The organism is Planctomycetaceae bacterium, from assembly GCA_041398825.1.
GTDB lineage: Bacteria > Planctomycetota > Planctomycetia > Planctomycetales > Planctomycetaceae > F1-80-MAGs062.
Map to the genome: position 1 here is coordinate 1 of JAWKTX010000011.1, position 57671 is coordinate 57671.

The window sequence follows — 57671 nt, forward strand, 5'->3', positions numbered from 1 at the left end:
GATGTGTATTTTTCTGCAACCCCAATAGAAATGGCCACTTACGTGAATCGCAAGTGGCCATTTTCGATGGAGGCGGCGGGAATCGAACCCGCGTCCTGTTGTCCCTCAGCCAAAGCCTCTACGTGTGTAGTTCGTTGATTAATTTCGCAACGACGAGGTTCCCCGAACAAGACCGTTCGTCACTAGGTCACAACAAATCTCGCATCAAACGTAGCGACCAATGGATTGATGCCAGCCCGAATTTGTAACCAGCGGTCGGCTCCTCAGGCGGAGATCCTTAGGCTGGGACAGCTTTTATTAAGCTGCCAGAGAGTACTGCGGTTTTGCAGTTATTTTTTGATCAGCTTTTTACGAGGCCAACTGATCAACCTCGACACGCCACCCTGACTTATGGTAACCCAGTCAAATCCGATCGCCCCCTGAAGATAAAACCACAAGAACCCTGACTACCGTCGCAACCCTTCGACTGCGCGGCACCACCTCAGTATACCTGCGACTATCGGCTTGAAAAGCAGCTTCCCTGATTAGTTTCCAGTAGAGAAGCAAGAATCGAACCTACGATCGTTGGCAACCTGTGGAAATGGTCAATCTTCGTTGCGAGACGTGTGTTCCCAGCCAAGTGGCGGCAGATTGCGGATGTCCCCATTTGGCAAGACCAGCCTGCAACCCAATTCGGCCTGAACCGTGCCAATTCGGATCAGCTGTTGTCCGAGAGAACTTGATTGGATATCCCGCCAGCTCGATTGTGGCATCGTTACCAGCAGTTCGAAGTCTTCCCCATCCTGGAAAGCAGCAGTCTGAGCTCGCGTATCTGCGCTTAACTCTGTCCGGTCGCCTTGACGGGATCGGGCTTGTTCCAGAGCGTCGGAATGAATGGGAATACAATCCAGTTCAAGTTGTGCGCCCACTTGGCTTGCTTCACAGAGCCGATGCAGGTCGATGGCCAGACCATCAGAAATATCCATGGCGCTGTTCACGCAACCGGCACCCGCAAGATCACGGGCAAGATCGAGTCGCGGAGTAAAGGTCAGGTGGCGGTCGGACAGGAGACTTCCACCCAACGGGCCCGAAACACAAATGACGTCGTCCGGCCGTGCACTCGACCTGAGGAACACCTGTGATGCCACGTACGGCACACCGGTCAGGCAGACATTGATCGCAAATGGACCGGTCCAGACATTGGTATCTCCTCCGGCAACGACAAAATCGAATTGCCTCGCGAGTTCATCGATGCCGTCGTAAATCTGTTCCGGAAACTTTATTGCTGGTGCAGAACTTTGTTTCGGAATGGCAATGGAAACAAAGGCCGCTGTCGGCCGACATCCCATGGCCGCCAGATCACTGAGATTGACTGCAACCGATTTTCGACCGACCAGAGACAGCGCATGTTGGCGAAGATCAAAGTGTACTCCGTCCAGCAGCATGTCTGTGACAACCACCTGCTGGTTGCCCGGCACATCAAGAACAGCGCCGTCATCACCGATACCAACCCGCACGGAATTGCTGGCGGGATAACGTCGGGCGAGTGAATGAATGAAATCTCGTTCGTGCACGAGGGCACCCTTTGGCAGGAAATGGTGATTGCGTGTGGCTATGCCCCAGGATTGTAACCACGGACAGCGACGTCATTCGATCCTGTCAGTAGTGCGCCGGTTCCTTCTGATCAGGAACCGCAATTCGTGAGCTCGTTTAGCTGTCCGTTAAAGAACCGGGAAAGGTGCGCAGAACGCCTGTGAACCGTCGTGTTTTAAGGTCTTCTGCTCGAGCCAGTCCGGTTCTTTAAGAGGCTGTCAGGATAGTCTTCCCATGTCGGCAGGGCCGGAAAAGTCGATGTAATCGTCAAAATCGCAGGTCTGAATTGCTCTTCCGAGACACTTGTCGAAGCGTTTGCCTCCGAAACTGGCCTAGCCTTCACGTGGGTGAAGTTGTCGGCAGGTGGTCGTAACGCAGAGAAATCTGTCGCGACCATTGAATCATGTTCGGCGATTTCCGGACGACAGGATTATTGGACACGAGTTCAATTCCAGATCAGGAAGACCAGAATGATAGCTCCGGCAACCGTGCAGGACATTTCCAAGGAAACCGAGGCAGACGACGTAAAACTTCGCCAGCTGGAAAGGCGGATTCTGGATTTGGAACGTGCCGCAAAGGGTGCAGCCGATCCCAACAAGATGAATCTGCTGGTCTTCGACTCAAGCCGCGATCGCCTGCTGGCTGCCTTTGTCATGGCAACGGGATCTGCCGCCTGCGGTATGGATGTAACAATGTTCTTCACGTTCTGGGGGACTGTGGCTCTGAAGAAGGATGCTGCCCAGATTGGCCCCAAATCGATGGTGGAACGCGCGTTCGGATGGATGCTGCCGCGCGGAGCATCGAGAACGGCACTATCGAAAATGAATATGTGCGGGCTGGGTGCGGCTTTGATGCGGCGAGAAATGAGGAAGAAGAAGATCGCCGACCTGAATGATTTGATTGCAAGCGCAGCGGAGCTTGGTGTGAAAATCCGGGTCTGCGAGATGTCCATGAATCTGATGGGAGTCCGGAGAAAAGAACTAATCGATTATCCCTCCCTCGAATACTGCGGCGTGGCTTCATTTTCAGAAATGGCCTCCCAGGCCAACACAACGCTGTTCATTTAACGAATTCTCTGCGTCGAAATTCCTCTCGCATGTCTACGTTCGACTCCCGCGACTCGATCAGCAAGCCTCGAAGTCAGATCACCAGTGTGCGTTCGCTGACGCACATGGAATCAGAACTTGACGCGTTATCGGAACTGTTGCAACCTCTGCTTCAGGCAGCATCATTACCGTCTGATGCTGGTGCGCGGGTCTCCAGTTGTCTGGAGCTGTTTCGCCAGGCAGCCAATGAAGCTGCGGAAGAACTGCGTATCGTTCAGAAAAAATCGGATGATCTGGCGCGGGCCCAGGCAGATGCACTTGTGTATTCCGCCGAAATCATTGACGAACTGGATGAAACACGGCAGCGACTTGCAGAAGCCCGGGCAATCGCGGAAGAGGCTGCACGAGACACCCAGAGACTGGCAGATACCGTCTTTGAATGCACACACGATGCTGTGTTGATAATGAAAGAGTCGTACTGTGTCGCCTGCAACGACAACGCCTGTTCATTAGTCGGGGACCGGGAAGAGATCATTGGAAAATGGCCCCCACGTTTCTCTCAGGCAATCCTTGAGACCGGTGAAGCTGCAAATGCCGATCTCATTGAATGTTACAACGCAGCGATGCAGGGAAATGTAAGAACAGTCGAAGTCGGTTTTACATCCGCGTCCGGTAACGATGTCTGGTGCGAAGTTACGATGACTGCATTTCATATGCAGAGCGGTGATCACGTCCTGGTGACTGTGCACGATATTACGAACCGAAAGCAATTTGAGCGTGAGTTACGGCGCCACCGTGACTTCCTTGACAACATCATAAACGCGGTGCCAGATCATCTGGTCGTAGGTAAGAGCGATAATGCACTGGTTGTCGCGAACGATGCCTTTTGTGAATCGTTTGGTTATCAACGGGATCAGGTGATTGGGCTTTCGATCGATGAAGTCAATCGAGTGTTCGCCCAGGACTCCAGCGAAACTGAGGTCACACTCGTTTCCGGAACCCAGAAGGTGTTCTCAACGAAATGCTCACGGTTTCAGGATTCAGTCTCTGGCGACACTTACACGGTTGCCACGTCACGAGACATCACGGAAGAACGGGCACGCGAACGACGTCTCAGCCTGCTGGCCAGCGTTTTCCGGAGTGCGGCAGAAGGTGTGGCCATATTGACTCGGGACGGGCGAGTTCTGGAGGCGAATCCGACGTTTCTGCAAATGGTCGGAATGTCTCTGGAGGAAATTCTGCATAAATCCCTGGCCTCTGTGATGCGCATCCGCGTTTCGACATTTGCGAATGATCTCGCTCAGGTTGCTGAAGGTCAAAACTGGTCCGGTAAACTGCAGGTGGATTCCGGGCAAAACCCCGAACGGTGGTACTGGGCAACCATCAGCCGAAGTTGCGATGCTGGAGAGAACGGCGGGCGGCTGATTGCTTTGTTTTCGGATGTCACAGCGCTGGAAGTTTCGCAGCGGCAGCTGGAAAAGCAGGCGTTGTACGATAATCTCACGGGACTCCCGAACCGGAGATTCTTTAAGCGGCACATTGCCAGCCTGATTAACGATTCGGAGGAACAACAGTGTATTGCCGTGTGCTTCCTCGACCTCGATGATTTCAAACACGTCAACGACACTCAGGGGCATTCCGCCGGGGACAAACTGCTGAAGCAGGTGGCTCGTCGTCTTACAAAGACGGTTGGCAATGAGGCATTCGTTGCCCGATTTGGGGGAGATGAATTTGCAATCATCCTTACAAACATTGACCCTGCTTGTCGGCGAGTCGCGACGCTTACGGATCAGGTTCTGACAGCACTGAAGCAGCCATTTCAACCAGCCGGGAACGACTGCGTTATCGGAGTGAGTATTGGTGTCACGTTGTATCCGGAACATGCGACTGACGTCGAATTGCTGATGAAGAATGCAGACATTGCAATGTATGCAGCAAAGGCCGCGGGAAAAAACTCCGTCCGCATCTTCAACACAGGAATGCAGGAAACAGTCGACCTGCGTCATCGGATTCACAGTGAGCTGCGAAACGCTTTAAGAGGTGGGCATATCACCCTGCACTTCCAGCCAAAACTCTGTAGTCAAACAGGACGACTGGCAGGCTGCGAGGCACTGTCACGCTGGCAGCGTCCCGACGGGACGTATATTTCGCCGTCAGAATTTATTCCGATTGCCGAGCAAACAGGGCTGATTAATTCGCTGGGAGAACTGGTGCTGACCACGGCCGCCCGAACATGCAGACGATGGGCTGACGAAGGATTCAACCCCTTTCCGATTGCCGTCAACATCTCTCCGCAGCAACTGCGGCATCCTGCATTTCTGGATCGAATTCAGTGTATTCTGGCGGAGACCGGTGCGCGGCCTGAATGGATCGAACTGGAGATTACTGAAAACGCAGTTGTGGACGACCTGGACCGGGCAAGACGGACGATTCTGAATCTTTCAAAGATAGGCATACGGACAGCCATCGACGATTTTGGTAAGGGATATTCGTCTCTGAGCTACCTTGCGACGCTGCCGATCCAAACACTGAAAATTGATTCGTCATTCGTGCGTCAAATGGTCGAAATGCAGAACACGGCTGCCATCGTCAGGTCGATCGTTGGTCTGGGAAAAGGCCTGAACCTGACCGTTGTCGGTGAGGGAGTTGAAACGGAAGAGCAGGCCGATCTGCTCAAGTCGATGGGATGCGACGTGCTGCAGGGTTATCTGGTTAGCCGTCCAATCAGTGAAAAGAACTTTCGTGCATGGATGCAGGCACGGGGCCAAATTGACCACTCGCTGCCAATATCAGAAAGTGATGCAGGTCCCGTTCGTCGCTAGCTCAATGACGGATGCAAAGCCGGCGATTTCTGCAGAGGGAACTTTGCCGTCGTCCGATCCATCTTCAATTGAGCCCAGTCCACATGTGCGGTGGCAAACTGAGCACAAGAGCAGTCGACCACCTGAATCCAGATATCGATTCAACAGATCCGCAAGTGGCGGAAAACCCTGAACCGTAATGCCATCGGCACTCCTTGAGAATCCCCAGACGGCACCATCACTCGTCAGAAATACGATTGTTGGGTGCCCCATGGCAATTGCTGACAAAGCGCAGGAAAATGCCATCGTGGCGTTCTTCCCGTTGTCCGACTTTCCCGTTGTCAGCACGACAACAACATTCTTTTCTTCGGTCACACCAGACTCCTCAGGCAATTCGTATCGTGGCTTTCAGCACCGGGCCTTCTTCGATCGACTCCAGACAATTCCCAGTACGTCTGGCCCACGCTTCCACATCCAGTTTGAACGCCAGATCTGTTGCCTCGACCTCAAGCACCTGACCGCTGGACATCTGACGGACCGTTCTTGTAATTTCTACGATAGGCATCGGGCAATTCAAACCCTTGCAGTCGAGTTGTCTGTCAGCCATGCATGAAGCTTTCGAAGAGTTTATCGGAGGTTGGCATCAGAATTCCGGATCGTCCCGGATCCCTCCGTTTCCCGCAACCCATGAATCATGGTGTGTGTGACTTCAGCCAGCAACATGGTCCGTTCAATCCCGGAGTTGATCACCAATCTGCAGAACGATTCCGGCGGCAAAGCGGTCGAGATTCTCGGCTGAATCGTTGGCCCGCTTACGCCAAGTGTTTAGTTCGGACACTTGCTTTAGTCCTTTCACCAATGTGCCGATGGCGGTCCCGACCGCTTTGCTGGTTGGACTAAAAACCAGGCTGGCCGCGCTTTCAGGCATGTCACCAGCCAGCGAATCTACAATTGACCGAATCGACATGAATTTCGTTGACAATTCCTGACAGACCTGTGCAACTGCAAGGCTGGATGTGTCCACACAAATTGCATTGCTTGAACTGGCAAGTTCGGCCTTCTCGCGTTCTCTCAGAGGATGTCCGTCGGCCACAACATGACGTCCAACATGGATTCGTCGGCTGCTGGAGATTCGGCAGTGCACTTCCAGTTTCTGTCCATGAGTATCAACAATCTCGTTGGCGACTGAAAGATCACCGAATTTCACATTGTCGGACAACGAAGAACTGAATCCGAGGCACAGGACCCATTTGGGGCGATGTTCCCGGACCAGAATCTCTGCTGCCTTCCGATGCCGTGCAAATCCCTGTCCCGCCTCGACAATGGCGATGCGGATGGTCTCGTGAAGAAACCCACCCCGGAAAGTGCAACCTTCGTCAGCATACTTTCGGACTCGATCCAATCGCTTCATGAATGGCCGAATTTCGCCGATGTGTGTGCACACGATACCGACATGTGCAGACACGCGATCCAATTCGGGTTCCGAAACAGTTTGCGATGGCTCGGTGGATCCGGTCATCCTGGATTACTTTGCTTCAAAATCTTTCATGAAACTCACCAAAGCATCCACACCTTCCGGTGGGAATGCGTTGTAAATGCTGGCTCGCATTCCACCGACACTGCGATGCCCTTTCAAACCACTGAATCCCGCGGCTTCTGCTGCTTTGATGAATGCCGCGTCCTTATCGGGGTCACCAGTGACAAATGTCACGTTCATTTGTGAGCGACTGTCCCGCCGAGCCGTTGGTTTGAACAGACTGCCTGAATCGAGATAGTCATAAAGTACTGCTGCCTTTTTCCTGTTCCGGGTTTCAATGGCCGACAACCCTCCGGCAGCTTTGATCCAGCGAAACACCAGCATCATCAAATAGATGCCAAGAGTCGGAGGGGTATTGTACATCGATTCGTTTTCTGCATGCGTGCGATACTGCAGCATCACAGGTAGATTTGTACTGCCGGCCTCTACCAGATCGTCTCGAATAATGACCAGCGTGACTCCGCTCGGACCGAGGTTCTTCTGGGCTCCGGCGTAAATGATGCCATACTTTGCAACATCGATCTGGCGACTGAAAATATCGCTGCTGGCATCGCATACCAGAAACGCGTTGTCAGGGTACCCTGCAGGTTCCCCGACAAACTGCGTCCCGAAGATCGTGTTGTTGGAAGTGAAGTGGACGTATCGCGGATTCTCGCTGTATGTCGCCTGATCCGGGATATAGCTGAAGTTTGCCTCTTTACTGCTACAGGCGGAGTGAACTCTGCCATATTCGCCCGCGGCTTTCACTGCCTTTTGAGACCAGGCTCCGGTCACCAGATAGTCGGCAGTCTGATCACTGCCGAGAAGGTTCATCGGAACCATCGAAAACTGCAACGATGCTCCGCCCTGCAGGAAGAGTACTTTGTAGTTATCCGGGATCCCTGCAATCTCTCTGCACAGAGCCTCTGCCTCTGCGGCAACGGCCATGAACGGTTTTCCACGGTGAGAATGCTCACAAATGCCGATTCCCGTATCCCCAAGCGAAAGCAAATTTGCGGCCGCTTCTTCCAGAACACTCTCAGGGAGAACAGCTGGGCCAGCTGAAAAGTTAAAGATGCGATTAACCATCGCCTTTACGCGCTTTCTGATTCGAGGATTTGGATGGAAGCAGATTCATACAGAATTACCAGACACGCCAGTAAAGGGTAACGGACACACGGACTTTGCTTCAACAGAGTTGAATTGGTCGCCCCAATCGTCTCATGAACGCGACAGCCCTGCCGGGAGGGCAACGTTTATTCGCATTCCCAGTTACAATGCCTGCCGCCGTGATTCGCCGCAGTTCCCGGTCTTTTCACGTGTCAATTGCAGGTGGCGATCCAACGGGAGATGTCGATGGTTTTGCGGGTGCTTCGGTCGGCGGAGGAACAGGCATTGGTTCGTCCGGGGCAAGGCGTCGAATGCGAATCCGTCTGAAATGAACCTCCGCTCCTTCACTCTGAAGTGCTATGGCTCCGTTCGAAGGCACTGCACCAGTTGTTTCCCCAGCCTTCTTTCCATTCACCTCAACACTCAAACGGCCGCCCATGCTCACAATTCTGCAGGTGTTCCAGGTATTCACGGGCCCCGCCAGGTCCGCATCGCTGGTGTTCGCACTTTTTGCATCTCCGCTCGGAAAAACGCTTCCAGCTTTGGGTTGATGAAATTGAATCTGCATGGAAGTTGGCCAGATCCGCGGTTCATCCTGCAAGTAGACCAGCACGCCACTATTACCATTTGCGTCTGTGGGGAAACGCCATTCGAGCGTCAATTCGAAGTCAGAATATGTTTCGGTACTGTAAAGGAAGCCCTTGGGTTGCCCGGCACATACGAGCATCGGGTCTCCTGAGTTCTCAGTAACTCGCCACACTTCCTCCATGGTCGCCTTTGAATCGGCGCTGTAGCACTTCCAGTGCCTGCCCAGATCCGGCACGATCAATTCGGTGAAGCCAGCAGGATCAGTGGAAACAACCTTTTTCCTGCCCGGATCAGAAACGGATGGTTGAGGATCCTGATTCGCATCCGTCAAACTTCCGGCCTTTGGGGTGGCCCTGGGTGTTTCGTCGGCGTGTGTGGCTGAAAAAAACAGGCCGGTGACCATCAGCAATGCGAAAATGCCAATCCGATGCAAATGCCTGTTCGGACGGGACAGGTACATCCGCCCGGATCCCGAAACACCGCCTGCGGACAGGAGTTGAGATTCGACTTGTGGAATATCACCGAAGCGATCCGCTGATCCGGGGAACACTTCGCTGAAAGACAATTGGTGCATATTTCCCAACCGATTCAAAAGCTCGGCAGCTTCAATCCAAACGAATAATTCGGACCTCCGCGACCGCGGCACCACGGGCGACTGTCCTGGCAGAACACTAGACATTCCAGGGGCGGCAATGTCAATCGACGATGTCATTTCACGACGAACTTCCGGTTGAGGTGAGCATTCGCCTCGAATGGGTAATCTCAGGCATCCACGGCAGAATTCGCCGCATCCCGGTCGCTATTCTGGCCGATTTCCATGATCACATCTCCAGGACCTTCATCGGGATAGGCGCTGGCAGGGAACTCTGCTAATTTTCCGCGGGTCAACCGTCGAACGGATTTAATGGTCGATCTGTAATCTTGCGACGCCAATTTTCTGGTCAGCAATTTTCAAGCTCAACGGCATGGAGGCCGCGATGGGATTGAAGCGAACAAATCAGTCTGTACCTGCAGAAACAACCGTCCCAGTTCCCGATGCGTCGCGAACGCAGATTCGCTGGCTCATTCGCCGCGATATGGACGAAGTGCTGGATATCGAACGCAAGAGCTTTCAGTTCGCATGGAACGAAGAAGAATTTCTCTGCTGCCTTCGTCAACGCAACTGCATCGGCACTGTCGCTGAGCTCGACCATAAAATCGTCGGGTTCATGATCTACGAGCTGCACAAGTCCATGCTCAGAATTCTGAACTTCGCCGTGTCGCCTGAATTTCGCCGCCAGGGAATCGGCTACCAGATGGTTCAGAGACTGATCGACAAATTATCGCAACAGCGTCGCCGCGAAATTGTGCTGGAAGTCCGCGAAACGAATGTTCCCGCACAGCTGTTTTTCCAAAAGGGCGGGTTCCGAGCGGTCACCGTTTTGAGAAATCACTACGACGATACGCTGGAAGATGCCTACTACATGCGTTACTGCCTGACAGATGAGGCGACAATTCCGTTCGCACCGCACAATCGGATCTCCGAATACGACGCGGCTTAGCGAACTGTTCAAGAACGGGACTGGCTCGAACAGGAGACGTGGCAACACGATAGTCTACAACCGTCCTGCGTGTCCGGATTTTTGAACGGACAGTTAGCGTTCCCCAAATACAGTGCAACATGATGGCGATACCCTCCCGGGTGTCGCCATTTTTGTTGGAACTCAGATGGATTTGTTGGATCCCAGACGGCAGCCTCTCAGGAACTGCGGTCATCCAAACATCATTCCTGATTTCATCGGCCGCTATTTGCTGACAACCTCGTCGAGATTCAACAAGGTGTTGGCCACCATTGTCATCGCGGCCACGTCTTCCAGCGCAAATGAATCTGAAGGCGGGACTTCGCCGACGGATATCAGTTTTCTTGCAGCGTCCGTGTCTGCCGCATATTCCATGCGATAAAGCTGAAAGTCTTCAGTGAGCTGATCAAGCTCACCGTCAAGGGGATGCCTCAGAAGGACGTTGCGAGCCATCCACTGAATTTTGCTCCGTATCGTATCCGCAGGTTGGTTAAGTGTTTGTTCTGCAAGGACTCGCGCTGCCTCCACATACTGTGGATCATTCATCAGCAGCAGGGCCTGCATGGGGCTGTTGGTTCTTTCACGACGCACAGTACAACTTTCGCGGGATGGCGCATCGAAGGTGCTCATTTGCGGAGGTGGTGCGGTTCGTTTGAAGAAGGTGTAAATTGTTCGACGATGGACTTTGTCGGCACCGGTATCCTTCTTGAAACGAACCGTGTTTGAACCCGAATAGCCGACCGCAAACCAGAGGCCATCCGGTTGGGGTGGCTTGACAGCCGGTCCGCCGATTTGCTCATGAAGCAAACCGCTGACAAACAGAGCCTGATCACGGAGCATTTCTGCGTCAAGACGATAACGCGGACCTCGAGAGAACAGTCGGTTTGACGGGTCGCGCTCGAGCTTAAGGAGCGTAATCTGTGAACTCTGTCGATAGGTGCCGGATGTCACAATCAGGCGGACTAAGTGTTTCACATCCCACCCATGCGACGCACCGCTCAGTTGAGGCCGCATGAACTCTGAGCTGAGCCAGTCGAGCAGCTGCGGATGGCTGGGAGGTTCGCCCTGGGAACCAAAATCTTCACTGGTCTTGACGATTCCGGTCCCAAAGAACTGCTGCCAGAATCTGTTGACGGTGACGCGTGACGTTAGTGGATGATTTGGAGCAACCAACCATCTGGCCAAACCCAGGCGATTGTTTGCTTCCCCTTCAGGAAATGGAGGCAGGACGGATGGCACACCTCGCTCAACCTGCTCGCGAGGCTGATCATATTCGCCGCGATTCAGAATGAAGGCTGGCTTCGGCTGTGCGAGTTCCCGGTAGACCAGTGTTGTTGCCGCGGCTTTCTGTACGGCGTCCATTCGTGCCTGTGCATCAGCCTGCTTTTGGGCCAGTGCCGCGATGGCTTCACGTGTTGGACCATAGGCGTTTTCGATGAAGTATTCTTTGAGAGAAGTTGACTGCTGATTGGTTCTGTCGCTTGCTGGCAACGATAAGACGGTTTGCAGATTCTGCGGCAGCGATTTTCCTCCGAACTTCTTTTGGTCTTCCTGCCACAGGGCAAAAGAATCGTAGAGCGGTTGCTGCGACGACTTGCTGACAATTCCCGCCCTGTCCCAGTAAACGGTCCCATCGAACTGCGTGAATGCCCAGCCATTGACTTCTGAATTCTCGGCCAGTCCGACTTTGCTTACCGGGATCTCAAGGCGGACCCATTCCCCCGTTCCTGGCAAGTCACCCATTCGCATACGACTGGGTGACTGGTCGTTGCCCCAGTCGATACTGTTGCTGCCCCAGTAAGCTCGATGATTCCACGAACCGTCATTCCACTGGAGCATGATTTCTTTGGGCGGATTTGCGGGGTCCAGGTAGACATAGCAAAAAAACAAGTCACCGCTCGATATCCGCAGGGGGGTCTTTGCCCCGTCAAAGAAATGCTGGCTCAGGCCCGTCGCTGTTCTCTTGCTGGAGGTCTCGCCGCTGAAAACCGGGAGTGGCTTCTTCACGAACTCCCACGGAGTATTCCCCTGCGCGTTGGCACCCTCCGGAACGGAGTCTTCAATCCAGACAAATTCCGTGGGTTCTGCCAGAGTAGGGGGTGTAGGATTTTCGGGTTCGGTGTATTGGACCGATGTCACGATCTCACGCACCTGTTGGCGAAGATCAGCAACTTGCTCCTGAAGCTGAGCAATCTCCGATTTCTGCGCGTCTGTCAGGACATTGATGACAGGTGCGTGGTCTTTTCGATTTCCATCCAGGGGATTTCCATCGATGCTGTTGAAATATGCATAGAGCGAATAGAAATCTTTCGATGTGATTGGATCGAACTTGTGATTGTGGCACCGACAGCAATCCATGGTGAGTCCCATGAATACGGTGCCTGTTGCCAGAACACGTTCGACTGTGTTCCGCATTTCGACTTCTTCGGCAATTGAACCCCCTTCGCTTGTCGTGACGTGACACCGGTTGAATCCGGTAGCGATGAGTTGATCGTCCGTTGGATTTGGCAGCAGGTCTCCAGCGAGCTGTTCCACGACAAACTGATCAAATGGCTGGTTCGTGTTGAACGCCCTGATCACCCAGTCACGGTAGGCCCACATCTCTCGGTAGTTGTCCAGATGCAGTCCATGTGTATCACCATACCGCGCCGCGTCGAGCCAGAAGCGGGCCATGTGTTCGCCGTAGCGGGGTGAAGCCAGCAGACGGTCAACAACTTTTTCGTACGCGTTGACAGAGCCATCTGCCAGAAAGGCATCGACTTCCGCCACTGAAGGGGGAAGCCCTGTCAGATCAAAGGTGACTCGCCGAATCAGAGAGACCCGATCCGCCTGCGCATTTTGTCGCAGACCAACGGTGTCAAGTTTTGCTTTCACAAAGCGGTCGATGTCGTTGAATGCGTCGTTTCCGGCAATCGTTGGCGGTTCATGCCTGACAACCGGTTCAAACGCCCAGTGCTGTCCCCAGGGCGCCCCCTGCTGAATCCATGTGGTGAGCAATTGTATTTCAGCGGGTGTCAGCGATTTTCCGGAGTCGACGGGAGGCATGATTAAATCCGCGTCGTCAGAATTGATGCGAGCCAGCAGCTCGCTGTTCTTCGCGTCTCCCGCAATGATTGCGGCATGGCTGCCGTCGCGATCTGCCTTTGCCGATGATTCATCATCGAGTCGAAGTTCTGCCTTCCTCTCGTGTTCATCAGGTCCGTGACACCGAAAGCATTTGTCCGACAGGATCGGGCGAATCTGTGTCGCGAACGATATTTCATCAGCAGACAGATCGCTGAACGGAAAAGAACCAGTGCTCACCGACAGAATCACGGCAAATACAATCAGGGTCAGCCGTGACGGCTGGAAATGGACAATGTCGAATTTCATCTTTAGTCTCGTGCGGTCTGAATGCTGCGTCTTTCGACTTGCCGTGGTCAGGCTCGATTGAAAAACCGGGTGGCTGAGTTCATTGGCCCGCAACCCGGGCATCGAAGCCCGGCAAACGAACCTGACACTGATACTGCCCGTTTACTTGAACATTGCGTCTTTCTGATCGCCTCGACTTAACAGATAGGCCAGCAGATCGAGAACTTCATCCTGGTTCAGGGTCTTGAGCAGATCCTGAGGCATGATCGAAACCGTTGCGGGCAGAATCTCTTCGATCGATGCCTTCGGTATATCAGCAATCTTTGTACTGTCCTCCGGATCAGTCAACACGCTGATCTGCTTTTCGTTCTCCGAAACGATTCGACCGGTGATAATCTTTCCTTCGTCCGTGACGACTGTACTTGCTTTGTACTGGTCGCTGATGATCTTGCTGGGTTCGATGATGGCTTCGGTCAGTGCATCGACACTAAAGCGACCAGCCAGCTGAGTCAGGTCCGGGCCCGTTGCACCTCCATCGCCAGCAAATCGGTGGCAAAGAATACAACGCGCGGCAGCAAACATTTTCTGACCGTTGTCGTAGTTTCGGTTCTTCAGGCCATCCTTTGCCAGATCGCGGACTTCCTGCAGAGTCCATGCCTTTCCGGGACCGACTGGCTGTGGCAGTTGGGCCACTTTGTAGGGCGAACGAGCTCCCGCACGTTCCACCAGAATGCGATCATCAAACGGAGTGATATCCCAGGCTTCCTGCTCGATGTTCTGCAGAAACTTCTTGAAGCTGTTGCCGCCGGACCACTGTTGAGCTCGCCCGAACCAGCGGAAGTAATCGGCTCGCAATTCCGGCGTCCATCCAGCTTTCGCAACTCGAAGACAGAACGCATACCACATCTGCTGCTTGTCCGGCTGATTGTCGATCATCGCTTTGATCGCACTGCCGTAACCACGATTACGAGTCAGCAGTTCGCCCATATCGATGTCTTCCCGCTGCGGCGGAGCGTTCATCAGATCGATCGTTTTGGCTACGACCGTCGGCGAATCCAGGTAGACAAGCATCTGGCAGAGTTCGCGATTCAGACGCCAGTCATTTGAGGGAAAGGCGTTTTCAAACAGACTTCGCCATTCCGATTTCTCTGCATCGGACGGCTCGCCCAGTCGAATGAACGTCAGCGACAGAGCGCGGAGATAATCCAGTTTTCGCTGAGTATCCTGCTGATCAAACGAAACCGTCCTGAGTAGCTCCAACGCTGGTCCCCGAACAGCCGACGCATCGAGACTGTTGCGTCCGACGCCTCTCACGACCGAGAGAGTCAGTCCGATTCGATGAATCGCCGGCATCGACTGTTCAGTGACTGCTTTCAGCATCGCTTCACCCGCAGATGGATTGTATGTGACGCCACGAAGTGCGTTCTTCATCATGGAATCGGCTTCAACCTCTTCGCCGTCCGGCAACCACGCCGATGCTTTGTAGTCGATCATCTTTTGTACAAACTGCGAGAAGTCGGTATCCAATCCATGAAACTCTTCGAGGAATCTTCGAGCGGCTCGCTGATCGTGGCCCGGTTGATTCTGTATCTGTGCGGGAGCCGTTGATTCGCTACCAGCGTACGTCACTCGATAAAGTTCCGACTGTGTCCCGCGTCCGCCAACGGTGAAATACAACGCCCCGTCCGGACCGGCAGCGCAGTCGGTCAGCGGCAGCGCGTTTCTGGCGACGAATTCTTCTTTGACGGCTTTGTAGCTGCTTTGATGGGGTTCCGTGTGAATGGCGTACATCGTGCCGAAGGTCCAGTCGCAGATGTAGAACGCCTTCTGGTATTTGGCCGGGAACTTCAGCGGAGCGAACACGAATTCCCCTTTGCTGCCGAACGCTGTTGCCGAAACAGTGGCGCGAGCATTCTTCGCGATCGGTGAGTCGGCCTTCAGGGGAGGGCCATAACCAAAGTCCGCACCAACCGGAGATCCCGGGCCGATGTCGACCATCGCCGGAAGGCTGTCTATGTAGTATTCCGGCCACTTGCCTGTTCCGCTGCGCCAGCCGAATTCGCTTCCGCTGGTGGCATGGACAACACGAGTCGGTCGGTACCACGGCGTGCCGACATCCCATTCCATGTCGGCGTCGTACGCAAACAATTCGCCGTCCGCGTTGAATGCCATGTCGTACGGATTGCGGTAGCCAATGCTCCAGATGTCCCATGTTTTGCCGTCCGGGTCGGTGCTGGCGATCCAGCCGCCCGGCGCCATGACTCCGCGAGCGTGACCGTTGGCATCCCACATTCTGGGCAACAAAAGATCTTCACCCCAGTTGGTCGGAATGCGACTGCTGTAGCTTTCGTTTTCAAGTTCCTCGCCCGCATTGAAAGGCGGTTGCGTATGGTTTCCGGCGATGACGAAGATGCGTTTTCCATCGGGAGATAGTCGGATCGAATGCGGACCGTGCTCGCCACCGCCTCGAAACTCCTTTAGCTTCACGCATTCATCAAATTGATCGTCGCCGTCGGTATCGCGAGCCCGATACAGGCCACTACCTGGTCCGCCATTGCAGCAGAAATACAGCGAATCAAACGCCCACAGCATGCCCTGAGCACCGCTGGGCTTGAACTCGCACTTTGAAAAGTCCAGACGTTCGACGATGGTTTCACCGCTGCCATCGACGGCGGGCAGCGTGATTCGGCAAATCCCTTTGTCGCCCTGATCACTGGCCAGAAGGCGACCATTATTGTCGAATGCAATGCAGACCCACGAACCAAGCTCGTCCTTCGGAACCGTGAACAGTTTGTCGACGACAAATCCGGGCGGCACTTCGAACGTTCCATTTGGTACACGAGTGCCTTCTCCGACGCTGTTGAAAACGGATCCCCATGGACCGTCACCGTACGTTGCCCGCAGTGATGCCTTTCTCCCGCCGACTTCGTCCTTCGATTCCGCCATCCAGTCTGCATTTGTCACAACAGACAACAGCTCTCCGGACTGATCCTGAATCACAAGTTTCAGAACAAATGCGGCGACGCCCCCCTGGTTGCTCACGTTTGCTGTGATTGTGTTCTCGCCGTTCTGAAGCAATGGAGCCACATTGGCTGACATTGGCTGCTGCCACTCACTGCTGGTGGCAACCTGTTTGCCATTAATGAACACCGTACCGACATTGTCGCACGATGCGATCAAACGGGCCGCCCGAATCTCACCGACGACGAACGTCGTTTTCAACACGTAGCTTTGGTTATTGTCTTCCCCCCAAATCCAGGCCGGGACCGGCCCCTTCGAAAACTCACCATCAGAGATCAAAGACGCGGTTGGCTTTTCCGGCACCGCCCCCCGTTCCAGGGAAGGTTGTCGTTCGACGGATTGTTTCCGCGGCTGCTGGGCAAGGGCGTTTCCACAGGAAAACAGGAGCATTGCAGAACATGCGATAAGCGGGATCTGAGACATATTCATGGAATGGAACCATCGGTGAGTTAGTCGTGGGGATACAAAGGCAGGGTACGCATTATTTCACAAAGTGGCGGTGGAATGGAAACGAAAACCATCCCTCGCGCTCTATGTCCTGACGTAACGCTCAGCGAATCGCGTTACGAGAATCGGACTTCGAATTTTTCGCATGCCGCAGATCAGGACAACAGAACAGCCAATCGACAGGCCACTGATCCAAACTGGTGCAGAGGATGCTGGCCCGGTGGACACGGGATTGACAAAGCCGGGAATCGCGAGAACGACCCCGGCCGAAAATGCCCCACCGGCAGTAATCAACGTGCGATTCCGGCAGCGATGAGTGTCCTGGAAATATTCAGTGACCAGACTTTGGCTACCATGGCTGGCGGCAAAAGCAATTGAAGCAATGATTACCAACAAAGAAAGCCAGGCGGTGCCGAATGGTACCATCAGCAATCCCGTCGCAGCGGTGAATAGAATCAACAGGGCTGTCGGCAGGGCAAGTGTGTGACCGGTGAACCGCACGAGCCGTCGGTAGATTGCCACTGCAACCATGATCGCCACCGGAGTGATGACTCTTCCGGCTCCGGAATTTGAAATTTCTACCAAAGTACCGGTCACAACACCGGGCAGCAAAAGCCATCCAGCAGTCGCAAAACACCATCCTGCCCACATCGGCGTCGGTGTACTTGTCACAACACTGCAGCAGTTTTCTTCCCCGCAACCCCCGGTACCCTCAGTCACCTCATGTGCCGGATGATCATGATCGTGATCATGATCGTGATTTGACTTTTGGTCATCACAAATTGTGTCGCAACAGGAAGAGCTGGCGGATGACGCGAGTGGAGTCTCCGGCGCGGCGGTAAATCCGGCGACCCCTGTGAACAGGAAGCCAACCAGAGGTGCAAGAACTATCGCTGCACTGCCGGTGAGCGTTGTTAGCCATTCCGGGTGTGAATTGCCGCCGAGGCTTGCAAGAGCGGTCATGAATAACGCTGCCGGGACTGAAAATCCAACGATGCCAGTGACGCGCCACCGGTCACGATTGGGTGTCGTTTCCATGATCGCCTGCTGTCCGGACCTCCACAGGATCGAAACGGCGAGTCCGCTGAGGATCGCGACAACTGGCCAGTGGTCCAGAATCGCAAACCAGTCGAAACAGATCCACGCGCACATCAGCAAGGCGGCGATCCACCCAACAATGAGCGCTGTCACGCGGAACAGCCAATAAACTGCGAAGAACCCCGCCCCCATCGCCATGAGTTGGATGGACGAGAACGACACCCATCCGTAATTCAAGAGCTGGCCAGTCGTATCGGAAATGCTGCCAGAATCGATCGCGGTGTCATCGATCGCGGTGTCATCGCTCGTGGTGCCATCGTTCGCGGTGTCATCGTTCGCGGCGTGCAGAAAAGTGTCATCGGGAACTTGTTGAGGCAATTCGAACAGCAGCCAGGTGAGCAGGAATTGGGAAAGAATAACTGCAACGATTCGAAAAGGGTTGAGCTTTGGCTGTGTCGTGCGCTGAGTTTGTATGATGGTTTTCGGGTGTGCCATGGGCCTGACAGACAATCTGGAAGACGACTTCAATGGAGTCAATTGGGTGAGAAGTTACCATCCCGAATCGCTCAGTGCTTTCGATCACCTGGCACAAATGACGAACTTTCATTCGATTACCCTGCAATGGACCATTCGATGTTTCAGCTCTCAGGAAAAACAGCGCTTGTCACAGGCGCCGGGCGAGGAATTGGACGCGGTTGCGCATTGGAACTGGCGCGCGCAGGCGCCGACATTGTGGTGAATGACCGCCCCGAAAGCACTGATCTGTCGGAGACCGCTCGGCTGATTCAAAATCTCGGACGCCGGTGCGAAGTGGTCAGGTGCGACGTTTTCAGCCGCGAAGGATGCGAATCACTGGTCGCAGCAGCAATCGAGGCCGTTGGGCAGATTGACATTCTGGTCAGTAATCCGGCCTTCAGTCGGCGAGGCAGTTTTCTGGAATACGATCCGGAACTGTTTCAGCAAACGATTCAGGGAACTCTGATCAGCGGCTTTCATATGAGCCAACTGGTTGCCCGCCATATGGTATCCCGGCGAATTCGGGGCCGAATCATCTTTATTTCAAGTGTCCAGGCCGAAATGCCATTTGAGCTGTGCGGTGCGTATGGAGCCGCAAAAGCCGGACTTAATCACTTCACGCGGTCTGTTTCGGTCGAACTTTCGCGGCACCGTATCAATGTCAATGCCATTGCACCCGGCTGGATTGACACGCCCGCTGAGCATCTCACATTCAGCGATGAAACCCTGGCAGAACAGGGGCAGCGTCTACCCTGGGGACGGCTGGGGCTGCCAGAAGACATTGGTCAGGCCGCTACATTTCTGGCGAGCGACGCGGCAGATTACATCACCGGAGTCATTCTGCCCGTCGACGGAGGTTTCCGGTTCAAGGACTGCGGAGCAGAACCTATTCGCAGTCCCACACCTGCTCCAGAGTGCCCAAAGGACTTCGGAGCGGAGGACTCCGCTCAGGTGAATTCCGTCCCCAACTGATTCACTCGTTGTTGACACCGCAAGCTTGTGCCCAGACCTCAGTTGAAGAACAATGCATGCAGAACCCAGGCGTGGCAAACAGTACTGCTCCCGCTGACCGAATTCTCCGCCCGAACCCTGTTCCCAGAGTCCCGATTATGCCGATCAACCGAACCAAATGCGTGGCCAGTGCCCTTGCAGTTGCCGCAGTCTGCTTCTCGTGGGCCGTGATGGCGGAGGATCCCGTTTCTGTGAAGCAACGTGTCGCCCAGTATGCGCCCGTCAGATTGTCCGCGGACCTGTCCGGATTGTCGGACAAAGAACGAGACACCATTCGACTGCTGATCCAGGCGGCAGAGCAGATGGATCATATTTTCTGGCGCGAAGCCTGGGGACACCGGAAGCAACTGATGGAACGCATCCAGGATCCAGCAGTCAGGCGATTTGCCGAAATCAACTATGGACCATGGGATCGCCTGGGTGCCAATGCCTCTTTTGTGGAAGGGATCGGTCCAAAACCGTTGGGAGCGAACTTCTATCCGAAAGATATGACCAAAGAAGAGTTTGAGGCCTGGGTGGAATCTCATCCGGATCAGGCAAAGGCATTCCGCAGCCTGTATACGATCGTCCGAAGAACGAAAGACGGAAAGCTGCGGACGATTCCTTATCACAAGTTCTTCGCCGATCGAACACAGATTGCCGCCGAAAAACTACGTGCCGCTGCGGAGCTTGCTGAAGACGAGAAATGGAAAACGTACTTGACGCTTCGAGCCGACGCGCTGTTGTCTGATGATTTTCAGCCAAGTGATCTGGCATGGATGGACATGAAGTCAAACACCCTGGATATCGTCATCGGTCCCATCGAAAACTATGAGGACCGCATGTTTGGATACAAGGCTGCCCACGAAGCATACGTCCTGATCAAAGATCGCGAATGGAGCGGCCGACTGAGCAAATACGCATCTCTGCTGCCGGAACTTCAAAAGTCACTGCCGGTTTCTGAAGAATTCAAGTCTGAATCGCCCGGCACGGATTCGGACCTGAATGCGTACGATGTGGTCTATTACGCGGGAGACTGCAATTCCGGGTCAAAGACAATCGCCATCAATCTGCCCAACGATGAGGAAGTGCAGCTGAAGAAAGGAACTCGTCGGTTACAACTGAAGAACGCGATGCGAGCCAAATTCGATCGTATCGTTGAGCCCATTGCAGACGAACTTCTGGATCCTGCTCAACGCGAACACGTCACGTTCGACGCATTCTTCTCGAACACGATGCTGCACGAAGTTGCGCATGGGCTCGGAATCAAGAACGTTGTCGCTGGCAGCGGTACTGTCCGTCAGGCATTGAGAGAACTCGGCGCACCGCTTGAGGAATGCAAAGCCGATATTCTTGGACTTTACCTCGCTTCCGAACTGCGTAAACGCAACGTGTTGACAGAAGGTACACTTCGGGACAACTACGTCACTTACATGGCGGGCATCTTTCGCTCCAGCCGTTTTGGGGCGACAAGTGCGCATGGTCGGGCAAACATGATCAGTTTCAACTTCTTCCAGAAGCACGGTGCTTTCACACGCGGAGAGAACGGTCGATATCGCGTCGATTTCGATCGAATGGAATCTGCCATTCAGGCGTTGACGGAATTACTGCTGACGACTCAGGGCAATGGCCGATATGAAGGCGCGGCTGAAGTGCTGGATACCTTCGCTGTGGTTGGACAACAGCTGCAGGCGGATCTGGATCGACTCCGTGATGCGAATATCCCTGTTGATGTCGTCTTTGAGCAGGGACTTCAGGTCCTGGGCCTGGATTAGCAGCGTTCTGAATTCAGATGTTCCACGTTCGAAACCAGATTCGGGCAGGATCGTTCCAGCGGCTTCAGGCAGCGGAATGGCTGTTTTTGAAGATGGAAGAGGTCAGACATGTTTTATTCGAATAGTGCACGACGTGGATTCCTGAAGGCCAGCGGTGTTTGCGTCGCCCTGCCAACTCTGGAATCGTTGTTTCCGGCCATTAGCTCTGCATCTTCAGGGACCCGGATCAATACGCCACGACGCCTGGTTTGCGTTGGTAATGAATTCGGAATGTATCCTGGCGCTTTCTGGCCTAAAGAGGCGGGGCCCGACTACGAATTCACTCCTTTGCTCAGGCCATTGGAAGCCCATCGCTCAAGAATGACCTTGTTTTCTCATCTTGATCACGGTCTTAAGGGCGGCCATTTCGCGGTGCATACCTACCTGACCGGCGTCCATTCATCAGAAGGCAAGTCCATGCCGGAAGGCGGAATGAGCCTGGATCAGCGGGCGGCGGAGTTCGTCGGGTCAGCCACGCGGTTCCCTTCTTTAACGATCGGATCCGAAGACGGCTTGCATGGTGGGTGCATGATGAGCTGGACGCGAACGGGGACACGGATTCCACCGGTACCCGGGCCGAGAGAATTATTCCGAAATTTATTCGTCGATGACACGGCTGCCGCTCGTCGTGCAGCGCAACAACGCATTGCGTTGCAGGAATCGATTCTGGATGCAGTTCGCGGTGACGCAAACGATCTCAGAAGAAGAGTCAGTCGAAGTGACAATCAGAAGCTGGAGGAATATTTCACATCGGTGCGGGAGGTTGAACTCAAACTGCAGCTGGACAAGCACTGGCAGCAAATTGCAAAGCCAAAAACAGACATGCAGGAACCAGTCAATGAAGGACTTACAAGGGACCTCCCGAAAATCTACGACCTGATTGCCCTCGCGCTTCAGACGGACTCAACGCGTGTGGCCACGGTGGAAGTCGGCGGCAGCTTTGTCGCGGCCGATCTCGGCATTCGGGCTGGGTATCACGGGTTGTCACACCACGGTCAGGTGGAAGAAAGTATCAGGCTGCTGACACAAATTGAGCTGTATCAGACGGAACAGTTCGCTCGTTTCCTGGACAAACTGGCTTCGATCAGGGAACCAGAAACAGACAGAACACTGCTCGACTCCACAATAGCCATGTTTGGAAGTGGCATGGGCAACGCAAATTCTCACACGAATCACGATTTGCCAATCCTTGTTGCAGGTGGTTCCTTTCGACATGGAGAACACAAAGCGTATCCGACAGAAAGCCATGGAAGGGTGCCGCTCTGCAATCTGTTCGTGACACTGCTGCAGCAATTCGGCGTCGAAACGGATCGTTTCAGCTCCAGCACCGGCACATTGACAGGATTTGATACGGCAGGCTGAGCCAGCCACGGCCAACCCCCTTAGGGTGCATCTCACATCTGGAGCCGTGCATAACCATAGGTATCTCACTCTCTTCACGGAGCCAGTGCATTAATATTTGATTATGGATTGCCCCATTATTCCCCATGGTGTAAGGTGCGGATTATCATTCACCTGTAAGAGGTGCCTTCATCGAGAACCTTCGCTGAATGGGGAATTCACGCATGTCCAGGGATCACGTTCTTTCCATCAAAGAGTTCACGAAATCTTTAGGGGATTCTTACCCTTCACTGAAGCAAATTGCGTTTTTGGCAGGCGTGCTGATCTTCAACGACGCCATGTGCTATGGGGATGTCATCACGTCTCTCGATTTCAGCGATGCCGGACTCTGGTCAGTCAGTCTCACGGAAAGCAATTCAGCGGAGAATTCATCCTCCGTCACCGGCGGTACACTTCAGGCCGCAAAGAAAGCAGGATCCGGTGGAGTACGGCTGTCGGTCGATCTGATTGGTGCCATCTCGACGGTGGGTTATCAGAACATCAGACTGGCATTCCAGGGCCAGTCGGCAGATACGCTGGAATGGAATGCGAATATGACGGCGGCGGTGGCCAGTACCGACGGGCTTCGAATTTTTGGCAGCGGCGTTGATATCAATGCGAACAGCCTGAATGATCTGACCGGAACAGCGGCTGAATTGGATTTCCAGAACGGCGAGTTCTTCCCAACGTCCAATTTCGGTTCGGACTTTACTTTCAGCCCTTCCACCGCCAATTCGTCCATCACGAACCTGTCATTCCTGCTTCAGGTCAATGCGGACGCAGAGAAGTTAACCCTTTCCAACGTGCAGATTCTCGGAGACATGATCCCGGCATCGGTGCCTGAACCGTCGTCGATCGGGCTGATCTTTCTCGGATGCATCGGTTACGTGTCCCGACGTTTCACCAGAATCCCTCCCGAAGTGCCGTAGCCGCAGCGACTGCGTTCCTTTTCGATTGTGGCTGTACGAGAGAAATCTCTGCGGAAGCACTTGCACGGCAATGCTCGGAATTTGAGCCCGGCAATGCTGGCCGCTTGCAGTACCGAGCCATGTAGAAGAATATTCAGACGAATCCCGCGTCCCCACGACACACAATCGTCGCAATGTTTTTCTGCAGGTAAATTCATGCCACGCCTCAAATCGTCAACCCTTCAGGCGTATGTCTTCTGCGCTGCCTTTGTTGTTGGAACTGGCCACGCTTCCGGCGATTCAGTGAAATTGATTCCTCGGTCGATTTCACTGCAGGGGCCGGAAGGGCGTCACCAGATTCTGGTGGAGCGATACGACGGGGAGGAAGCGATCGGTCCGGCAGATCCCGGTGTGATCGTGACATCGGATGATTCCAAAGTGGCACGCGTTGAGAACAACGTTGTCATCGCGACCGGCAATGGAACGACGACGATTCGGCTGGAGGGAGACGCAGAGACCGATGCGGTCACGGTCAATGTCCGTGGGTTTGACGACCGGCCGGCGTGGTCGTTTCGGAATGATATCCAGCCCATCATGGCGAGGTTGGGTTGCAATTCCGGTCCCTGTCATGGTGCTCTCGCAGGAAAAGGCGGATTCCGTTTGTCTCTGCGAGGGTATGATCCTGAACGCGACCATTTCTCAATGGTTCATCAGCAACAGGGGCGTCGTGTTGAGCTTTCGGATCCCGCGTACAGTCTGCTGCTGACAAAACCTACGCAAACGGTCCCGCATAAAGGTGGCCTGCGTCTGGTTCCGGAATCGCGACATTACCGTGTGCTGTCGCAATGGATTGCAGACGGCGCAGCACCTCCGGCGGATTCCGATCCGGTGCTTCAGAGACTTCAGATTCTGCCAGAGCGGGCGACACTGACTGCGGATCAACATCAGCCATTTCTGGTGATTGCACACTACAGCGATGGCCGCGTACTGGATGTCACGGAACTCGCAAAGTTTTCTTCTTCCAACGAAGCCGTGGCAACGGTGAACGACGATGGCGTTGCTCACGTCGTTGGTCCCGGTGAAGGCGCAGTCACTGCGTGGTTTTCCAGCCAGATCGCAATTGGACGCATCACTGTGCCTTTCCCTCAGTCGATTGATCCGTCCGTATTTACTCACGCAGCACGCCGCAATTACATCGATGATCTGGTTCTTGCTCAGTTGCGGCGTTTGAATCTGAAACCTTCGCCTCGAAGCACAGACGAGGTCTTTGTCCGGCGGGCGTATCTGGACGCGATTGGCACACTCCCAACTGTGAATGAAACACGCGACTTTCTGGCGGACAAGCGAAACGACAAACGCGATCGCCTCATCGACGCATTGCTTGATCGCCCCGAGTTTGCCGATTACTGGTCTTACCATTGGTCGGATCTGTTGCTGATCAACGGCACCGAACTCAGGCCTGAGGCAGTGAAATCCTACTACCAATGGATTCACAAGAATGTCGAGGAGAATACTCCGTGGGACAAGTTCGTGTATCAACTCGTCACGTCTCGCGGGTCAAGCTTTGAGAATGGAGCGACAAATTTTTACGCCCTGCATCAGGCACCTGAAGACATGGCGGAGAATGTCAGCCAGGCATTTCTGGGTCTTTCAATCGGCTGCGCAAAGTGCCATAACCATCCCCTCGAAAAATGGACGAATGATCAATACTACGCGTTCGCAAATCTGTTTTCGCGGGTCCGTGGAAAGGGATGGGGCGGCGATTCCCGCAATGGGGATGGGCTGCGGATACTGGTGACTGCGTCATCAGGCGAACTGGTTCAACCTCGAACCGGAAAGCCTCAGCTTCCCACTCCGCTGGACGGTGAGGCTATTCCCCTGAACTCGGAAGTGGATCGACGGGAGTACATGGCGAACTGGCTGATCTCTCCCCAAAATAAGCTCTTCGCCCGCTCCATCACAAATCGGGTCTGGAAGAATTATTTTGGCGTCGGACTGGTGGAAGAAGTGGACGACATGCGGGCTTCAAATCCGGCGAGCAGCGAAGAGCTCCTGAATGCCGCAGCACAGTCTTTGATCGAAGCCGATTTTGATCTGAAGTCCCTGATGCGTGATATCCTTCGTTCCGAAACCTGGCAGCGCGGTAGTCAGCCACAGGAAGAAAACCGTGGCGATCAACGACACTACTCCCGGTACTACCCTCGACGGCTGATGGCAGAAGTTCTTCTGGATGCGATCTCTGCCGTGGCCGATGTGCCGACGGAATTTTCGCAAGTCCGTTTTCCCGGCGGTGACGTTCGAAAAACAGACTTCTACCCGACAGGCACCAAAGCCATCCAGCTGTATGATTCCGCAGTGGATTCCTACTTTCTGCAGACATTCGGTCGAAACCAGCGACGGATCACGTGCGAATGCGAACGTTCAGATGAGCCCAGCATGGTGCAGGTCCTGCACATCGCGAACGGTGATACTTTGAATGAGAAGCTGCAGTCAAAGAATAACCGGCTCGAACGCTGGCTCGCAGAATACAAGGACAATGCGTCGCTGCTGGATGAAGTTTTCATAACAGCGTTATCACGCTACCCGACAGAACGTGAACAGAACGAGATCCTGTCCGTTCTTGAAACTGCAAAGAATGAGGATGAACGGCGCGAACTGCTCGAAGATGCAGTTTGGGGCGTGTTGAGCAGTCGGGAGTTTCTGTTCAACCACTGATCAGCGTTACGGCAGGTCTGGTTAGCCAGGCATCTGTTCAATCAGGCATTCGTTCACCCCCATTTTCAAAGACATCATGCAATCTGTTGCATGTTGCTGGCGGGAGGGTGTAATCGCCTGATGCTTCCGGATGTGAACGAATGCCGTCGGACCTTTGACACAGTACCAGAAAGTTTGCCAGCGCCAGCGTTGGGGGATTCTATGCCGATTCAACGTGAGTTCTTAGACTGGTCCCAACCGGCCTTACCATCGGCCGCTGATTATCTGATTCAACGCTACTCTGACGGTGACTCTCTCGACCTTTCGAACGTCATTCTGGTGTTTCCCGGGCGACGAGCCGGGCGACGAATGCTCGAGCTTCTCGTTGAAAAGGCAACGCTTCGCTGGCCTGATCTGTTGCCCCCGGTCATGGTAACTTTCGATCGATTTCCGGAGATGCTTTATACCCAGAAGCTGGGATTGGCGGACACGCTGACCCAATTGCTGGTCTGGCGTCATGCGCTCAGTTGCATTCCGGCGCGAGAACTCACCGCCGCGCTTCCACACATTCCCAATGAAGACGCCATCCCGGCATGGATGGCACTCTGCGAAACACTCCGACGTCAGCATAATGAACTTGCAGCGGACGGCATGGAGTTCAGTGAGATCCATGAACATCTGGCAAACTCCGGAAATCGCAGTGAAGCCGACCGATGGAAAGCTCTGCGCCGGATTCAGGCAGAATATCTGATGCAAATGGACAGTCTTCAGCTTTGGGATCGCCAGGCGGCTCGACTGGTCGCGGTTGAACAAAACGAGTGTCAGGTGGATCGCGATATCATCATGGTTGGCACCGTCGACATGAACAGAATTGTCCGACGCATGATCGACCAGATTGCCGATCGAGTCACGGTCCTCATACATGCACCGGAGTCAGAGGCAGGTTCTTTTGATGAGCATGGTTGCCTGATTCCTGCAGAATGGGAATCTCGCCAATTGAACATTCCGATTTCGATGATGGCCATTGTTGACAAGCCGGATGATCAGGCCCAGTGCGTGATTCAACAGCTCTCCGAATTGCAGGGCCGATATCGTGCGGACGAAGTTGCAATTGGAGTCGCCAATGACAGGCTCGTTCCGGCAATCCTGCAGGGATTGTCCGATGCCGGACTCTCGGGACGATGGCCGATCGGTCAGGTGATCAGCAGCTCGCGACCGTATCGGCTGCTGGAAGCCGTCACGATGCACCTGATTTCCGCACGGGACGGTTTGCCCGCAGACTTTGCGTCGCTTTCAGATCTTGTTCGACATCCTGATCTGACATCGTGGATTGACCTGAAGGTTAAACTTGCCTTTGGCTCTGAAAAATCTGTCGAAGCTCCGGCTGGCAGCATCGTCGCTCAGACTCAGCGAAGAAGGCGATTAAAGGCGGTCGAGACGGACTGGTTAACCACTCTGGATAAGTATCTTGCCGATCACTTGCAGGCTACGCCAGGCGTGTTACTGGGAGACGAATCAACACGGAGGTCGGTGGGTGCTGTCTGCGACGCGGTTGAACTACTGCTTGCAGAGCTGTTGCCGCCGTCACTTCGAAGCCAGGCGCACCTTCTGGCAGATGAACGTCCGGCTCCTGGAACAAGGCGGAAAGGCAAGGTGGGACAGTCGCTTCCCAGTCAACGTCAGCTGATGCTCGATGACATGGAAGAAGCAGCGACGCATTCGATACAGCAACTTCTCACTCGAAAAAGGACTCTCATTGAATGGGCCGACGGGGCATTGCGAATGATCGCGACAATTTACAGGGATCGTGAACTGGTTGAGGAAAAACAGTCTGATCGGGCGATTGTCGAGTGTTTTAGTGCTGTTCAGTCGCTGATAGAATCCCTTCGCCAGGTGCCCGACATGGTGATGCCTCGAACAACCTGCGTTCAGGCATTGCAGCTTATTCTTCGTCAGATCGGTGAGGGCAATGTTCCACCTGGGGAATCGGAGCTTGCAATTGACCTGATGGGGTGGCTCGAACTCCCGCTCGACGACAGTCCTGTTGTCATCCTGACGGGATTCAACGAAGGTGATATTCCAGAATCGACGACGTCTGATGTCTTTCTGCCAAATAGTTTCCGGCAGCAGCTCGGACTGACAGACAATGCTCGCCGATACGCCCGAGACGCTTACGCAATGACGACACTGCTGAACAACAGACATGTGTTAAAGTTGATCGCGGGGCGCGTTGATGTAAAAGGAAACCCTGTCGCTCCCAGTCGGCTTTGGTTTGCGGCCGATCAGCAGTCTCTGCCGCAAAGAGTTCGCCTGTTTTATGCCGCTGACAAACAACAGAGTGATACGGGCGACCGTGAAGTCGGTCTATCCGCAGGTGTTCCGGATACGCGTCAGAGTGGCTTTGTGATTCCATCGCCCCCTCCTCGCAAACGCTTACCTGATGAAATCTCTGTGACGGACTTTCGAGTCTATCTGGATTGTCCGTATCGATATTTTATCGGTCGTGAACTGAAACTGCGGTCCATTCAGGATGAAACCAGAGAACTCAGTGCGGCAGCGTTCGGGAGTTTGATGCATGAAGTACTGAATCGGTTCGGCGAATCGAATGTTCGAACCGCGACGACTCCCGAAGCCATTGAACTGTTCCTGCTGACGGAATTGCAGAAAGTGGCGGCCGTTCGCTTCGGACGCGATCGTTCCGCAACAGTTGTGGTTCAGTTAAAGATGCTGGAAAACCGGCTGCAGAAATTCGCCGAGTGGCAGGCTGGCACTGCAAAGGAAGGCTGGCGCATTGTCCGCACGGAAGCTCGCCTGGAGTACAGTCACTTTCGAGACTCAAAGGACAGACCAGTCAAGCTGATTGGACGTATCGATCGGATCGATCAGCATCAGACCACCAGGGCGTGGCGAGTGCTTGACTATAAAACAAGCGAATCCGCCCTCAAGCCGGATGCGACACATCGGACGAAGGGGGAGTGGATTGATTTGCAGCTGCCACTCTATCGATTACTGGTGCAACCCATTTCCGTAAAAGGTGAAGTGCAGCTTGGTTACATTCACCTTCCAGGAGATCTGAGTCAAATCAACTGCAGCATAGCCGACTGGGATGAAGAAACGCTTCAGTCGGCCGAAAACAAAGCGCGACAGGTTGCAGCCGATATCCTGGACCTGAGGATTGATCGCGTGTTGGTTTCAAATTCGCAGTGGCAGAATGAATTTTCACGTCTGTGTCAGGATCGAGTGATTGATCGAAACATCCCCTGGCTGTCGGACTACTCGCTGGGACACGAGGATTGATCTGAAGCGATGTGGAATGAAAAAAAGTCGTCTGAAGACTTTCAGACGACTTTCAACGGGATTTTCATGGTTCGACGGGAACGACCTGACTAGTCGCCCGAATTCGATGCCGAAGAATCGCCGAATGTACGCCACTCCATTTTGGTTGGCTCGGCAACCTTACGGTACCCGAGGCTCATCAGCACTTCCAGTACTTCGCTCCATGTTGGGAACGGCCGCCCGCTTTTTCGTTTATAGTCATCCATGGCTCGCATGAATTCAATTTCGCCACCGGAGTAATCACGCTCACAGGTGGTGGGATCGATCTGTCGGCGACGGTCCGCACGTCGCCTGTCGGCAATTTCACGTCGCTCTCGCCGGGCGATCTCTTCTTCAGTCAGCGTATCGGCAGCCTCAGGAATTACCTCAGATTTGCGAACTGCAGAGGCCGACCTGGTGATGTTTCGCGCAGGAGCCTGCCTTCGACGCCCTGACCGACGGTCAGTCACAAGTACACTGGATTCAATTTCCGACATGCATACACCCTTGGAGAATTCGGGGAAAGAATGGGTGGAGAATTCGTCAGGCTCACCGTACGGCGAACACTGAGAACTCAGGTGGTTATTCAGTTCGGCGGAGTTCAGGAATGAGCGGCTGCGGCCCGCGCGCCAGGCCCATTCCGACACTCTGCTTCACGATGATCTGCTCACCGAACTATTCCACACAGAATGTCGATGTGTGAAAAGAAGCCGATTACTTCGACTTGTTCATTCAAAGAAACATTAGTGATTGCGGAAGAAAACTAGTTGTAACGATTCTAAGGGCTGAAAAGCTGCAGGTAAAAAATCTGAAGTCCGGACGTATCCCGCCGAACGGTTTCAGCTCTCGTCCGCCATTGCTACTTGTGGTATCCCAGCGCCGAAATCACATCGAAGAGTTCTTCGAACGTGATAAAACGGCGGCGATTAGCAATCTTGTAGTCGTCGACGGCAGTCGCCAGTTCATTGACTTCAGGACGTGCGGAACGATCTCCGTCTCGAAATTGGCGTCTTTCGTAACCTGCGACGGCCGGGCCGTTGTCGCCACGGCGGCGGTCAAGAAAGCCCTGCTGTGTAGCCGGAGTCGCGATAGCTTGCTGTTCCATGTCTGTCTCACTTTTTTTGTTGCTGAGCTTCCCCCGCATAACGAAGTCATTTCCGGGAGCAAAACAACTGTTCGTTCCGTTCTTCGTGACTGCAAACGGGTTCTGAATGGGACACGGTAATCGCAGGTTAACAGGTACGGGTTGAGCTAAAGAATGTGGTTGTGCCGAAGATTTCAATTCGCACCGCAGTGGGTTTGCCTCCCAAACTACTGGATTCCACTCCGCCGCTGAAGCTGTAAGATGGGTGCAAACTTCGAATCGATCCTTACCCAACACTCACTGAAATTCAGAATTGTGGAGTTCCGAACAATGTCCTGCCGCTGTCTTGCCGCTGTGATCGCATCCGGCCTGATTCAATTCACGCTTGCGGGTTGTTCTCCTTCGACAGAACCACCGGCGGCCCCACCGACTCCGCCTTCTTCAGACGCCACAGGTACCGGAGGTCTGGAAACGGGATCCAATTCGAATGAAGGCGCATCCGATTCTGTCGATGAGTTTCAGGAGTTTGACGGAATGAAGTTTCTCGTTCCGGCAAGTTGGGAATCGATGGAACTCTCCGGCATGCAGAAAGGGATTATCGCAGCAAAATTCAGCATTCCTTCGGCGGGCGATGATGTCAGCCTGACCCTTTCCACCTCAGGGGGATCCCTTGAAGACAACATTCGGCGATGGCAGGGACAGTTCAGTGGTGGCCCGGATATTGTAACGGAATCCATTAAGGCTGACGGTCAGGATGCAACTGTGGTGCGTCTTCAGGGAACGTTTTCTCCCGGCTTCGGCCGACCATCTCAGGATGGCTATGCGATGACAGGTGTGGTCATTCCTATGGGTCAGACCAACTACTACATCAAGCTGACAGGCCCCATTGAAGGAGTCTCCAGCGCAGACGCCGAGTTCATCGAGTTCTGCAAATCAGCGCGTCGTGGCTAGAGCTGTCCGTTGAAAAAGCCGGGACAGGCGAGCAGGACGACTGAAAACCGTCGTGTTCTAAGGTCTCCTGCTCGAGCCAGTCCCGTTTTTCAACAGGCTGCCAGAGCTGTTCATTTGAGTACCGGCGAGCGGAATGTCGAGGGAAGCGGATCAGCAGTATGAACGACACCCGAATCTATTTCGATAACAACGCAACAACGTGTATGTTGCCCGAAGTTGTCGAAGCGATCAACCACGCGGGAAGGACGGCCTTTGCGAATCCCGGCAGTCAGCACAGCTTCGGACGGGATGCTCGCCGGACGCTTGATGACGCGCGTGAAACCATTGCGCGCATCCTGAACGCAGAAGAGTCTGAAGTCGTGTTTACCAGCGGCGGAACAGAATCAATCAACATGGCGGTTCAGGGGTTAACAGCCGGCCGAACAGGCACCATTGTCGCGACCGCCGGTGAGCATCCCGCAACCCTGCGTTCATATGATCGCGCTGCCGTTCACGGGCTCAGGTCCCTTCACCTGAAAGTCGATTCCGATGGATTGCTCGTCGAATCGGAACTCGATGGACTGCCCTGGAACCAGTTGAGACTTGTTTCTGTGATCCTTGCCCACAACGAGACCGGGGTGATTCAGCGCACAAAGAGGCTCAGTGACCTCTGCGAACATCACCGCGTTCCGCTGCTGATTGACGCTGTGCAGGCCGTTGGCAAGATCCCTGTGGACTTTGCAGCATTGAAGGCGACAGCTCTGGCTTTTGGTGCGCATAAGTTTCATGGCCCTCGCGGTGTCGGTGGACTACTGATACGCCGGGGCGTGAAACTTGTGCCATTCATGGAGGGCGGACATCAGGAGAATGGACGCCGTGCCGGAACAGAAGCTGTCCCACTGATCGCGGGCATGGCAAAAGCGCTCGAGGTTTGGCATGAGTCTGCAGGACACCGGCAGATGATGATTTCCGAAATGCGAAACCAACTCCAGCAGCGGCTGCTTGGTGAGTGCTCGCCGGCCATCGTGCATGGCTATCAGGCCGAACGTCTGCCTAACACGCTTAGTATTGCATTTCCGGGACTTTCCGGCGAAGCTCTCCTGGTGAATTTACACTTAGCTGAAGTGGCATGTTCGCTGGGAAGTACATGTGCAAGTGGTTCTGCGGAACCAGCCCCGGCGCTGCTGGCGATGGGAGTGCCGCCGGACATCTGTCTGGCCACCGTTCGGTTGAGTCTCGGAATCCTGAATACAATGGATGAAGTCAACGATGCCGCAAATCGAATCGCCGAAGTCGTTCGTCGAATGCGATCTTCACAGAACCCAACTGGGTAACGCGATTGTGCAGACATCAAGTGGTGTTAGCCATTGGTTGGTCCGGAAAATGAAATTTGCGTTACTTGCATGTCTCGCAGTGACGCACTGGTCAGACATGCTGGTTGCTCAGGAAGCACAGTTGTCGGACATTGAGCTTCGCGATCGCATCAAACAGTCCATGGCGCGGGGCTGCGATTATCTGAAGCGGAGTCAGAACGGCGATGGGTCGTGGGTCACTCCTGAGCAGATCTCTTCCAGGCACGAAGTTGGCAGCACTGCTCTGGCCGTCATGGCACAGATCAACTGTGACGTTCCTGTTTCTTCTCGTGAGATTCAGTTGGGACTGCAGTTCCTGCGGCAGGAGGCACCAAATGTGATGGAACGCACACACTCCGTGTATGAAGTTTCTCTCTTGATCATGGCGCTCGTGGCCGCCGAAGAATATGAAAAAGACATGCCGCGAATTCGAATACTCGCTCGAGAGCTTGAGAATTCGATGGTGCTGCGCGGGGCGGATGCCGGACTCTGGGGGTATCGAGTCGGAAGTCGTGGCGGTTCACCAGACCGAAGTAACGGCCAATATGCCGTCCTGGCGCTCCGGGAAGCTGCTTATGCCGGAGTTGAGGTTTCACAGGATACTTGGCGCACGATTCACGAACACTGGGTGAATCATCAGAATAATGATGGCGGGTGGGGATACCACACTGGCGATGGGAAATCGATCGGAACGATGACGGTTGCCGGACTTTCAACCATCGGCATTACCTCCCGAATGCTGATGAACGATCTTGATGTCGATGATGAGGGACGACCGAATTGTTGCCAGCCTCCTTCCACAAACGACGCGATGCGAAAGGGAAAGGAGTGGATGGCGAGGAACTTCTCGGTCTATCGAAATCCGGGTGGAAGCAGCTGGCTGTTCTACTATTTGTACGGACTTGAGCGTGCCGGACGACTGACAAACAGTCGATTCTTCGGGAGATTCGACTGGTACAGAGACGGCGCTCGGTTCTTCATCAGTGCTCAGCAGGGCGCAGGGAACTGGCTCGCACAGGCGGGAACCAACGAACGGGACGAAATTCTGAATACGTCCATGGCGCTGCTTTTTCTTTCGAAGGGCCTGTCACGCGTCGTCATCAACAAACTGGACTACAGCTCACCCAACGGTGAATCCATCGAAACAGGTGAATGGAATCGCCATCCCAACGATGCAATCAACCTCGTGGAACTCATTGATTCTCTGCCCCAGTGGCCGCCGCGTTTGGTCAGTCAGACGCTGACGCTGTCTCGCCTGCGTCCTGAAACTGCCGTTGCCGATCTGAATCAAGCACCGGTGTTACTGATCTCCGGAAAAAAGGCACCTCAACTGACCGATACCCACGTCGCCTGGCTGCGCGAATTTGTTGACCAGGGGGGCTTCATCTTTGCCGTTGCAAACTGCGACGGCAAAGGCTTCGATACAGAGTTCCGCAGACTTGTCGAGCGACTGTTTCCACAGGGGGACGCATCGCTGCAGCGACTGACCTCCGACCACCCGGTGTTTCGCAGTGAGTATCTGCTGAATGCCGATGGTATCGAACTGTGGGGCGTCGATTTTGGTTGTCGGACATCGATTATTTACAGCCCCGATGATATTGGCTGCCTCTGGCAAAAGTGGCAGCGACACGACGCTCCAAATCGAAACAAGGATCTGGTGCAGCGAATCATCAGAGGAACCCGAATCGGGGTGAATGTTCTGGCCTACGCGACCGGGCGCGAGCCGCCGGAAAAATTCAGCATGAACAATGTGAACGATGAGAGGAATCGAAGAATTGAGCGTGGTCTTCTGGAGATTGCAAAACTAAGGCACAGCGGCGGATGGGATACGGCGCCCAGAGCACTGCCAAATTTGCTGCGAGCGTTAAACGAAAAGGCAGGCGTCCCGACGGCGGTTAACGGTGAGCCGATTCCAATTACCCCGAATGAACTTTTGCGGTTCCCGCTGGTTTACATGCATGGGCGATACAGTTTCGCGCTGGAACAAACGCAGCGGGAAGCGTTACGAACCCACATTCTGCGAGGAGGCGTGCTGTTCGCCGACGCCTGCTGCGGATCAACCCGTTTCGACAGAAGTTTCCGTGACATGATGCAACAGACATTTCCTGAGAATGCTCTGAAGCAAATTCCACCAGACCATGAACTGTTTTCGAGCGAAATCGGATATGACATCTCAAAAGCCACCATCAGGAAGCTGGTCCCGACCGCTGCCAACGCGAGTATGAAGTCCAAAGAGGAAACCGGGCCTCCAATTCTGGAGGGTATCGAAGTGAACGGTCGAATGGCCGTCATCTACAGTCGATACGACATCAGCTGTGCACTGGAACACCAGGCCTCTCTTGCCTGCAACGGCTACCTGGAAGACGATGCTGCCCGAATCGCGACGAATGTCGTCCTGTATGCGCTGCTCAAAGAAAGTGATCTGCCGACGGAGTGAAAATGACTCCGCAGAAAACGCCCGCTGACAAGTCGAACAATCAAGGTGTGGAAGTCTGCAGCGGGTGTATTCCTACGGAGCCACATAAGCCGGCAATCGAAAAGTGCGCGGGTGTCAGACAGAAGGAGCAAAAGCATGCGCACGGGAGTAAATCGCAGCAGTCATTCCAGACCGGACCGGAAATCTGATGAAAACTCAGAATTCCTTTTGAACTCCGTAAGCTCTTGCCTGCAAACGACTTCTGCCATAAGCACTCAAGGAAGAAGAACTGTACGAAAAAAGAGCCGAGCCTTCCCAAAGAAGACTCGGCTCTCGATTCAATAAGGGGTGCACCGATCAACCGGCTATGCTGCCTGATCCAGTGAGTGGTCTCCCTCGGATTCATCTTCGTACACGAGGTAATAGATGCTGCTGGCAGCTTCTTCCAGGTAATGCTTGATGTTCTCGCTTTGCACGATTTCAATCAGATGGTCAAGGGCTTCGACAACCCGATCCACTTCATCACTGCTGATTTCTTCGTATTCCTCAATGTCCGCCAGATCCTTCAGTTCTGCATCCTGTTGATTCATGGCTTCTGTCATCACTGTCTCCTGACGCGGGATTTTCCCGCCTGGTAACTGGAATCCGCGCTGGCTACGCGTCTTTCTTCACTTCGGTTGTTATCGGACAGGCGAGCGATCGCCTTTGAAAGAAACTGTGAGGGCTTTGGGAGCTGGCCCGATTGAAGAACCGGAGAATCCGGCGGATTTTCCCCAGGTTGATGCGGATCCGAACTCTCAACAGCGTAATGGATTCCCTGGATTCCCCATTTCCCTGACCTCATCGGACCCTCACGAAGCGGAAAACAGGCTCGAGTATTCAGTCCTCCTGAATCCAAAATCTCAGTCCTTCCGCGCCAGCGGACTTTTTCCCCGGCCGACTTGAGGCAACCGTCGGAGTTTTTTGTTGTGGTGTGACCGAAAACAGCGATAAACTGCTTGATCCTGCCGGTCAAATTCCGTTTTGCGTGAAGCAGTGGTAACTCTGGCGGTCAATTTGTTCAAAAAGGCTGACACTTTCGGCCGCGCGTACTTGAGGAGCTCTTCGATGCATCAGTCTGGTGGTTTGTTCAAACGTTCACTGATTCTCTGCGCTGCCGCTGCGGTGCTGGTCGTGACAGCCGGGGCCACCCAGGCTGAACCCGGACGACGGGAAGTGCGGAAGCCAGTCATTACAAAGCCGAAGTTTGATCCGACCGCTGAAAGAGTTGGTCTGTTCGATGGTAATGAATCCGGGCAATTGGAAACGAAGGTCGTACCAAGTGGATCACAGGGGGGATTTCTCCTGATCTCCAACAAGTCCGATCAACCGTTAACTGTTGAGCTCCCAGATGCTTTTGTCGCAGTACAGGTTCTGAAGCAGTTTGGTGGCGGCATGGGCGGCATGGGTGGCATGGGCGGTATGGGCGGCGGCATGGGCGGTATGGGCGGCGGCGGAATGGGTGGCATGGGTGGCGGTGGTATGGGAGGACAAGGATTCTTCTCAATTCCGCCTGAACGAACTGTGCGGGTGCCCTATCACTCGGCATGTCTGAACCATGGAAAGGCAGACCCGTCTCCAAACCTCACATACAAGCTGGTCCCCGTCAGTGAATACACGAATGATCCAATTCTGGCGGAATTGATTCAGCTGACCGCAACTGGTCGTGTGAACAAGCAGGCCGTACAGGCTGCTATCTGGACACGGACGGATAATCTCACGTGGCAGCAGTTGGCAGCGAAGGGTACTCAGGGGCTCTTTGGCCACGTATCTTATTTTCAGCCTCAGGAGTTAGTCGGCGCTCAACTTCTGCTTTCAACGGCAGAAGGTCGAGTCAAAGAAAAGGCCTCCGAAACACCATCCGGTGTTTCTCAGCCTGCCGACAGGGTATCTGCCCGCATTCGCTAGGCTCCACGAGCGATCTCAATGTGCATTCAGCAGAAAAGGGCTGCCGGAAACGGTAGCCCTTTTTTCTTTGCGCGTGGCGAAGAAGAGCTGTGCCGTTAACGATGTGAAACAAGGAGGGCCTGATAGGCGCCATCCGAGGGTCGTCCGGGAAGGAACTGCTGATCACGCTCCAACCGAATTGCAGGAAAGGCCTGCAGCACGGCATCGACAACCCGCCGGTTTTCTTCCGCCTCAATACTGCAGGTCGAATACACGATGCGTCCTGCGGGAGCGATGCGCTCACACGCCTGGATCAACAATCTGGTTTGCAGCGTTACCAGCTCTGCGAGGTCCTCGGTTGAGAATCTCCATCGGGCCTCTGGTCTGCGTCCCAGCACTCCCGTATTCGAACATGGAACGTCGACCAGAATCAAATCGAACGGACCGTCGGGTAGATTGGTCCCATCCTTTGTGACCAGGCACAACTGAACATTCCGGATGTTCAGCCTTTCGGTGTTCTGGCGAATTCGTTCGAGCCGAGACCCCGAGATGTCGCAAGCGGTGATCATGGCTTTGTCATCTGTCAGTTCTGCCAGATGGCAGGTCTTGCCTCCGGGCGCGGCACAAAGATCAAGAATGCTCTCTCCCGGCCTGGGTGCGGCCAGCTCTGCTGCAGCAGTGGCACTGGCATCCTGAATGCTCCAGTCCCCGTCCATGAATCCCGGCAATTGCTCCACGCGACCGGTGGAAGAAATTCGCAGCGTACCGGCAGAATGGCCTTCTTCAACGATGCAGTGTCCGGTTAATGCTTCGCGCACGGTGTCCACTGTTGCCTGCCGTTTATTGATTCGGACCGACAGGGATGCTGGATACAGCGAATGGAATCCGGCCGCCATTAGTTCTTCCATAGACATCCTGCCTGTCCATCGGACTGCTAACGCACTGGGCAGAGAGAACGCATCCCCGAACCATTCGGCCAGGTTTTGGGAGGGATCGGTCAGAACTGGCTGTGTCATCTGAACCCAGTGGCCGGGGCTTACCGGAATGAACGCTGCGTCGGGCGGCATCGGTTCGTTCGACTCCGTATCCACCTTGTCTGCCACCATTCGTGCGATACCGCGCAACACGCCGTTCACGAACTTTGTCCATCGTTCGCGATTCAATTGACGGCAGAGTTTGACTGAGGAGTCGACTGCGGCATGGTCGGGTGTCGCAGCAAAAAGAATCTGATAGACACCAAGCTGCAGCACGCGCCACAGATCATTCTCAACGTTATGCCTCGGCCGTGTCAGTTGTTTCGCGATGACTGCGTCGATTGTCCGCCTGCGACGAACCACGCCGGAAGAAAGGTCCACAGCCTGACCACGCTCTCCGGAACTCAGTTGATGATGTCGGTCGAGATCTGACAAGATGTCCTGAAGAAAATCATTCCCGTGTTCGAAGAGCTGCAGAGCTCGCCATGCAAGAAGTCGACCAGAGGTGATGGCCGCCACTTTGGCTTCGATCGCGGCGAAATCTTCTTTGGAGCCTGTACTTCCGTGTTGATTTTCACCACTCGAGTAGAGTTTGGCATTCCGTTCCGGCGATGATGGATCCGGCTTTCTATTCTTTCTGTTTCGTTTTTCGCCTGCTGTGTCGCCCTTTTCCTCTTCGCCCTGAGGTCGAACCCGCAGGTTTGTCTTGAACTTTGGCCTTGCGAAATCCCACGGGTTATTCCCTTCAGTGCTCATGCTTCGCCTCGCTGAAAACTGGTTTCGCAAAGTGCCCCAAGATCTTCGAAGTAACCCGGATATGTTTTTGCCGTACATCCGGGATCCAGAATTCGAATGCCTTGTGCTCTGAGTCCCAATAAAGAAAAGCTCATCGCCATTCTATGGTCGTCGTAGGTGTGTATGTCTGCGGGATGGACAGGCCCCGGTTCGATTTGCAGACCATTGGGATGCTCATGAGCAGCGATACCGGCGCGATTCAGTTCGGTGACCACTGCTGCAATACGGTCTGTTTCTTTGTGTCGCATGTGCCCCACGTTACGGATTGTTGTCGGAGAATCTGCAAACACGGCCACCACGGCGAGGGTCTGTGCTGTATCGCTGATCGCGTTCATATCAACGTCAATACCATGCAGTGGCTTGCCTTTTACTGTGATACTGGAATCTTCATATTGAACTTCACAGCCCATTTGCTGCAATGCATCGACAAACCCCACGTCTCCCTGCTTGGCTGTGCGAGTAAGACCCTCAACGGTAACGGTCCCCTGGGTGATGGCCGCAAGTGCAAAGAAATAACTGGCAGCGGAAGCGTCCGGTTCAATTTCGTAGATTCGTGGCTTGTAAGCCGCGGGCAGCACCTGGAATGAGGACAGATCATCCGGATGCTCGACCTGAATTCCAAACTCCGACATCATCTGAAGAGTCATCGTAACGTATGGCTTTGAAACCAATTCTCCGCTGACCACAATCGAAGTTGCGTTTGATGCTGCCGGGGCCGCCATCAGAAGACTGCTCAGAAACTGGCTGCTGATATCCCCGGCGATTGTTGCCTGCCCTCCGTTTAAGCGACCGTTTGCACCATCAACGACAATGGGCGGGCAGTCGGTCGAATCGATTTCAAAGCGTACACTTGTTCCGAGCTGGGACAAGGTCCGAGCCAGGTCGCCAATCGGTCGTTCGCGCATCCGTTTGACTCCATCCAGTCGATACTGTCCATGGCCCAAAGCACACAACGAAGTCAGGAAGCGAATGCTTGTTCCGCTGTTTTCCAGCCACAGGTCTGCCGATTGCGCGGGGATTCTTCCGCCAAGACCTGTGATGCGGCAGGTACATTGCCGTAGATCCTGATCCACGGTAAACCCGAGGCGACGCAGGCTTTCAATCATCACGCGAGTGTCCTGGCTGTCGAGAACGCCGGTGAGAGTTGTGGTACCGTCGGCCAGAGCGGCCAGGATGAGTGCTCGATTCGTGATGCTTTTCGAACCAGGCGGTCGGATCCTGCCGTTCACGGGGGACGAAATGGGTTGAATCTGAATTGCCTCGGTCATTGCGAGCCTTTGACGGTTACCTGCGAAACGCCTTGCCAACGGGGGCAGAGAACTCTAGCCGTTTTACAGTGAGAAGGCCTGTACGACTGAAGAAACACGACGATTTTCTCATTCAACGTCGTTTCACTCGCGAGTGATCGTTTCGTCCAGGTTCAAAAGAAGGCTGGCTACCGTCATCCATGTGGCCCATTCGTCAGCGATCTCCGGGGGCTCAACTGCAGCGTCTGCGACGTCAACTGCCGATGCACCAGAAGCCTGGAATTCTCCTGATGCAAGGATTCCAGCCGGCATGTCGCCCACTTCAATCAGCCGCTGTGCTTCGCCGGGGGATTTTTTGAATCCCTCGCGCACTGTCTCAAGTGTTGTTTGAAGTGTCGACAATTCATCGGCAACCAGCGATCGCCCCAAAATCCGCTCTGCGAGATTATTCAGGCGTTCCGATGCAGCCGAATCGATATTCAAAGCGTGAAGTCCCAGCATCCTGGCTGCTTCGAGACCCGTCGCATCATTCAGCAGTGTTAATGCCTGAAGCGGCGTATTCGTCTGGCGACGTCCGACTTCACACACACGTCGCTGGGCACTGTCAAATAAGAACGTGGGAGCGCTTGAACGCCGCCAAAAGGCGTAAATCGTTCGTCGGTATTGAGCTGCACCTACACTTGGAAGGTAGGTGAAGCGCCCCATGAAGATTTCCTGCCAGACACCATTGGGCTGATGGGGCATGACCGGAGGTCCACCAACGGCTTCATTCAGAAGTCCGCTGTAACTCAGCGCTGCATCGCGAATCATCCACGCAGGCAGGCGAAATCGCGTCTGCCGTGCGAGCAGTCGGTTTTCCGGATCTCGTTCTTTCAGGGAGTCTGAAAGATCGCTGCTCTGTTGATACGTCTGGCTGGACACAATCAACCGTATGAGATTATGGAGATTCCAGTCGTGTTCCATGAGTTCAACGGCCAGCCAGTCCAGTAACTCCGGATGGGTCGGACGTTCCCCCTGAAGGCCAAAGTCATCAGGAGTTCGCGCAGACCGTAACCGAACAGCATTTGCCAGAGATGATTCACTACCACTCTTGCTGTCAGCGGGTTTTGCCGTGAGACAATCCATCTGCCCAGTTCGAGCCGTGAAAGTTCAGCCGCTGAGTTTCCAGCAGCATTGGTATCGGACGGATGAACCTGAAAGACGTCCGGAAATCCCGCCGCAACTTCATCCGCATGGGCATCCCAGACGCCACGATTCAGCACGAATGTTTTTCGCTTTTTCTCTCGCTCCGCCAGCACCATAACGTTCAGCGATTCGCTGGCCTTCCTGCATTCCGCGAGTTGTTGATCGGCTCGTTCCGCAAGTGAAACATAGTGTTGATAATGCGCATGGTCGCTCAGATACTGAGCCAGGAGGCGATCACGAAGTTGAGGAGAAATCTCTGAGCTGTCAGAAGGTTTCAGCCGTGCGAGTTCTGCCAGAGGCATTTCATTCAGACTTCGAACTGCTGCGCCTGGTTGATCCGAGACAGAAACGCGAAACCTGCCAATATTGGCATCACCATCAGTCGATCTTTGCAGCATGACAAAGACCAGCTCTGCGTCGGCTGGAATCTCAAGTGGCTGTTTCAGTGCGAAGACTGCTGTTTGCGGGTTTCGAATTTCGTCTGCATCGACCATCCATCCATTGCGGGGGTCGTCATCCAGCGTATCTTTCACTCGTCCATATGCCCGACCTTTCGCCGGAATTTCATGGGTGGCCACCGCATTGTCAAATTCGACATCTGTCAACTGGTTACTGCCCATTCGGCGAATCTGGAGCTTGACATCCGTCAGGATGAACTGACCAGTGGAACCTCTCGATAATGTTCCGCGTTTTGAGTTCTCCGGGAAAACTTCCAGGCGGATGCCTGTTACGCGACGCAAATCGGTCCGGCCGATGATTCGGTAGTCGTCCTGGAAAGGGTTTGGTCCAGTGGCCTCAACGATCGATTCACCAGCGAGCCTCAGCAATGAACCTTCAGTGCTATCAAGGGCCTGAGGATGCAATGCGTGCCACGGGACAAAACTATCCTGCCGAACGGAATCGATTTGCAACTCCAGCCAGGATTCAAACTGCTTTAATGCTTTCTGTCGCGCTTCCTGTTCCCATCGCCGGCGTTCATCTGCGATCCCGGCTGCCTCTGAAACAGCTCGATCGGCATACGGCGATTTGTACTTCATAAATGGCTTCGCACCGCCGCCGGCTTTGCCATCTTCGTCGATACTGTTGAAGAAAGCGGAAAGCCTGTAATAGTCATGTTGAGACACGGGGTCGAATTTGTGGGAATGGCACTGACAGCAGCCAAGGGTGAGCCCGAGCCAAACGGTCCCGATGGTATTCGTCCGGTCGATGACGTAATCGACGCGACTTTCTTCCGGATCACGGCCCCCCTCGCCGTTTGTCATGTGATTTCGGTGAAAGCAGGTGGCCAGAATCTGTTCCGCTGTCGGACCTGGAAGCAAATCACCGGCGAACTGTTCGATCGTAAACTGATCGAAAGGCATATTCTGATTGAACGCACCGATGACCCAGTCGCGCCAGGGCCAGTTACTTCTCGTTGCATCGGCCTGGTAACCGTCTGTATCAGAATATCTTGCGGCATCCAGCCACCACATTGCCATTCGCTCGCCATAGTGCGGCGACTTCAGCAGCTCGTCAATGAATGCTTCTGTTGTGGTGCCATCGCTTAAATCTGCCCGCGGTGGCAATCCCGTCAAATCAAACGCCAGCCGACGCCGTAATACATGTGGGTCAGCCGGAGGCGAAAACGCAAGTCCTTCCCTGCGAAGTCGATCGCCAACGAAGGCATCAACCGGGTTCAAAGATTGCGGTCCCTGACCCTTGCGACCGGGCAATGCCGATTTTTGAGGTAATTCAAATGACCAGTGCTTTCCCCAGACGGCTCCCTGCTGAATCCATGTTTCAAGGATGCGAATCTCTTCTGCTGTCAGGGCTTTGCGATGCGAATCCGGCGGAGGCATCACGGTTGCTTCGTCGGTCGACCGAACTCGCTGAATCAGTTCGCTGCTTCGGGGATCGCCGACCCTGATCGCAGAGGTTCCCGCGCGATCTCTCAGTGCTTCATCGCGAACATCGAGTCGGAGATCTGCTTCCCGATGTGATTCATCGGGGCCGTGGCAGTGAAAACACCTGTCGGAAAGGATTGGCAGCACGTCCCGACCAAAGAGTATCTCTGCTGCATCATCCACAGCCCAGGCTGTTTCTGTCGCCGTGATAAGCACAAAGACCAGCCGAAAACATGCCAGAACAGTTTTCGCGACGCAGCCCACTGATTCGGCGGTCAGCAATTGCAAACGACCTTGCGTGTCTCCAGCCATTGCCTTGCCCTTTGATGAGTCATCGGCATGTGCGATGAATCGGTAGACAACAAATGAACGTCAGGCAATGCCGCAGGTGGCATCGTCTGACGTGAAATAACAACACCTCGGTTGTCAGTCTTTCTTCGACCTTGTAGTGGCAACGGATTTTGCGAGCGCTTCCTGAGCTTCCGAAAGAGCGGAATTTGGCTTCGATTCCCCCTGAACATCACCACGGATCCATTTGATTCCCGCAGTGATCGAATCCAGGAATCGCTGATCAGTCCATGTGGATTCGTTGTGGCCAAGATTGTTGAAGTAAACGTGACCTTCTCCCCATGGCTTCACCCAGGCAACCGGCACATGGTATGGCATGGAGGGGCTGCATTTCTCCATGTTCAGACTCATCAGAACCCGAACTTTTTCCGGCTGCCAGTTCTTGTACTGATAGATTTCATCTTTGATTGTAAATTCGGCGCCGAATGGCTTCATCGTGGGATGATCGGGTTCGTGAACTGTGATCGTCACCGTGTTACCGGCGTTCCACGGGTGACCGTTAAAAGTGCCGCCGACCATATCCCAATAGGGCTGAAAGTCACCATAGGTATCGGCGGCGGAGTGAAAGCCAATGAACCCGTGGCCTTTTTGTCGCAGCCAGTCGTTCAGGAAATAGTCCATGTCGGAGTCAGCGATCGGCAGTTTGCCGGTCGTGTAAAACATAACGATGTCGTAATTCTTCAGGTTCTCTTTTGTAAAATCAGCAGCGGTATCCTGAGTACAGTCGACGCTGAAGAGTTCTGTTTTTTCCCCGAGCTGAATCATTGAGATTTCTGCTGCGGCCAACTTGTCTGACGGGCGTTTGACAGAATCGTGAACAAACCCCTGGCTTTGCGTCACCATGAGTATCCGAGACTTTTCAGCCGCATGAATGGCATGATCAGGCAATACAGCAAGACTCAGGGTCAACAGTCCCAACAGCGTCTTCATCATCAGATTGCTCCCCTAGCAGTTCCATTTTTCCCCAGGCAAAACACTGCCGATACGTTTCGTCCCGGCGCTGGCCAAAATGATAGCAGTCACAGGATGGCGTTTCTTCTCTGATCTCCATGATTCCTGGCGACCTGATTTATTGTTCTGCAATCTGATGACTTGCAACGCCGTTTACCTTGCGATAAGTACCGGATTTAATCCGATTACATGTTGTGGTGGCAGACCACCGAATCCGGAACAGAGTTCCTTCTGACCCTATCAAGTAAGAGCCAAAAGATGAGTAGCCAGAGAATTGTGATGCGGACCGGCGAAGCCATGGTGGAAGACGAGCCGCACTGGTCAGCCGCCGAACCAGAGGTTGTGATCGGTGAGCTTGATGGCCCCGTCGGTACGGCCATCGCAACTCTCATGGGCGATCAGACTAAGGGGCATACGAAGGTCTTTGCGATCCTGGACTGCGATATTCAGGTGAAGCCCGTCACGGTCATGGTGAGCAAGGTGACCGTCGACAACGAAAAATATACCAACATTTTGATGGGGACGGTTCAGGCGGCCGTTGCCAACGGGGTTCTTGATGCGGTGCGCGCCGGCTTCATCCCGAAAGAAAAAGCCAATGACCTGGGTATTATCGTTTCAGTTTGGCTCGACCCCAGCGTCACTACAGAAGAGGTCGACTACGAAATCCTTTTCAGGACGCATCGCGCAGCGATGACCCGCGCCCTGGAAAAGGCCATGAGCAATGAGCCGACAATTGACTGGCTGCTGGAGAATCAGGACAGCATTGTGCACTGCTTCCACCAGATCGCACTGGATGGTGCTGTTTGATCGCGATCGAGTGCTGGCCGAATGGTCGCCGGTTCACCGATGATGTAGTCGCCGGACTATTCGGCCCAGCGTCGCGATCTCTCCAGTGCCTTTTGCCATCCGGCTCTCAGGTCTTCGACACGAGTCTTTTTCATTGACGGTTCAAACTCTCGATCGACCGCCCACTGGGAGGCGATTTCGTCACGTGACTTCCAGAAGCCGACAGCCAGGCCCGCCAGATAGGCGGCACCGAGTGCAGTTGTCTCCGAAACTTTCGGGCGTACAACTGGGACTCCCAGCATGTCCGCCTGGAACTGCATCAGGAGGTTATTTACCGCAGCTCCGCCGTCGACTCGCAGCGATTTAATCCTGATGCCCGCATCTGCTCGCATCGCGTCCAGAACGTCCGCCACCTGAAATGCAATCGACTCGAGGGCAGCTCTTGCCAAATGACCACCAGTGGCTCCGCGCGTCAGTCCTGCAATGATACCGCGAGCGTAAGGATCCCAGTGCGGAGCACCAAGGCCCGCAAACGCGGGCACCAGATAAACTCCGCCATTGTCTTCGACTTCCCCGGCCAGTTTTTCTACGTCCGAGGCTTTCCTGATGATTTTCAGGCCGTCACGAAGCCATTGAACAGCAGCACCGGCAATAAAAACACTCCCTTCCAGTGCGTACTCTGTTTGTTTGCCAACTTTCCACGCCACAGTAGACAGTAGATTGTTCTGCGAAGGCTTCGGCTTGTGCCCCGTGTTCATCAGCATGAAGCAACCCGTTCCAAAAGTATTCTTCACCATACCGGGTTTCGTACACATTTGGCCAAACAAGGCTGCGTGCTGATCGCCGGCGATACCTGCGATGGGAATCGGTCGGCCAAACCACTTGTCTTTTGTTTCACCATAGACTTCACTCGATGAACAAACGTTAGGCAAGACACTGCGAGGGACCTTCAGTGCCTTCAGCAGATCATCATCCCATTCACCGGTTTGAATGTTGAACATCAATGTTCGCGAGGCATTCGAAACATCCGTCGCATGAACGGCGCCGGCCTCTGGCGTGCCACCTGTTAAGTTCCAGAGCAACCAGCTATCGACCGTGCCAAACGCCAGATCCCCGGACTTCGCCAGCTTCGCTGCCTCAGGGACGTGCTCCATCATCCAGGCAACCTTGGTACCCGAGAAATAAGCATCAATCACGAGCCCCGTCCGTTCTCGAAATTCCGAGGCAAGCTTTCCGCGGCGAATGTGGTCGCACATTTCTGCCGTTCGACGATCCTGCCAAACGATGGCGTTGTGAATTGGTTTTCCGGTCCGTCGATTCCACAGAACAGCAGTTTCTCGCTGATTTGTTATTCCAATAGCGGCAATATCCGACGCTTTCAGACCAGCTTTCCGGATGGCCGCCTTCGCAACTGATAGTTGAGACTTCCAGATCTCCTCAGCGTCATGTTCCACCCAGCCTGGTTGTGGAAAGAACTGGGTGAATTCTTTTTGAGCTATGGAGACCACGGTTCCGGCGGCGGAGAAAACGATCGCCCTTGAACTTGTCGTGCCCTGGTCCAGTGAGAGAACAAAAGATGCCATGTCTTCAAACTCCTCGCCTGAAATTGAAGTGCCGTCCTGTACCAAATCGGGGCGTCGCAGGCCAAATGTTAAGAAAACCGACAGGCACAACGGAAGCGTACGGAAATACCCGTCATTCAGCGCCGCTCATTTGTGGAATTGTGTGACGCAATTGTTAACTTCCGGAACTAATCACGTGCCCTTTTAGAGATGGCTACCGGCGACTAGTACAATCTGGGGAGGCTGCGGCGGGCCGGGTGGGCTGCGAAATGTCTTTTGAACAGCCTCTGAAAAAGGTGATATCGTGTTTTGGGCCAGATCGCAGCTTTTCTGGAAGATCGTGGGGTTCTATGCCCTGCTGACCGGCTTGGCGCTGATTGCTCTGGTCGTAACGCTCAAGGCTCAGATGAGCGAGCACGCCGAGCTGAATCATCAAAAACTGGCTCATACAGTGCTGCAGCGGATTGCTGAGGAAATACAAAATTCACCGCCCGATCAGGTGTTGGGCAGCTGGAATCAATCCGTTGCTGTCCACGAATTCCGTATCTGGCTGGTGGACGATCGAGCCAGGTCGCTGATTGATCTTCCGGCGGATCATGATGTGCCGCAACTGCCTGTCACCATGTCTGCCGTCCGCGCTGCGTTTCGATCCGGAGATTCCGTCCGCTGGCTGCAGCCGCTGAATATCCATGAACGACAGCTGGTCATGTCGCTTCGATGCCAGCCACAGGGCTCGCCAGAATCTGTCTTGCTGCTTGTGGGAGGACTCCAGAAGCGGATGGAGGAGCTTGGCATCGTTCGCGATGCCGCATCACGCAGTGCTTTCTACACCTGGCTCATCGGCGTTCTCGTCGTTGCAGTCGTTGCAGCGGGTCTGGTTGTTCCATTGCGGGCTATGACCGAAAATCTGGGAACAGGCGTTGAACGGAGCCTGCGACAGGACATGCTGATGCGAATCTCCGATCGTCACGACGAACTTGGAACCGTCGCGCAGTCACTGACGGAACTGGAAGAAGACCGTGAAGATCGCATCACGGAATTGCTGGAATCGGAAAAGCAATCGCGGACAACAGTGAACCTGCTGACCGCGGTTCTCGATTCCATGATTGAAGGCGTGATCGCAATCGACCATGACGAACGCATCCTTTTTCTGAATGCCGCCGCTCGAAGGCTTCTTGCGATTGGAAATGTCATCGGCGTCGGGCACCGGCTTTATGAGGCGGTGCGAATTCCAGCGATGCTTGAAACGATTGGAGAATCTCTTCGAGACGGTGAATTACAAACTCTCGAATTCCGAACCCCGCTGACCGGTGTTCACCTCGCGATGGTTGTTTGCCCCATACGTCGACCGCGTCAGGCGGGTGCCGTCGCAGTTGTCCGGGATGTCTCCGACCTCCGGCGGCTTGAGGCCATGCGCAGGGATTTCGTGAGCGGAGTGTCCCACGAACTCAAGACCCCACTGACCGTCATTCAGGCATGCACCGACACGCTGATCAACGGAGCAATGGATGACCCGATAGCAGCCAAACGATTTCTGACTCAGATTGAGGAGCAGTCTGAGCGTCTTCTGCAGCTCATCCTTGGCATGCTGCAGCTCGCGCGTGTTGAGTCGGGCAACGAAGTCTTTCAGTTCGAAGAAGTCAACCTGAATGAAGTCGTGAGAGAAGTGGTTGAAGGCATGCAGCCAGTTGCAGACTCGCGACAAATTCAGCTGCTGATTCCGGAAACCGGAGAGATGAATGTGACCAGCGACTGGCAGGCAGTGCGAACAATCATCAGCAATCTTGTCGATAATGCCATTAAGCACACTCCGGATGACGGCACCATTACGCTTCAGATCGAGCCAGATGGCACCAACGCACTTGTTATCGTTCGGGATACCGGAAGTGGGATACCATCCGAACACCTTCCACGTATCTTCGAACGATTTTATCGCGTAGACCGTGATCGCTCGCGAGACAGGGGCGGTACCGGCCTGGGTCTTGCGATCGTTAAGCACCTCTGCCAGCACCTGAGAGCACAGGTGTCCGTCAGCAGTGAACCGGGTCGCGGAACAGAATTCCGGGTCTCGTTTCCAGCCTGAGATTCATCGCGCGGTCGATGACTTAAGTGGCCGTTTCAAGGAGCTCCCGGAGAACGCACGGAACAACCGGGTTATCGCGACCAAGTGATTGACGAAGTTTTCCGGAACCGAAGATCCGGACTTTCTTGACGCAGTCGTCAAACTGTGTCCTGGCCATCGCATCCACGATGGGCGACACTTCTCGCAGAGGTCGATATGTGCGATCAGCCTCACTGAAGATGTCGACTCGGAATTCGACTTCGCGATGCAATGGCGGAGCATCAATGAGCACGTCGAGCCGACTAAGAGGCAGTCCGGTCTTTGCGGCGAGAGCTTCTGAAAGACGATCTGAAAATGCGGCCAGTCTCGGGTAAGACAATTGCCTCAATGATCGATACAGCTCTTCTTCGTGAAACACGCTGAATTCTGCCAGTCTCTTCAGAAGCTCGCGGCGATCCCCGAAGATCCCATCAGTCAGGCTCTGCACTTCGGTCCCCGAGGATTTCTCACAAAGCGTGCGGATTAACTCCGGTTCACGAAGTCGAAACAATGCCTCCAAATCCAGCTGGCCATGCAATTCATAAAATGACCGCGCGAACATTGTCGTTGCGGCTCGTACCGCGTGATGCCAATACACTTCGGTAAACATCACATAGCGAGCGAACACCATCATTTCTGCGGCGGTCTTGCCTTTTGACGTAATTGCAAGTCCGTCACCACTATCGTTTACGATCAGAGAGGCAATCAATCGATTCTTGTCGAAGTGTTTGCCGTAGGGTACGCCACAATGCTGACTGTCGCGTACCAGATAGTCCATCTTGTCGATGTCAATCGGCCCTGACAGGACGGACCGCATAAGCCTGTACTTTTGAGAGTTCGAGCGAGCGACCAGAACGTCGAGGATCTCATCCGGATCAATCCCCCAGCTCCTGCGCAGGACGCCTGCAAGCTCACTGGAGCTTCCCAGAAACTCGCGGGCAAAACTTTCATGTGGTGGCATGCCTGGGAGCGACATGTCTTCGATGGGATGACAGAAAGGCCAGTGCCCCACATCGTGCAGCAAAGCGGATACGATCAGAATCTCGGCGTCTCGAGGGCGGACAAATTCAGCAAATCGCTGGTCCCGTCCCAGTTGCCACAGATACTGCACGGCATTGTGGTAGACCCCCAGCGCGTGCTCAAAACGAGTGTGTGTGGCTCCCGGATAGACTCGTGATGTCAGTGCAAGCTGTGTGATGTACGACAGTCGATGAAACTCGGGCGTATCAACGATTTCACGAACGCGCCGTGTGAAAGGAACATCCTGTTCACTGGGAATGCGAATCACGCCAACGGAATCACCGGCTCGCGCGATTTCCGGTATGCTGGCATAGGGATGATTAACCACGAACAACAGCCTTATGTTCCGCCGAACTCATCTTCGTAGTCAGCCATGGCTGCAAGAATGACTTTCTCGGCATGAGCCCGATCGTAGATGTGGTCAATCGAGACCTGCTGAGTTGTGTCGCCGGGCATGACTTTGTAGGTCGTGAAATAGTGCCGTAGTCGCTGCACAATTGCCTGTGGCAATTCATCCAGGTCCTCGACATGTGACCAGATGTTATCCTGAGCCAGCACTCCAATGATCTTGTCGTCTGCTTCTCCGCCGTCAAGCATCGGCAGACCACCGATCACTCGCACATTGACGATCACTTCAGATTTTGTGATCGGACGCTCACTCAGAACACAAATATCCAGAGGGTCTCCGTCGCCCCGGCGCGCACGAGGCATCATTTCTGCCACGCGTGTGCCGCAATAGGTCTGAGGAATGAACCCGTAAAGCGCCGGTGGTTGCGATGACGTGCGCTGGGGGCGATCGACTCGCAAGTATCCCGTGACCTTGTCGACTTCATATTTCACGAGATCAAACGGAGAAATCTCAATGAAGGCATTGACCAGCCGGGGCGGATTTGGACCAACCTCCAGGCCATGCCAGGGATGGGGACGCCAGCGGAAGAACGGTTTTGGAAATGACATTGAAAGTGTAGTCCGGAATCTTGCTGGGTGGGTTGGGGCGGGCCTCGCAATCGAATCACAGTTGGCCCCAGGAACGGAATCTAGGGCAAGCCATGCTCCCTGTAAGCGCTGAAAGAGCGTGGGATTCTGATTTCGTCCCGATAAGAACAGATTTTCCAGTTCACCGCGTCGCTTAAGTCAGCGGATTCTGCAACTTGATTGCGATCGACCTCCAAAATCGCGTCTGAATCGAACCGCTCTCCAAAGCATGAATTCCGGGCGAGCATCCGGCGAACCGGAATCCGCAAAAATGGAATCCCCGTTTCTCCGGGGTGACGAGACGTTCGCCAGCGCCTACAGTCCCTGCAACGAGCGGCAACCCTCGCAGGTGAACGGAACGCTGCGACATGGCTCTAGTCGAGATCAATTTTTAAATCGATGCGGGAACAAATATGGAAACGCGGCCACTTGGGAAAACGGATCTGCAATTGCCAGTGCTGGGATTCGGCGCATCTTCGCTTGGGCAGGAATTTCGCAGTGTCAGGCTCGAAGAGGCAATGCAAAGTGTCCGTGTGGCCCTGGAAGTCGGTCTGAATTTCATCGACACGTCTCCATTTTACGGTCGAGGGATGAGCGAGGTGCTGCTTGGCATTGCGCTTCGGGACGTGCCGCGCGAGAGTTACACACTTTGCACAAAGCTGGGCCGTTACGATCTGCAACACTTCGATTTCAGTGCCAGACGGGTTGCCGAAAGTGTTGACGTCAGCCTGCATCGACTGGGAACCGATCACCTGGACATCATCCTGTGCCATGACATCGAATTTGTCCCGATGCAGCAAATTGTCGATGAAACGATTCCTGCCCTGTGGAAGATCCAGCAGGCTGGAAAAGTCCGATACATCGGCATCAGCGGATACCCCCAGAAGATCTTCCGCTTCATCTGTGACCAGGTGGATATCGACTGTGTGCTTTCTTACAACCAATACACTCTTCAGAACACTCGTTTCGTGGATGAGTCCGTACCGTACCTCAAAGAGAAGGGTGTTGGAGTCATGAGTGCGGGACCATTCAGCGCTCGCCTGCTGACCAACGCTCCTTTGCCAGCATGGCTGAAGGAACCAGAGGATGTGAAGGCGGCGGCTCGGGCCGCGGCAGAATTGTGTTCCAGAAATGGTGTCGATATCGCCCAGTTGGCTCTGCAGTTCTCCTGCCAGCATCCGGACATCGCCACCACCATCGCCGGCAGCGCAAACCCGGACAATATTCGAAAATGGGCGGAGTGGCTGGCGATGCCAATCGATCAGCAATTGCTGGGCGAAGTGCTGGCGATCTTTGAACCTGTCCGCAACATTGGGCATGTCGAAGGGCTCCCGGAAAACAACTGACGATTCCATTCGGATTCCCTCAGCGAGAAAGCTTCGCACGCCATCGCGGAGAATTCAACGCGAAGTAGATTCTTCGCGAAACGAATCGGTTGACCAGTGAATCCCTGACCATTCGCAATGGTACCGCACATCCATTGATTGAAATCCAGTAAGCCTCAGAAGAATTCCAATGACAGATCCGTTCCTCACAATTCCATCGTCCGACTGGCTCCGTGACTCATCTGCCGATCGCCTGACCGATCTCCTTCAGTTCCTGACGAACCAGGGGACATTTTCATTTCCAATTCTGCCGAATGGATTGTTCTCCGCGATTGGCAGCGAATCGGATGTTGCAGAGGTCACGGGCTACAGAAACGTCTGGTTGAGAGACAATATTCACATTGCGTGGGCACACTGGGCTGTGCAAAAAGATTCGTCCGTTCCCTCAGCATGTCTTCGCACGCTTCTGGAATTCTATTCTCGGCACGAACATCGATTTGATTCAATTATTGACCATCAGGCGGATGCCGATGAACCGATGAATCGTCCTCACATTCGTTTCAACGGCACAGATCTGAAAGAGCTGGATGAGAAATGGTCTCACGCTCAGAATGATGCCCTGGGATATTTACTCTGGCTCACATGTCGGCTGACAAATGAAGCGCAGTTTTCTCCCAAAGAAAGTGAATGGAACATTCTGGCAGACGTGGTCCATTATTTTGCTTCAGTGAAATACTGGCAGGATGAAGACAGTGGACACTGGGAAGAGGTCCGCAAGATTTCCGCTTCCAGTATCGGAACAGCACTCGCCGGACTCGTCGAACTAAAGACTCTTCTGGAGGCAACCGACGCAGCGGAGGCGATTTCCAACACCCGACGTGGTGTTCCAGCGGCTTTGCTGAATGAGCTCATTGCCAGGGGACGCACGGCGCTTGAATCGATCCTTCCGTTTGAGTGCATTCAGGAAGACCCGGCCAAACGACGGGAATTCGATGCGGCGTTGCTGTTTCTGATCTACCCGCTCAACATTGTCTCTGAATCTCAGGCAGATGAAATCCTGAATCGGGTCACTCACAACCTGCAGGGGCCCATTGGAATTCGTCGTTATCCCGGAGATTCTTACTGGTGCGCGGACTATAAAGAACTGCTGTCAGCGGATGCTCGAACGGCCGATTTCAGTGACAGTCTGGGGGCCAGAGACGCGCTGCTGAAGCCTGGCTTCGAGGCTCAGTGGTGCATCTTCGATCCGATTATCTCCTGCATCTATGGCGAGCGATTTCGGACCTCCGGTCGGACGGAGGATAAGCAAAAACAGATGGAGTATCTGCGTCGCTCTCTGGCACAATTGACGCCGGTTGGCAGTGAGTTTGGTGCGTTTCGTTGCCCGGAATCATATTTTTGCGAACGCGGAAACTGGATTCCGAATGATATCACCCCGCTGCTCTGGACTCAGGCAAATCTCTGGCAGGCGCTGATGCTGGCGGCGGATCAGTGATCGGCTGACAACTCAGGGGCTGACAGCTCAGGGGCTGACAACTGAGGGGCTGACAACTCAGGGGCTGACAACTCAGGGGCTGGGATCAATGGTTGAATCTGAACTCAGCGCTGGTCACCATGGCCCACGCCACGTGGTTCAGTGTTTTCGCGCTCATGTCTTTTTCCAGCATTGAAGATACGGCTGCGAATTCTTCCGAGGTTGCAGACCTCCCGAAGATCGTCCTGAAGAGGTGCTCAATCCGCTCCTCGTTTGACTGCATCTTCAACAGTGCCGAAGACAAATGATGCGGCTTTGTACTGGACCGAATAAACTCGTTGAGTGATTCGTTGTTGGAAAGGTACAAAGCTTCGCTCACACTGGTAATGCTTTGTTCCGGCATGACCGCAGGCATCTTGTCCCGGAGACTGTCCAGCAGTGTCATGTCATGATGAATTTCGCCCCTGATGGAAAGCTGAATGGACCGCGACAGCTGCTCTGCGGAAAGGGGCCGTTCGATGGCCCAGGAAAATGTAGCCGGGTCTTCGGCTCCGTTCGGTCTTTGTGATGACAACTGGTAAACCTGAGTGGAAACCAGGATTCGTACAAGTCTGCGAACGTCGTAATTCGAGTCGCGAAAGTCCTGTGCCAGATAGTCCAGGAGTTCCGGGTGCGATGGTGGATGGACACTATCCATCTGATCGAACGGATGCACGATTCCTCGCCCCATGAACATGGCCCAGGTCCGATTCACGAACGCGCGGGCAAGCTGCGGGTGTGGCAAAAGAATCTGTTCGACAAACTCCTGCCGACGTGAGAAACGGGGCACTCGTGGATCCCCCGCAATGCTGGGTTCCAAATACATTTCATCGCCATCGACCTGCGTTTCATCAGGCTTCGGACGATCTTCCTTGACGGTCGTTGACTGGAAGAAGGTCAACAGATTTGGGCTGCTGCTGCCTTCCAGATTTGCGAAGTCAGAAAATCCGCCAATAGCGGATTCCGCGACGCGGGGCCCGTCGTCTGTTTCAACGTTCCTGCCGCGATTGAAAAATGCGACGAGTCCCCAGTAATGCTGTTGCTCGATCTCCGTGGCTACCATGTGATCGTGGCACTGGGCACATTCGATTCGAAGACCGAGAAATGCCGGGGAAACGGCTTCAGCAATCTTTTGAAAGTCATCCTTCCGTTCATACAGGAACCAAACAGCTCCGCGGTCTTCCGGAGTTTGAGGTCGTGCGAGTAAAATCCGGGCGGCCATCTGGTTCCAGGGGTGATTCTGACGAATTTCGGTCTCAAGCCAGTCTCGCCAATGATACCTGACTCGGTCTTCGTAGCGACGGCGTGAGCCTCGCCCCATCAGCATCACATCAAGCATGTCTGCAAAATGATGGACGTAGTCTTCACTCTCGAGCAACGAATCAACCAGGTTTCGCCGTCGATTCTTCTCAGGAGCCATCAGGAACGTCTCACGCTCTGATCCTGTTGGAATACGGCCGGCAATGTCGAGGTAAACGCGACGCACAAATTCTGAATCAGAACAAATGTCCGCTGGAGTTACTCCGACGCGATGGCGTGCTTTTCTGATGTGTGCGTCAACAACCGAAGCAACGTCGTCCACTGCGTCAGTGGCAGCAGGCTCTGTGGCAGCAGGCTCTGAAATTGAATAGGCCTGAGCGGAAAGAAAACAGGCGAGGCAGAAAACGAGCAATCTTAAGTTGTGGTTGTTCAACATGGATGACCAGTTCCAAAACGCTGCCCACACGCGGCTGTTCGCGCATCGATCAGGATCGTGTCTGTTTCAGGCTCCCGCCCGGTTCAATTCTGGTGCGAGATAAATGGCAGACGCGGAAAACATCATTGATGACGAGCGGACACTAGCCGAGTGACCAGCCCTTGCGATATTCACGCGTGATGAAGCGGTCTGCCTCTGGAGCGTTCGTAGCCCGCATTTCGGCAGCGTCCCACTGCAGTGATTTGCCGGTACGGTATGCAACGTTGCCCAGATGATTGGCCTCCGTCAGCCAGCCTGCATATTCGAAATTGCAGGTTGTCGGGGCTCCTGTCTTGCAGGCGTGAATCCATTCCTGATGATGTCCCAAAGACGGTGGCAGGTACGGATCCGGGCGTTTGAAGTCAACAAACTTCTCCTCGGGCAGTAGGACATGCTTGCCGTAGTCCGCGAGGAGCATTCCGTTTTCCCCAATGAACAGTACGCCATTTCCCCACGCCGGAATCTGTCCTGTGCTCAGGATCTCGGGTCGGTTGGTTCCCTGGTACCAGGTGAGCGAGACCTGAGGCTGACTGCCCATCTCTTCGTATTCGTAGCGTACCTGCATCGATGCGGGCGCGATCTCTGAATTCACCGGTGGACCAGACGCTTCAATACGCGCTGGATATTTCAGGTTCAGTGCCCAGAACGGCAAATCGATCCAGTGGCTGCCGAGGTCGCTCATTGTTCCATTGCCAAAATCCCACCAGCGATACCATTTGGGGCCTGGAAAGTAGACGTTGCTGAAGGGACGTTCGAGTGCGGGACCGAGCCACAGATCCCAGTTCAGATTTGCAGGAATCGGGTCAGATGTCTTTGGGCGTTCCTGCACAAAGACGATGTCCTTGTGGGCATCCGCCTCTTCTTTCGTCGCGTGCCATCCCCATGCTCTCGAGACCCAGACATGACATTCGGTGACTTTGCCGATGGCTCCGGTCTGGATGAGTTCCACGACCCGTCGGTAGTTTTCACCAGCGTGAATCTGCGTTCCCATCTGCGTTGCAACCCCGGCGCGCCCGGCTGCTTCACGGATGATTCGGGCTTCGCGGACGTTATGAGTCAGCGGCTTTTCGCAATACACGTGCTTTCCAAGTTGCAGTGCAGGGAGGGTTGCAAAAGCGTGGGTGTGTTCGCAGGTGCTCACAACGACGGCATCGAATTCGTCAGGATGATCGAAAATGCGGCGGAAGTCGGTAGCCTTGCGGGCGGATGAATATGATTCGGCGGCTCGGTTCAGGTTGCTTTCATTGACATCGCACAAAGCCGTGATGTGTTCCGAAGAGACCGATTTCAGATTACTTCCACCACGTCCTCCGCAACCAATGACCGCAATCTTCAACTTGTCACCCGACTGAGCGAACACTGGTTGAGGAGCAGCGACAAAGAGTCCTGCAGCCATTGTCGCTGTCGTTCGAAGAAAATTTCGGCGACCAGAGTCATGGCTCAGAAGTGCGTTTGGGTTCTTCTGCTGATCGGACATCGTATTGGTCCTTCCATCTGCGTCAGGGAATGAAAAAGGCGGGCAGCATTGATTCGGCGGGCGGAGACGAAGTATCTCACCGGCAGTGTACCTGTCATCGTGGTGTCTGCAAAACGGTTTGCACTTTCCGCGACGCCGTTGGCATGGGACGTCAGTCCGGTACCTGGGTGGGGTGCATCAGGTAGGCAAACAGATCGCGAATCTCTGCAGTGGAGAGCTTTTCCAGAATTCCGTCCGGCATCGGTGAAAGGCTTGTCGTTCGCTTCTCATCAATTTCATCCTGCGGCAGCGTCAAACGTTCCGTTGTTGTCTGGATACTCAGACTCTGGCTGTTTTCCGATGCGATCAATCCATTCAGAATCCGACCGTTCTTCAATGCAATAACGGACATGCGGAAATCTTTTCCCACGACACCGCTGG

At 54.2% G+C, this 57671-nt stretch carries 40 protein-coding genes and 1 other RNA gene (1 of these 41 running past the window's edge); 17 read left to right on the top strand and 24 right to left on the bottom strand.

All coding sequences use genetic code 11. The annotated features are described in order from the left end of the window. Window positions 1-64: 64 nt before the first annotated feature. Together ssrA and thiL are read right to left on the bottom strand one after the other, a co-directional pair. Window positions 65-420, bottom strand: a transfer-messenger RNA (tmRNA) gene (ssrA, locus tag R3C20_18890). 164 nt (window positions 421-584) lie between these two features. Next, window positions 585-1553, bottom strand: a complete 969-nt coding sequence (thiL, locus tag R3C20_18895) for a thiamine-phosphate kinase (protein MEZ6042568.1) — start codon at window positions 1551-1553, stop codon at window positions 585-587. A 489-nt stretch (window positions 1554-2042) separates the two neighbouring features. Between thiL and R3C20_18900 the strand changes: the two genes are divergently transcribed. Together R3C20_18900 and R3C20_18905 are read left to right on the top strand one after the other, a co-directional pair. Continuing rightward, window positions 2043-2639: a DsrE/DsrF/DrsH-like family protein gene (locus R3C20_18900; GenBank protein ID MEZ6042569.1), complete on the top strand. Its 597-nt coding sequence runs from the start codon at window positions 2043-2045 to the stop codon at window positions 2637-2639. Window positions 2640-2668: 29 nt separating this feature from the next. Then, window positions 2669-5440, top strand: coding sequence for an EAL domain-containing protein (locus R3C20_18905; GenBank protein MEZ6042570.1), 2772 nt, complete (start codon window positions 2669-2671; stop codon window positions 5438-5440). Here R3C20_18905 and R3C20_18910 read toward each other — a convergent pair. From R3C20_18910 to R3C20_18930, 5 genes are all read right to left on the bottom strand, one after another. Next, window positions 5408-5794 carry a DsrE family protein gene (locus R3C20_18910; GenBank protein ID MEZ6042571.1) on the bottom strand — a complete coding sequence of 129 codons (387 nt, stop codon included), beginning with the start codon at window positions 5792-5794 and terminating at the stop codon, window positions 5408-5410. The genes R3C20_18905 and R3C20_18910 overlap by 33 nt on opposite strands. 10 nt (window positions 5795-5804) lie before the next feature. After that, window positions 5805-6026: a sulfurtransferase TusA family protein gene (locus R3C20_18915; GenBank protein MEZ6042572.1), complete on the bottom strand. Its 222-nt coding sequence runs from the start codon at window positions 6024-6026 to the stop codon at window positions 5805-5807. A gap of 123 nt (window positions 6027-6149) precedes the next feature. Further along, on the bottom strand, window positions 6150-6830 hold the full coding sequence (locus R3C20_18920) for a hypothetical protein (GenBank protein ID MEZ6042573.1): 681 nt from the start codon (window positions 6828-6830) through the stop codon (window positions 6150-6152). 114 nt (window positions 6831-6944) lie between these two features. Next, window positions 6945-8024 carry a 3-phosphoserine/phosphohydroxythreonine transaminase gene (gene serC / locus R3C20_18925; GenBank protein ID MEZ6042574.1) on the bottom strand — a complete coding sequence of 360 codons (1080 nt, stop codon included), beginning with the start codon at window positions 8022-8024 and terminating at the stop codon, window positions 6945-6947. Between the two features lie 226 nt (window positions 8025-8250). After that, window positions 8251-9207: a DUF1080 domain-containing protein gene (locus tag R3C20_18930; protein ID MEZ6042575.1), complete on the bottom strand. Its 957-nt coding sequence runs from the start codon at window positions 9205-9207 to the stop codon at window positions 8251-8253. 403 nt (window positions 9208-9610) lie between these two features. Between R3C20_18930 and rimI the strand changes: the two genes are divergently transcribed. Then, entirely contained in the window at window positions 9611-10174 is a 564-nt protein-coding gene (gene rimI, locus R3C20_18935) for a ribosomal protein S18-alanine N-acetyltransferase (GenBank protein MEZ6042576.1), read from the top strand. Window positions 10175-10417: 243 nt separating this feature from the next. Here the strand turns inward: rimI and R3C20_18940 are convergent, their stop codons facing one another. The 3 genes from R3C20_18940 to R3C20_18950 all read right to left on the bottom strand — a co-directional run bounded on the left by R3C20_18940 (window position 10418) and on the right by R3C20_18950 (window position 18544). Beyond that, window positions 10418-13564, bottom strand: coding sequence for a DUF1553 domain-containing protein (locus tag R3C20_18940; GenBank protein ID MEZ6042577.1), 3147 nt, complete (start codon window positions 13562-13564; stop codon window positions 10418-10420). A 141-nt stretch (window positions 13565-13705) separates the two neighbouring features. After that, window positions 13706-16993, bottom strand: coding sequence for a c-type cytochrome (locus R3C20_18945; protein ID MEZ6042578.1), 3288 nt, complete (start codon window positions 16991-16993; stop codon window positions 13706-13708). Window positions 16994-17095: 102 nt separating this feature from the next. Next, on the bottom strand, window positions 17096-18544 hold the full coding sequence (locus R3C20_18950; GenBank protein MEZ6042579.1) for an MFS transporter: 1449 nt from the start codon (window positions 18542-18544) through the stop codon (window positions 17096-17098). A 138-nt stretch (window positions 18545-18682) separates the two neighbouring features. Here R3C20_18950 and R3C20_18955 point away from each other — a divergent pair, with 138 nt between their 5' ends. The 6 genes from R3C20_18955 (at window position 18683) to R3C20_18980 (ending at window position 29648) form a co-directional block, all read left to right on the top strand. Continuing rightward, window positions 18683-19537, top strand: coding sequence for an SDR family oxidoreductase (locus R3C20_18955; protein ID MEZ6042580.1), 855 nt, complete (start codon window positions 18683-18685; stop codon window positions 19535-19537). A 137-nt stretch (window positions 19538-19674) separates the two neighbouring features. Further along, window positions 19675-21330 (top strand): hypothetical protein, encoded by a 1656-nt coding sequence (locus tag R3C20_18960; GenBank protein ID MEZ6042581.1) that lies wholly within the window; start codon window positions 19675-19677, stop codon window positions 21328-21330. Window positions 21331-21438: 108 nt separating this feature from the next. Then, a complete protein-coding gene (locus R3C20_18965; GenBank protein MEZ6042582.1) occupies window positions 21439-22731 on the top strand; it encodes a DUF1552 domain-containing protein in 1293 nt (430 codons plus the stop codon). A 203-nt stretch (window positions 22732-22934) separates the two neighbouring features. After that, window positions 22935-23678 carry a PEP-CTERM sorting domain-containing protein gene (locus tag R3C20_18970; protein MEZ6042583.1) on the top strand — a complete coding sequence of 248 codons (744 nt, stop codon included), beginning with the start codon at window positions 22935-22937 and terminating at the stop codon, window positions 23676-23678. 195 nt (window positions 23679-23873) lie between these two features. Beyond that, window positions 23874-26372, top strand: coding sequence for a DUF1553 domain-containing protein (locus R3C20_18975; protein MEZ6042584.1), 2499 nt, complete (start codon window positions 23874-23876; stop codon window positions 26370-26372). A 201-nt stretch (window positions 26373-26573) separates the two neighbouring features. Next, window positions 26574-29648, top strand: coding sequence for a PD-(D/E)XK nuclease family protein (locus R3C20_18980; GenBank protein MEZ6042585.1), 3075 nt, complete (start codon window positions 26574-26576; stop codon window positions 29646-29648). Between the two features lie 89 nt (window positions 29649-29737). Here R3C20_18980 and R3C20_18985 read toward each other — a convergent pair whose 3' ends face one another. After that, on the bottom strand, window positions 29738-30163 hold the full coding sequence (locus tag R3C20_18985; protein ID MEZ6042586.1) for a hypothetical protein: 426 nt from the start codon (window positions 30161-30163) through the stop codon (window positions 29738-29740). Between the two features lie 362 nt (window positions 30164-30525). After that, a complete protein-coding gene (locus R3C20_18990) occupies window positions 30526-30771 on the bottom strand; it encodes a hypothetical protein (protein ID MEZ6042587.1) in 246 nt (81 codons plus the stop codon). 309 nt (window positions 30772-31080) lie between these two features. Here R3C20_18990 and R3C20_18995 point away from each other — a divergent pair, with 309 nt between their 5' ends. From R3C20_18995 to R3C20_19005, 3 genes are all read left to right on the top strand, one after another. After that, window positions 31081-31701, top strand: a complete 621-nt coding sequence (locus R3C20_18995; GenBank protein ID MEZ6042588.1) for a hypothetical protein — start codon at window positions 31081-31083, stop codon at window positions 31699-31701. A gap of 158 nt (window positions 31702-31859) precedes the next feature. Continuing rightward, a complete protein-coding gene (locus tag R3C20_19000; protein ID MEZ6042589.1) occupies window positions 31860-33014 on the top strand; it encodes a cysteine desulfurase family protein in 1155 nt (384 codons plus the stop codon). Window positions 33015-33063: 49 nt separating this feature from the next. Continuing rightward, entirely contained in the window at window positions 33064-35469 is a 2406-nt protein-coding gene (locus R3C20_19005) for a DUF4159 domain-containing protein (protein ID MEZ6042590.1), read from the top strand. Between the two features lie 344 nt (window positions 35470-35813). Here the strand turns inward: R3C20_19005 and R3C20_19010 are convergent, their stop codons facing one another. Continuing rightward, on the bottom strand, window positions 35814-36050 hold the full coding sequence (locus tag R3C20_19010; GenBank protein MEZ6042591.1) for a hypothetical protein: 237 nt from the start codon (window positions 36048-36050) through the stop codon (window positions 35814-35816). Window positions 36051-36555: 505 nt separating this feature from the next. Here R3C20_19010 and R3C20_19015 point away from each other — a divergent pair. Then, window positions 36556-37395, top strand: coding sequence for a hypothetical protein (locus tag R3C20_19015; protein ID MEZ6042592.1), 840 nt, complete (start codon window positions 36556-36558; stop codon window positions 37393-37395). Between the two features lie 95 nt (window positions 37396-37490). Here R3C20_19015 and R3C20_19020 read toward each other — a convergent pair whose 3' ends face one another. The 5 genes from R3C20_19020 to R3C20_19040 all read right to left on the bottom strand — a co-directional run bounded on the left by R3C20_19020 (window position 37491) and on the right by R3C20_19040 (window position 44739). Then, entirely contained in the window at window positions 37491-39104 is a 1614-nt protein-coding gene (locus R3C20_19020) for a transcription antitermination factor NusB (protein MEZ6042593.1), read from the bottom strand. Then, on the bottom strand, window positions 39101-40411 hold the full coding sequence (aroA, locus tag R3C20_19025; protein MEZ6042594.1) for a 3-phosphoshikimate 1-carboxyvinyltransferase: 1311 nt from the start codon (window positions 40409-40411) through the stop codon (window positions 39101-39103). Before aroA ends, R3C20_19020 begins: the two co-directional genes overlap by 4 nt. 123 nt (window positions 40412-40534) lie before the next feature. After that, entirely contained in the window at window positions 40535-41377 is an 843-nt protein-coding gene (locus tag R3C20_19030) for a DUF1553 domain-containing protein (GenBank protein MEZ6042595.1), read from the bottom strand. After that, window positions 41314-43770, bottom strand: coding sequence for a DUF1549 domain-containing protein (locus tag R3C20_19035; GenBank protein MEZ6042596.1), 2457 nt, complete (start codon window positions 43768-43770; stop codon window positions 41314-41316). Before R3C20_19035 ends, R3C20_19030 begins: the two co-directional genes overlap by 64 nt. 114 nt (window positions 43771-43884) lie before the next feature. Further along, window positions 43885-44739 (bottom strand): ThuA domain-containing protein, encoded by an 855-nt coding sequence (locus R3C20_19040; GenBank protein MEZ6042597.1) that lies wholly within the window; start codon window positions 44737-44739, stop codon window positions 43885-43887. A gap of 207 nt (window positions 44740-44946) precedes the next feature. Here R3C20_19040 and fae point away from each other — a divergent pair, with 207 nt between their 5' ends. Beyond that, window positions 44947-45564: a formaldehyde-activating enzyme gene (gene fae / locus R3C20_19045; GenBank protein MEZ6042598.1), complete on the top strand. Its 618-nt coding sequence runs from the start codon at window positions 44947-44949 to the stop codon at window positions 45562-45564. A 56-nt stretch (window positions 45565-45620) separates the two neighbouring features. Here the strand turns inward: fae and glpK are convergent, their stop codons facing one another. Next, window positions 45621-47126 (bottom strand): glycerol kinase GlpK, encoded by a 1506-nt coding sequence (gene glpK, locus R3C20_19050; protein ID MEZ6042599.1) that lies wholly within the window; start codon window positions 47124-47126, stop codon window positions 45621-45623. Window positions 47127-47409: 283 nt separating this feature from the next. Here glpK and R3C20_19055 point away from each other — a divergent pair, with 283 nt between their 5' ends. Next, entirely contained in the window at window positions 47410-49188 is a 1779-nt protein-coding gene (locus R3C20_19055; GenBank protein ID MEZ6042600.1) for an ATP-binding protein, read from the top strand. A 22-nt stretch (window positions 49189-49210) separates the two neighbouring features. Here the strand turns inward: R3C20_19055 and R3C20_19060 are convergent, their stop codons facing one another. Together R3C20_19060 and R3C20_19065 are read right to left on the bottom strand one after the other, a co-directional pair. Beyond that, window positions 49211-50554, bottom strand: coding sequence for an HD domain-containing protein (locus tag R3C20_19060; protein ID MEZ6042601.1), 1344 nt, complete (start codon window positions 50552-50554; stop codon window positions 49211-49213). A gap of 11 nt (window positions 50555-50565) precedes the next feature. Beyond that, window positions 50566-51183: an inorganic pyrophosphatase gene (locus R3C20_19065; protein MEZ6042602.1), complete on the bottom strand. Its 618-nt coding sequence runs from the start codon at window positions 51181-51183 to the stop codon at window positions 50566-50568. A 431-nt stretch (window positions 51184-51614) separates the two neighbouring features. Between R3C20_19065 and R3C20_19070 the strand changes: the two genes are divergently transcribed. Together R3C20_19070 and R3C20_19075 are read left to right on the top strand one after the other, a co-directional pair. Then, a complete protein-coding gene (locus R3C20_19070; GenBank protein MEZ6042603.1) occupies window positions 51615-52547 on the top strand; it encodes an aldo/keto reductase in 933 nt (310 codons plus the stop codon). 169 nt (window positions 52548-52716) lie between these two features. Further along, a complete protein-coding gene (locus R3C20_19075) occupies window positions 52717-54021 on the top strand; it encodes a glycoside hydrolase family 15 protein (protein MEZ6042604.1) in 1305 nt (434 codons plus the stop codon). An 85-nt stretch (window positions 54022-54106) separates the two neighbouring features. On the opposite strand, the gene R3C20_19080 is transcribed toward R3C20_19075, so the two are convergent. From R3C20_19080 to R3C20_19090, 3 genes are all read right to left on the bottom strand, one after another. Then, a complete protein-coding gene (locus R3C20_19080) occupies window positions 54107-55735 on the bottom strand; it encodes a DUF1549 domain-containing protein (protein ID MEZ6042605.1) in 1629 nt (542 codons plus the stop codon). Window positions 55736-55877: 142 nt separating this feature from the next. Beyond that, the gene (locus tag R3C20_19085) at window positions 55878-57251 is read right to left on the bottom strand and encodes a Gfo/Idh/MocA family oxidoreductase (GenBank protein MEZ6042606.1); all 1374 of its coding nucleotides are present in this window, start codon (window positions 57249-57251) and stop codon (window positions 55878-55880) included. Window positions 57252-57402: 151 nt separating this feature from the next. Continuing rightward, window positions 57403-57671: the end of a c-type cytochrome gene (locus R3C20_19090; GenBank protein ID MEZ6042607.1), read on the bottom strand. The gene runs 2791 nt beyond the window's last position; 269 of the gene's 3060 nt are visible here — the last part of the coding sequence; the start codon falls outside the window, past its right edge — the gene reads right to left on this strand; the stop codon is at window positions 57403-57405.

Excerpts from the sequence above, each read along its gene's own strand:
- R3C20_18970 (MEZ6042583.1), top strand. The coding sequence starts at position 22,935 with ATGTCCAGGGATCACGTTCTTTCCATCAAAGAGTTCACGAAATCTTTA.
- R3C20_18955 (MEZ6042580.1), top strand. The coding sequence starts at position 18,683 with ATGTTTCAGCTCTCAGGAAAAACAGCGCTTGTCACAGGCGCCGGGCGA.
- serC (MEZ6042574.1), bottom strand. The coding sequence starts at position 8,024 with ATGGTTAATCGCATCTTTAACTTTTCAGCTGGCCCAGCTGTTCTCCCT.
- R3C20_19075 (MEZ6042604.1), top strand. The coding sequence starts at position 52,717 with ATGACAGATCCGTTCCTCACAATTCCATCGTCCGACTGGCTCCGTGAC.
- R3C20_18995 (MEZ6042588.1), top strand. The coding sequence starts at position 31,081 with ATGTCCTGCCGCTGTCTTGCCGCTGTGATCGCATCCGGCCTGATTCAA.
- R3C20_18975 (MEZ6042584.1), top strand. The coding sequence starts at position 23,874 with ATGCCACGCCTCAAATCGTCAACCCTTCAGGCGTATGTCTTCTGCGCT.
- R3C20_18960 (MEZ6042581.1), top strand. The coding sequence starts at position 19,675 with ATGCCGATCAACCGAACCAAATGCGTGGCCAGTGCCCTTGCAGTTGCC.
- R3C20_18905 (MEZ6042570.1), top strand. The coding sequence starts at position 2,669 with ATGTCTACGTTCGACTCCCGCGACTCGATCAGCAAGCCTCGAAGTCAG.
- glpK (MEZ6042599.1), bottom strand. The coding sequence starts at position 47,126 with ATGGCATCTTTTGTTCTCTCACTGGACCAGGGCACGACAAGTTCAAGG.
- R3C20_19035 (MEZ6042596.1), bottom strand. The coding sequence starts at position 43,770 with ATGGCTGGAGACACGCAAGGTCGTTTGCAATTGCTGACCGCCGAATCA.
- R3C20_19005 (MEZ6042590.1), top strand. The coding sequence starts at position 33,064 with ATGAAATTTGCGTTACTTGCATGTCTCGCAGTGACGCACTGGTCAGAC.
- R3C20_18920 (MEZ6042573.1), bottom strand. The coding sequence starts at position 6,830 with ATGAAGCGATTGGATCGAGTCCGAAAGTATGCTGACGAAGGTTGCACT.
- R3C20_18965 (MEZ6042582.1), top strand. The coding sequence starts at position 21,439 with ATGTTTTATTCGAATAGTGCACGACGTGGATTCCTGAAGGCCAGCGGT.
- R3C20_18940 (MEZ6042577.1), bottom strand. The coding sequence starts at position 13,564 with ATGAAATTCGACATTGTCCATTTCCAGCCGTCACGGCTGACCCTGATT.
- R3C20_18950 (MEZ6042579.1), bottom strand. The coding sequence starts at position 18,544 with ATGGCACACCCGAAAACCATCATACAAACTCAGCGCACGACACAGCCA.
- R3C20_19040 (MEZ6042597.1), bottom strand. The coding sequence starts at position 44,739 with ATGATGAAGACGCTGTTGGGACTGTTGACCCTGAGTCTTGCTGTATTG.
- R3C20_18985 (MEZ6042586.1), bottom strand. The coding sequence starts at position 30,163 with ATGTCGGAAATTGAATCCAGTGTACTTGTGACTGACCGTCGGTCAGGG.
- R3C20_19015 (MEZ6042592.1), top strand. The coding sequence starts at position 36,556 with ATGCATCAGTCTGGTGGTTTGTTCAAACGTTCACTGATTCTCTGCGCT.
- R3C20_19085 (MEZ6042606.1), bottom strand. The coding sequence starts at position 57,251 with ATGTCCGATCAGCAGAAGAACCCAAACGCACTTCTGAGCCATGACTCT.
- aroA (MEZ6042594.1), bottom strand. The coding sequence starts at position 40,411 with ATGACCGAGGCAATTCAGATTCAACCCATTTCGTCCCCCGTGAACGGC.
- R3C20_19070 (MEZ6042603.1), top strand. The coding sequence starts at position 51,615 with ATGGAAACGCGGCCACTTGGGAAAACGGATCTGCAATTGCCAGTGCTG.
- R3C20_19020 (MEZ6042593.1), bottom strand. The coding sequence starts at position 39,104 with ATGAGCACTGAAGGGAATAACCCGTGGGATTTCGCAAGGCCAAAGTTC.
- R3C20_18990 (MEZ6042587.1), bottom strand. The coding sequence starts at position 30,771 with ATGGAACAGCAAGCTATCGCGACTCCGGCTACACAGCAGGGCTTTCTT.
- R3C20_19000 (MEZ6042589.1), top strand. The coding sequence starts at position 31,860 with ATGAACGACACCCGAATCTATTTCGATAACAACGCAACAACGTGTATG.
- R3C20_18980 (MEZ6042585.1), top strand. The coding sequence starts at position 26,574 with ATGCCGATTCAACGTGAGTTCTTAGACTGGTCCCAACCGGCCTTACCA.
- R3C20_19010 (MEZ6042591.1), bottom strand. The coding sequence starts at position 36,050 with ATGACAGAAGCCATGAATCAACAGGATGCAGAACTGAAGGATCTGGCG.
- rimI (MEZ6042576.1), top strand. The coding sequence starts at position 9,611 with ATGGGATTGAAGCGAACAAATCAGTCTGTACCTGCAGAAACAACCGTC.
- R3C20_19065 (MEZ6042602.1), bottom strand. The coding sequence starts at position 51,183 with ATGTCATTTCCAAAACCGTTCTTCCGCTGGCGTCCCCATCCCTGGCAT.
- R3C20_18900 (MEZ6042569.1), top strand. The coding sequence starts at position 2,043 with ATGATAGCTCCGGCAACCGTGCAGGACATTTCCAAGGAAACCGAGGCA.
- fae (MEZ6042598.1), top strand. The coding sequence starts at position 44,947 with ATGTTGTGGTGGCAGACCACCGAATCCGGAACAGAGTTCCTTCTGACC.
- R3C20_18945 (MEZ6042578.1), bottom strand. The coding sequence starts at position 16,993 with ATGAATATGTCTCAGATCCCGCTTATCGCATGTTCTGCAATGCTCCTG.
- R3C20_18930 (MEZ6042575.1), bottom strand. The coding sequence starts at position 9,207 with ATGCACCAATTGTCTTTCAGCGAAGTGTTCCCCGGATCAGCGGATCGC.
- R3C20_19080 (MEZ6042605.1), bottom strand. The coding sequence starts at position 55,735 with ATGTTGAACAACCACAACTTAAGATTGCTCGTTTTCTGCCTCGCCTGT.
- R3C20_18915 (MEZ6042572.1), bottom strand. The coding sequence starts at position 6,026 with ATGGCTGACAGACAACTCGACTGCAAGGGTTTGAATTGCCCGATGCCT.